The sequence below is a fragment of the Streptomyces sp. NPDC003456 genome (genome assembly GCF_042878735.1).
GTDB lineage: Bacteria > Actinomycetota > Actinomycetes > Streptomycetales > Streptomycetaceae > Streptomyces.
The window spans coordinates 337672-392324 of record NZ_JBIAOK010000004.1 but is presented as its reverse complement, the minus strand read 5'-3'; the positions used below and the strand labels follow the sequence as shown (position 1 = coordinate 392324).

At 72.5% G+C, this 54653-nt stretch carries 52 protein-coding genes (1 of these 52 running past the window's edge); 16 read left to right on the top strand and 36 right to left on the bottom strand.

Going from position 1 to position 54653, the window contains the following annotated elements; all coding sequences use genetic code 11:
- Nucleotides 1–30: 30 nt before the first annotated feature.
- A complete protein-coding gene (locus ACFYWG_RS17960; protein WP_376329059.1) occupies nucleotides 31–804 on the bottom strand; it encodes an isoprenyl transferase in 774 nt (257 codons plus the stop codon).
- Between the two features lie 791 nt (nucleotides 805–1595).
- On the opposite strand from ACFYWG_RS17960, the gene ACFYWG_RS17955 reads away from it, so the two are divergent.
- The gene (locus ACFYWG_RS17955; protein WP_389202151.1) at nucleotides 1596–2762 is read left to right on the top strand and encodes a winged helix DNA-binding domain-containing protein; all 1167 of its coding nucleotides are present in this window, start codon (nucleotides 1596–1598) and stop codon (nucleotides 2760–2762) included.
- 60 nt (nucleotides 2763–2822) lie between these two features.
- Here the strand turns inward: ACFYWG_RS17955 and ACFYWG_RS17950 are convergent, their stop codons facing one another.
- From ACFYWG_RS17950 to ACFYWG_RS17940, 3 genes are all read right to left on the bottom strand, one after another.
- Nucleotides 2823–3644: a class I SAM-dependent methyltransferase gene (locus ACFYWG_RS17950; protein ID WP_389202149.1), complete on the bottom strand. Its 822-nt coding sequence runs from the start codon at nucleotides 3642–3644 to the stop codon at nucleotides 2823–2825.
- 125 nt (nucleotides 3645–3769) lie between these two features.
- Nucleotides 3770–4243, bottom strand: a complete 474-nt coding sequence (locus tag ACFYWG_RS17945) for a GNAT family N-acetyltransferase (protein WP_383504587.1) — start codon at nucleotides 4241–4243, stop codon at nucleotides 3770–3772.
- Nucleotides 4244–4300: 57 nt separating this feature from the next.
- Nucleotides 4301–5182 carry an LLM class flavin-dependent oxidoreductase gene (locus ACFYWG_RS17940; RefSeq protein ID WP_389202147.1) on the bottom strand — a complete coding sequence of 294 codons (882 nt, stop codon included), beginning with the start codon at nucleotides 5180–5182 and terminating at the stop codon, nucleotides 4301–4303.
- 172 nt (nucleotides 5183–5354) lie between these two features.
- Here ACFYWG_RS17940 and ACFYWG_RS17935 point away from each other — a divergent pair, with 172 nt between their 5' ends.
- The gene (locus tag ACFYWG_RS17935) at nucleotides 5355–5783 is read left to right on the top strand and encodes a DUF192 domain-containing protein (protein ID WP_389202145.1); all 429 of its coding nucleotides are present in this window, start codon (nucleotides 5355–5357) and stop codon (nucleotides 5781–5783) included.
- Between the two features lie 28 nt (nucleotides 5784–5811).
- Here ACFYWG_RS17935 and ACFYWG_RS17930 read toward each other — a convergent pair whose 3' ends face one another.
- The 16 genes from ACFYWG_RS17930 to ACFYWG_RS17855 all read right to left on the bottom strand — a co-directional run bounded on the left by ACFYWG_RS17930 (nucleotide 5812) and on the right by ACFYWG_RS17855 (nucleotide 20974).
- Entirely contained in the window at nucleotides 5812–6666 is an 855-nt protein-coding gene (locus ACFYWG_RS17930) for a hypothetical protein (RefSeq protein WP_389202143.1), read from the bottom strand.
- Nucleotides 6663–8741 (bottom strand): hypothetical protein, encoded by a 2079-nt coding sequence (locus tag ACFYWG_RS17925; RefSeq protein ID WP_389202141.1) that lies wholly within the window; start codon nucleotides 8739–8741, stop codon nucleotides 6663–6665. The genes ACFYWG_RS17930 and ACFYWG_RS17925 overlap by 4 nt, the downstream gene beginning before the upstream one ends.
- 285 nt (nucleotides 8742–9026) lie before the next feature.
- Nucleotides 9027–9677 carry an OmpA family protein gene (locus ACFYWG_RS17920; RefSeq protein ID WP_389202139.1) on the bottom strand — a complete coding sequence of 217 codons (651 nt, stop codon included), beginning with the start codon at nucleotides 9675–9677 and terminating at the stop codon, nucleotides 9027–9029.
- A gap of 7 nt (nucleotides 9678–9684) precedes the next feature.
- On the bottom strand, nucleotides 9685–10266 hold the full coding sequence (locus ACFYWG_RS17915; RefSeq protein ID WP_385419924.1) for a hypothetical protein: 582 nt from the start codon (nucleotides 10264–10266) through the stop codon (nucleotides 9685–9687).
- 16 nt (nucleotides 10267–10282) lie between these two features.
- Nucleotides 10283–10909: a pilus assembly protein TadG-related protein gene (locus ACFYWG_RS17910; RefSeq protein ID WP_389202136.1), complete on the bottom strand. Its 627-nt coding sequence runs from the start codon at nucleotides 10907–10909 to the stop codon at nucleotides 10283–10285.
- The gene (locus ACFYWG_RS17905) at nucleotides 10909–11142 is read right to left on the bottom strand and encodes a hypothetical protein (RefSeq protein ID WP_385419928.1); all 234 of its coding nucleotides are present in this window, start codon (nucleotides 11140–11142) and stop codon (nucleotides 10909–10911) included. Before ACFYWG_RS17905 ends, ACFYWG_RS17910 begins: the two co-directional genes overlap by 1 nt.
- Nucleotides 11143–11287: 145 nt before the next feature.
- The gene (locus tag ACFYWG_RS17900) at nucleotides 11288–12259 is read right to left on the bottom strand and encodes a response regulator (protein WP_389202134.1); all 972 of its coding nucleotides are present in this window, start codon (nucleotides 12257–12259) and stop codon (nucleotides 11288–11290) included.
- A gap of 26 nt (nucleotides 12260–12285) precedes the next feature.
- Nucleotides 12286–13479 carry a sensor histidine kinase gene (locus tag ACFYWG_RS17895; RefSeq protein ID WP_389202761.1) on the bottom strand — a complete coding sequence of 398 codons (1194 nt, stop codon included), beginning with the start codon at nucleotides 13477–13479 and terminating at the stop codon, nucleotides 12286–12288.
- A gap of 670 nt (nucleotides 13480–14149) precedes the next feature.
- On the bottom strand, nucleotides 14150–15037 hold the full coding sequence (locus ACFYWG_RS17890; protein ID WP_383504616.1) for a DUF5936 domain-containing protein: 888 nt from the start codon (nucleotides 15035–15037) through the stop codon (nucleotides 14150–14152).
- Between the two features lie 16 nt (nucleotides 15038–15053).
- Entirely contained in the window at nucleotides 15054–15998 is a 945-nt protein-coding gene (locus ACFYWG_RS17885) for a type II secretion system F family protein (RefSeq protein WP_389202131.1), read from the bottom strand.
- A gap of 9 nt (nucleotides 15999–16007) precedes the next feature.
- Nucleotides 16008–17345: a CpaF family protein gene (locus ACFYWG_RS17880; RefSeq protein WP_376329021.1), complete on the bottom strand. Its 1338-nt coding sequence runs from the start codon at nucleotides 17343–17345 to the stop codon at nucleotides 16008–16010.
- Between the two features lie 25 nt (nucleotides 17346–17370).
- Nucleotides 17371–17724: a TadE/TadG family type IV pilus assembly protein gene (locus ACFYWG_RS17875; protein WP_376329018.1), complete on the bottom strand. Its 354-nt coding sequence runs from the start codon at nucleotides 17722–17724 to the stop codon at nucleotides 17371–17373.
- Complete coding sequence (locus ACFYWG_RS17870) at nucleotides 17714–18049, bottom strand: pilus assembly protein (RefSeq protein ID WP_383504669.1); 336 nt, start codon at nucleotides 18047–18049, stop codon at nucleotides 17714–17716. The genes ACFYWG_RS17875 and ACFYWG_RS17870 overlap by 11 nt, the downstream gene beginning before the upstream one ends.
- Nucleotides 18050–18102: 53 nt before the next feature.
- Nucleotides 18103–19356, bottom strand: a complete 1254-nt coding sequence (locus ACFYWG_RS17865) for a CpaE family protein (RefSeq protein ID WP_383504625.1) — start codon at nucleotides 19354–19356, stop codon at nucleotides 18103–18105.
- A gap of 6 nt (nucleotides 19357–19362) precedes the next feature.
- On the bottom strand, nucleotides 19363–20070 hold the full coding sequence (gene cpaB / locus ACFYWG_RS17860; RefSeq protein WP_385419936.1) for a Flp pilus assembly protein CpaB: 708 nt from the start codon (nucleotides 20068–20070) through the stop codon (nucleotides 19363–19365).
- Nucleotides 20071–20140: 70 nt separating this feature from the next.
- The gene (locus ACFYWG_RS17855; protein ID WP_389202758.1) at nucleotides 20141–20974 is read right to left on the bottom strand and encodes a hypothetical protein; all 834 of its coding nucleotides are present in this window, start codon (nucleotides 20972–20974) and stop codon (nucleotides 20141–20143) included.
- Nucleotides 20975–21359: 385 nt separating this feature from the next.
- On the opposite strand from ACFYWG_RS17855, the gene ACFYWG_RS17850 reads away from it, so the two are divergent.
- Genes ACFYWG_RS17850 through ACFYWG_RS17830 form a run of 5 tightly spaced genes read left to right on the top strand, consistent with a single transcriptional unit; the run spans nucleotide 21360 to nucleotide 26040 of the window.
- On the top strand, nucleotides 21360–22919 hold the full coding sequence (locus tag ACFYWG_RS17850; RefSeq protein ID WP_389202128.1) for a hypothetical protein: 1560 nt from the start codon (nucleotides 21360–21362) through the stop codon (nucleotides 22917–22919).
- Between the two features lie 20 nt (nucleotides 22920–22939).
- The gene (locus ACFYWG_RS17845; RefSeq protein ID WP_383504634.1) at nucleotides 22940–23500 is read left to right on the top strand and encodes a hypothetical protein; all 561 of its coding nucleotides are present in this window, start codon (nucleotides 22940–22942) and stop codon (nucleotides 23498–23500) included.
- Between the two features lie 2 nt (nucleotides 23501–23502).
- On the top strand, nucleotides 23503–23937 hold the full coding sequence (locus ACFYWG_RS17840) for a DUF3592 domain-containing protein (protein ID WP_385419940.1): 435 nt from the start codon (nucleotides 23503–23505) through the stop codon (nucleotides 23935–23937).
- A complete protein-coding gene (locus tag ACFYWG_RS17835) occupies nucleotides 23934–24323 on the top strand; it encodes a hypothetical protein (protein ID WP_385419942.1) in 390 nt (129 codons plus the stop codon). The genes ACFYWG_RS17840 and ACFYWG_RS17835 overlap by 4 nt, the downstream gene beginning before the upstream one ends.
- A 31-nt stretch (nucleotides 24324–24354) precedes the next feature.
- Entirely contained in the window at nucleotides 24355–26040 is a 1686-nt protein-coding gene (locus ACFYWG_RS17830) for a chitinase (RefSeq protein WP_376329002.1), read from the top strand.
- Between the two features lie 86 nt (nucleotides 26041–26126).
- Here the strand turns inward: ACFYWG_RS17830 and ACFYWG_RS17825 are convergent, their stop codons facing one another.
- The 4 genes from ACFYWG_RS17825 to ACFYWG_RS17810 all read right to left on the bottom strand — a co-directional run bounded on the left by ACFYWG_RS17825 (nucleotide 26127) and on the right by ACFYWG_RS17810 (nucleotide 32218).
- Complete coding sequence (locus tag ACFYWG_RS17825; RefSeq protein WP_389202125.1) at nucleotides 26127–27431, bottom strand: Nramp family divalent metal transporter; 1305 nt, start codon at nucleotides 27429–27431, stop codon at nucleotides 26127–26129.
- Nucleotides 27432–27593: 162 nt separating this feature from the next.
- Entirely contained in the window at nucleotides 27594–28076 is a 483-nt protein-coding gene (locus tag ACFYWG_RS17820; RefSeq protein ID WP_376328996.1) for an ATP-binding protein, read from the bottom strand.
- An 80-nt stretch (nucleotides 28077–28156) separates the two neighbouring features.
- The gene (locus tag ACFYWG_RS17815; protein WP_389202122.1) at nucleotides 28157–29059 is read right to left on the bottom strand and encodes an anti-sigma factor RsbA family regulatory protein; all 903 of its coding nucleotides are present in this window, start codon (nucleotides 29057–29059) and stop codon (nucleotides 28157–28159) included.
- Between the two features lie 42 nt (nucleotides 29060–29101).
- Nucleotides 29102–32218 (bottom strand): LuxR C-terminal-related transcriptional regulator, encoded by a 3117-nt coding sequence (locus ACFYWG_RS17810; protein WP_389202119.1) that lies wholly within the window; start codon nucleotides 32216–32218, stop codon nucleotides 29102–29104.
- A 272-nt stretch (nucleotides 32219–32490) separates the two neighbouring features.
- Here ACFYWG_RS17810 and ACFYWG_RS17805 point away from each other — a divergent pair, with 272 nt between their 5' ends.
- Nucleotides 32491–33837 carry a M14 family metallopeptidase gene (locus ACFYWG_RS17805; protein ID WP_389202117.1) on the top strand — a complete coding sequence of 449 codons (1347 nt, stop codon included), beginning with the start codon at nucleotides 32491–32493 and terminating at the stop codon, nucleotides 33835–33837.
- Here the strand turns inward: ACFYWG_RS17805 and ACFYWG_RS17800 are convergent.
- From ACFYWG_RS17800 to ACFYWG_RS17780, 5 genes are all read right to left on the bottom strand, one after another.
- Entirely contained in the window at nucleotides 33834–34427 is a 594-nt protein-coding gene (locus tag ACFYWG_RS17800; protein WP_389202115.1) for a hypothetical protein, read from the bottom strand. The genes ACFYWG_RS17805 and ACFYWG_RS17800 overlap by 4 nt on opposite strands.
- Before the next feature lie 65 nt (nucleotides 34428–34492).
- Nucleotides 34493–35971, bottom strand: coding sequence for a GntP family permease (locus ACFYWG_RS17795; RefSeq protein WP_383504659.1), 1479 nt, complete (start codon nucleotides 35969–35971; stop codon nucleotides 34493–34495).
- 104 nt (nucleotides 35972–36075) lie between these two features.
- Nucleotides 36076–36486 carry a RidA family protein gene (locus ACFYWG_RS17790; RefSeq protein WP_376328981.1) on the bottom strand — a complete coding sequence of 137 codons (411 nt, stop codon included), beginning with the start codon at nucleotides 36484–36486 and terminating at the stop codon, nucleotides 36076–36078.
- Nucleotides 36483–37250: an IclR family transcriptional regulator gene (locus ACFYWG_RS17785; protein ID WP_376328978.1), complete on the bottom strand. Its 768-nt coding sequence runs from the start codon at nucleotides 37248–37250 to the stop codon at nucleotides 36483–36485. Before ACFYWG_RS17785 ends, ACFYWG_RS17790 begins: the two co-directional genes overlap by 4 nt.
- Nucleotides 37247–38317, bottom strand: coding sequence for a sugar kinase (locus ACFYWG_RS17780; RefSeq protein WP_384320514.1), 1071 nt, complete (start codon nucleotides 38315–38317; stop codon nucleotides 37247–37249). The genes ACFYWG_RS17785 and ACFYWG_RS17780 overlap by 4 nt, the downstream gene beginning before the upstream one ends.
- Before the next feature lie 133 nt (nucleotides 38318–38450).
- Here ACFYWG_RS17780 and ACFYWG_RS17775 point away from each other — a divergent pair, with 133 nt between their 5' ends.
- Both ACFYWG_RS17775 and ACFYWG_RS17770 read left to right on the top strand, forming a co-directional pair.
- Complete coding sequence (locus tag ACFYWG_RS17775; RefSeq protein ID WP_389202111.1) at nucleotides 38451–39734, top strand: amino acid deaminase; 1284 nt, start codon at nucleotides 38451–38453, stop codon at nucleotides 39732–39734.
- 13 nt (nucleotides 39735–39747) lie between these two features.
- Nucleotides 39748–41361 carry an amidohydrolase family protein gene (locus tag ACFYWG_RS17770; RefSeq protein WP_389202109.1) on the top strand — a complete coding sequence of 538 codons (1614 nt, stop codon included), beginning with the start codon at nucleotides 39748–39750 and terminating at the stop codon, nucleotides 41359–41361.
- Nucleotides 41362–41391: 30 nt separating this feature from the next.
- On the opposite strand, the gene ACFYWG_RS17765 is transcribed toward ACFYWG_RS17770, so the two are convergent.
- Both ACFYWG_RS17765 and ACFYWG_RS17760 read right to left on the bottom strand, forming a co-directional pair.
- The gene (locus ACFYWG_RS17765; protein ID WP_383505062.1) at nucleotides 41392–42318 is read right to left on the bottom strand and encodes a trypsin-like peptidase domain-containing protein; all 927 of its coding nucleotides are present in this window, start codon (nucleotides 42316–42318) and stop codon (nucleotides 41392–41394) included.
- A gap of 162 nt (nucleotides 42319–42480) precedes the next feature.
- The gene (locus ACFYWG_RS17760) at nucleotides 42481–43218 is read right to left on the bottom strand and encodes a hypothetical protein (protein ID WP_385419970.1); all 738 of its coding nucleotides are present in this window, start codon (nucleotides 43216–43218) and stop codon (nucleotides 42481–42483) included.
- Between the two features lie 125 nt (nucleotides 43219–43343).
- On the opposite strand from ACFYWG_RS17760, the gene ACFYWG_RS17755 reads away from it, so the two are divergent.
- Together ACFYWG_RS17755 and ACFYWG_RS17750 are read left to right on the top strand one after the other, a co-directional pair.
- Nucleotides 43344–44555: a pyridoxal phosphate-dependent aminotransferase gene (locus tag ACFYWG_RS17755; protein WP_376328959.1), complete on the top strand. Its 1212-nt coding sequence runs from the start codon at nucleotides 43344–43346 to the stop codon at nucleotides 44553–44555.
- A gap of 129 nt (nucleotides 44556–44684) precedes the next feature.
- On the top strand, nucleotides 44685–45107 hold the full coding sequence (locus tag ACFYWG_RS17750; protein ID WP_389202105.1) for a hypothetical protein: 423 nt from the start codon (nucleotides 44685–44687) through the stop codon (nucleotides 45105–45107).
- 92 nt (nucleotides 45108–45199) lie between these two features.
- Here the strand turns inward: ACFYWG_RS17750 and ACFYWG_RS17745 are convergent, their stop codons facing one another.
- Nucleotides 45200–45490, bottom strand: a complete 291-nt coding sequence (locus ACFYWG_RS17745) for a DUF397 domain-containing protein (RefSeq protein ID WP_389202103.1) — start codon at nucleotides 45488–45490, stop codon at nucleotides 45200–45202.
- Nucleotides 45471–46325, bottom strand: a complete 855-nt coding sequence (locus ACFYWG_RS17740) for a helix-turn-helix transcriptional regulator (RefSeq protein ID WP_389202101.1) — start codon at nucleotides 46323–46325, stop codon at nucleotides 45471–45473. Before ACFYWG_RS17740 ends, ACFYWG_RS17745 begins: the two co-directional genes overlap by 20 nt.
- A gap of 157 nt (nucleotides 46326–46482) precedes the next feature.
- On the opposite strand from ACFYWG_RS17740, the gene ACFYWG_RS17735 reads away from it, so the two are divergent.
- Entirely contained in the window at nucleotides 46483–46686 is a 204-nt protein-coding gene (locus ACFYWG_RS17735; RefSeq protein WP_389202099.1) for a hypothetical protein, read from the top strand.
- On the top strand, nucleotides 46686–47120 hold the full coding sequence (locus ACFYWG_RS17730; protein WP_383505118.1) for an ATP-binding protein: 435 nt from the start codon (nucleotides 46686–46688) through the stop codon (nucleotides 47118–47120). The genes ACFYWG_RS17735 and ACFYWG_RS17730 overlap by 1 nt, the downstream gene beginning before the upstream one ends.
- A 202-nt stretch (nucleotides 47121–47322) precedes the next feature.
- Here ACFYWG_RS17730 and ACFYWG_RS17725 read toward each other — a convergent pair whose 3' ends face one another.
- Nucleotides 47323–49152 carry a phosphoenolpyruvate carboxykinase (GTP) gene (locus ACFYWG_RS17725; protein ID WP_376328946.1) on the bottom strand — a complete coding sequence of 610 codons (1830 nt, stop codon included), beginning with the start codon at nucleotides 49150–49152 and terminating at the stop codon, nucleotides 47323–47325.
- Between the two features lie 324 nt (nucleotides 49153–49476).
- On the opposite strand from ACFYWG_RS17725, the gene ACFYWG_RS17720 reads away from it, so the two are divergent.
- Both ACFYWG_RS17720 and ACFYWG_RS17715 read left to right on the top strand, forming a co-directional pair.
- Nucleotides 49477–50190 carry a hemolysin III family protein gene (locus ACFYWG_RS17720; protein WP_385419978.1) on the top strand — a complete coding sequence of 238 codons (714 nt, stop codon included), beginning with the start codon at nucleotides 49477–49479 and terminating at the stop codon, nucleotides 50188–50190.
- 122 nt (nucleotides 50191–50312) lie between these two features.
- Nucleotides 50313–51053 carry a Mut7-C RNAse domain-containing protein gene (locus ACFYWG_RS17715; RefSeq protein ID WP_376328940.1) on the top strand — a complete coding sequence of 247 codons (741 nt, stop codon included), beginning with the start codon at nucleotides 50313–50315 and terminating at the stop codon, nucleotides 51051–51053.
- A gap of 314 nt (nucleotides 51054–51367) precedes the next feature.
- Here ACFYWG_RS17715 and ACFYWG_RS17710 read toward each other — a convergent pair whose 3' ends face one another.
- A complete protein-coding gene (locus ACFYWG_RS17710; RefSeq protein WP_383505104.1) occupies nucleotides 51368–53773 on the bottom strand; it encodes a galactose oxidase-like domain-containing protein in 2406 nt (801 codons plus the stop codon).
- Nucleotides 53770–54653: the 3' portion of a glycosyltransferase gene (locus ACFYWG_RS17705; protein WP_376328935.1), read on the bottom strand. The gene runs 310 nt beyond the window's last position; the window shows 884 of its 1194 coding nt (coding positions 311–1194); its start codon lies beyond the right edge, outside the window — the gene reads right to left on this strand; the stop codon is at nucleotides 53770–53772. Before ACFYWG_RS17705 ends, ACFYWG_RS17710 begins: the two co-directional genes overlap by 4 nt.

Here is a 54653-nt window from a genome sequence, read left to right as displayed (position 1 = left end):
GGAAGTCGCGGTACTGCCGCGACCTGCGGCTCAGCCGCCGTAGCGCCTGTGGCGGGCCGCGTAGTCGCGCATGGCGCGCAGGAAGTCCACCTTGCGGAAGGCAGGCCAGAACACGTCACAGAAGTAGTACTCGGAGTGGGCGGTCTGCCAGAGCATGAATCCGGACAGCCGCTGCTCGCCGCTGGTGCGGATGACGAGGTCGGGGTCGGGCTGGTCGCCGGTGTAGAGGTGACGCCCGATCATGTCGATGTCGACGGCCTCGGCGAGCTGCTCCAGGGAGGTGCCCTTGTCCTGGGCGTCGAGGAGCATCGAGCGCACGGCGTCGGCGATCTCCTGCCGTCCGCCGTAGCCGATGGCGACGTTGACCACTATCCCCCGGACGTGGGCGGTGGCCTCCTCGGCCTCCTTGAGGACCGTCTGCATGCCGGAGGGCAGCAGGTCGGGCGTGCCCACGTGGTGCACGCGCCAGCGGCCGTCGGCGGCCAGGGTGCGCACGACGTCCTCGATGATGCCGAGGAGCGGGACGAGCTCCTCCTGCGGCCGGTCGAAGTTGTCCGTCGACAGCAGCCAGAGGGTGACGACCTCGACGTCGGTCTCGGAGCACCAGCCGAGGAACTCCTCGATCTTGCCGGCTCCGGCCCGGTGGCCGTCGACGGTGCTGGAACCGGCGGCCTTCGCCCAGCGGCGGTTGCCGTCCATGATGACGCCGATGTGCTTGGGCACCTGAGCGTGGTCCAGGTGGCCTTCCACCCGGCGCGCGTACAGCCTGACCAGCAGGCCGCGCAGCTTGTCGCGCAGGTTCACGTGATCGTCGCCCCTCCGTGCGGATCGGACGGGCCGCTGCGTGCGGCCCGGTCGAGGCCGCGGGCGGTCCCCGCCCATGCGGCAGTCCCCGGGGGCGAAGCCTACCCCCGGTACGGCTCAGGGCGGCCCACGGGTACGGAAGGAACGATTCCGGCCGCTGCTGCGCGCCCCTGCGCGCGGGCACAAAAAACGGGCCGGTCCGTGGGGGGGAGACGGACCGGCCCGAGGGGGGGTTTCCACCATAACCCTTTGTAAGTGCCGGCGTGTGCATCGGCGTGCCACAACTACTCTCCGGAGCCGCCCGGCGACGCGGCGATGCCGGCGGAGGGCCGGGTTCCAGGATCGCCCCTGACCGAGGAAGGGCCTGTGAGCAGGGGAAACACAATTCGCGCGGGCGCGATCGGGCGGATCGACGCCGTCCGGGGCCCCGGCGAGGCAACTCGCCCGGGCGTCCCCCCGACGGGTGAACCGGCCGCCGACACGCGCTTGACCCGGGCCGGCACGCGAGGGCACGGGCCCGGCGGTCCGTCCGGGAGGTCCGGGCACCGCGCAGCCCCCTCCACTGCGCGGTACCACCCCGCGCAGCTTTGCTCACGCGAATCACCTTGGTCCGAACCTACGGGACGGGCGTCACGGAGGCGAGACGCGAGCGGTAACGATGTGAAAACCCTCGCCGGACGATGCGCACGTGAGCTACGGGAGAACAGTGACTCCCCCGCGCGGCCGCCGGGGCAGCTCACAGTCGCCGCTCTAGGACAGGATCTGTCCTCGATCCCCTCTAACGTCGCTTCATGACGACGAACGGGACACTCACCTGGGACGCGGTGTGCGCGCGGCGGGCCGAACGGCAGTTCCTGACCGGTGCGGCGGCGCCGGACGTCCCGCCCGCCGAGGTGGCCACCGCCATGTGCGGTGCCCACGCCCAGGTGCTCTCCGCGGCCGAGCTGTCGGTGGGCCTGCGGATGGCGGCCGGGGTGACGCGGTCGGACGTGCGGGCCGCGCTCCTGGACGACCGGTCGCTGGTGAAGACGTACGGGCCGCGCGGCACGGTCCATCTGCTGCCCACCCGTGAACTCCCCCTCTGGTGGGCGGCCCTGACCGCGGTGCCGGCCGGGCCGAGCCCCTTCCCGCCGGGTGTGCGGCTCACCGAGGAGCAGGCCGGCCAGGTCGTGGCGGCGATCGGCGAGGCCCTCGACGGGCGGTGCCTGACCCTCGACGAGCTCGGCGAGGAGGTCGTCGCCCGTACCGGGCCGTGGGCGGGCGACCGGGTGATGCCGGCGTTCCAGGACCTCTGGCCGCGCTGGCGGCAGGTGATGCACCGGGCCGGCTGGGCGGGCAGCCTGTGCTTCGGCCCCGACCGGGACCGCAAGGCGACGTACACCCGCCCGCCGCGCACCGGCGGGGAGACGGTGGCCCCCGGGGACGCGCTGCCGTCCTTCGTCCTGCGTCACCTGCGCGCCTACGGTCCCCTGACCCCCGCGCAGTTCGCACGGTGGCTGGCCGCGCCTGCGGGCTGGGCGACGGCCCTGTTCGGTGAACTGGCCGCCGCCGGGCGGATCGAGGAGGTCGACTTCGACGGGACGCGGGCGTGGGTGGCCGCCGGGGACACCGAGTTCCCCGACGGGCCGCCGCGCGGGGTGCGGCTGCTGCCCTACTTCGACGCGTTCGCCGTCGCCGCCCAGCCCCGCGAACGGCTGTTCCCCGGGCCGGCGTCCGGGCGCGCCCTGGCCGGGGGCCAGGCGGGCAACTTCCCCGTACTGCTGGTGGACGGGGTCGTCGCCGGGGTGTGGCACCAGCGGCGCCGGGGCCGTCGTACGACCGTCACGGTCGAGGTGCTGCGGTCCCTGACCGCACGCCAGGAACGGGAACTGGGCGAGCAGGCGGAGCGGGTCGGCGAGGTGCTGGAGGCGACGGCGGAACTGGTCCTGGGCAAGGTGACCGTCGGGCCCCACGCCTGACCCCGCGCCGGATGCGGCGCGACCGCCCCGGGCGAGCGGGCCGCCGGGACCCGGGCGGGATCACCCGCCGGACGCGGGACCTCCCGGCTTGCGGGCGTCGAAGAGGTGCCGGGTGCTGTGGGCGACGAAGGGCCCGTCGGCCCGGATCCGCTCGTGCAGGGCCCGCAGCCGCAGCTCGTACGCCTCGACGGTGAAGCCGGGGACCATCCACACCACCTTGCGCAGGAAGTGCACGACCGCGCCGATGTCGTGGAACTCCATCCGCAGCCGCTCCGCCCGCAGCCCGGCGATCTCCAGACCCGCGGCCTCGGCGGCGGCGCGCTCGCGGTCGGGGCGGCGGCCGTCGCGCACCTCCTGCGGCTGGGGCCCCAGGAAGTACTCGACGAGTTCGAAGGCGCTGGCCGGCCCCACGTGCTGGGCGAAGTACGTGCCACCGGGGCTCAGGACCCGGGCGATCTCGTCCCACCGGGGCCGGACGGGGTGCCGGCTGAGCACCAGGTCGAAGGTCCCGTCGGCGAAGGGCAGCGGATCGTCCTCGGCCGCGGCGACGACGGCGACACCGCGGGGACGCAACAGGGCGGTGGCCTTGGCCACGTTGGGCGGCCAGCCCTCGGTGGCGGCGGTGAGCGGCGGGCGCCGCCCGGCCCGGGAGAGGGCGAAGTCCAGCACCTCGCCGCCGCCGGTCTGCACGTCGAGCGCGGAGTGCGCGCTCTCCAGCCGCCCGGCCGCCGACACGGCGTAGCCCCAGGAGGGCCGCGCCTCCGTCGCCCGGCCCTCGAACCAGGAGAAGTCCCACCCCTCGGTCGGGGCGGCGACGGCCTCGTCGACGAGCTCCTCGAAGGTGGGGGGCGGAGGAGGCGGCGCGGGTGTCGGAAATGCCATGGGGCGATGGTGGCAGGGGGTGGGGAACCGTGCCCGTTCTTTTTCGGCTTCCCCGCCGGCCCTGCGGCTCCCTGTCCCCTCTCCCCCTGCGGGAGGCTTCCCCTGACGCGCGCGGGCCCTCGGCCTCAGGTTCCTTCGAGGACGAGCAGGACGTGTTCGTCCTCGTCGTACCGGACGGTGCCGGTGCGGCGGAAGCCGTGCTTCTCCAGCAGGCGTACCGACCCGGTGTTCCCGATGTGCGGGTCGGCGTACAGGGGGCGGTTGGTCTCCCGCTCCAGGAAGAGGGCCAGGGCGCGGGTGCCGACGCCGCGTCCCCAGTACGCCCGCCCCAGCCAGTACCCGAGGAAGCGGCGGTCCCCCTCCCACCAGGCGACGACGCTGCCCGCCACCTCACCGGCCACGGTCACCGTCTGCACGAGGTTGGTGTCGTCCCCGAGGACCCTGGTCCTCCAGTGCCGCAGGAACGCCTCGCGCGGCCGGGGCGTGAACCGCGACCGGCGCACCGCTTCCTCGTCGTGCTCGTACGCCAGGAAGAACTCCAGGTCGGCATCGGCCACGTCGCGCAGGCGGACGTCGTCGTCCACGAGGTCATCACTCATGCCCGGAGTGTGGCAGCAGCCACTGACAACGGCCGGTGACGCGGGCCGCACCCGCCCTCACCGCACGAGGGGCCGCACCTCCTGCGCGGTGAAGCGGACGAACTCCTCCGGGTCGGGTTCGTCCCCCGTCGGCTGCAGGACGACGGTGTCGGCCCCGGCCTCGGCCAGCCGCTCCACGGCCGCCGCCACCGCCTCGGCGTCTCCGGCGACGCCCAGGCCGGGCACGGAACCGACGCCCTCGGCGGCCAGTTCGGCGCGCAGCCGGTCGTCCGCGCCGGGCCCGGTGGCGGTGAGGAGGTTGACGACCACCCGGTGCGGCCCCGCCGGGCGCCCGGCCGCAGCGCGTCCCTCCGCGATGAGCCGCCGCGCCTCCCGTACGCCGTCCGCGTTCGTGTCGGCCGTGAGGATGGTCCCGTCGGCGGCCTCGCCGGTGAGCCGCAGCGACCGCGGGCCGGTGGCCCCGGCCAGCACGCCGCCGCTCGCCCGGTCCTCCGGCGGCCAGTCCAGTGCGACGTCGTGGAGCCGCACGTAGCGCCCCTGGGTCGTCAGGCGCTCCCCGTCCAGGAGGGCGCGCAGGGCGGACAGGTACTCCCGGAGCAACGTCACCGGCGACTCGGCCCGGGCGCCCACCTGCCCCATCCAGTCCTGCACGCCGTGCCCGACACCGGCGATCACCCGCCCCGGGAACATGCGGTGCAGGGAGGCGATCTCCATGGCGGTGAGGGCCACGTTCCGCAGCGGCACGGGCAGCAGGCCGACCCCGACCCGTACGCGCTCGGTCCAGGCGAGGGCCGCGGCGGCGGTGGAGATCCCGCCCTCCCTGAAGCAGTCCTCCCACAGCCAGAGCTCTTCGAGCCCGGTCCTCTCCGCGACGTCGCAGACGGACCGCAGCCGCTCGGGGGCCAGTTGGGGGCGGAAGACGGCACCAAGTGTGGTCATGGAGGCTTCCTACCCGGCCCGGCGACCGCTCAACAAGGCACGCCGGCCTGCCGCTCCGTGGGCCGGTGGGCCCGTGGGCCCATGTGCGCTCGGGCGGCCGGGGATACGTTCGGGCCCGAGGGGCGCCGGGTCGGGCGCCGGAGCGGAACCGAGGTCGGAGGAGCGGGCACCGATGGGGCGGCGTTGGCGGGACGGACGCGGGGAGCTGATCGTGCGCGGGAGCGGCAGTGACAGTGGCAGGGGCAGGGGCAGTGGGGGCGAGGACGGGGGCGGCGGTGGGGCGGCGGGTGTGCGGATCCCGCTGGAGATCGCGACGTCCTACCGGGCCCGTACAAAAGGGCTGTTGGGGCGGGAATCGGTCACGGGGGCGCTGCTGCTCTCCCCCGCCAGCAGCGTGCACACCTTCCGGATGCGGATCCCGATCGACGTCGCCTACCTCGACCGGCACCTGCGGGTCGTCGCCGTCCGCACCATGCGGCCAGGGCGCCTGGGCATGCCGCGTCCGAGGGCACGACACGTGCTGGAGGCGGCTGCCGGGGCGATGGACGAGTGGGGACTGCGGGAGGGGGCCCGGGTGGAGGTCGTGGTCGTCGAGGGGTAGCCCTTCGGGGCTGTGCACCGCCCTCCGCTCATTCCCATGGCGTCCGGCGGGGCACGCGGTGCCGCCACCATCCGGCCCGCTCGTCCGGCTCCCCGTCCTGCGCCGAAGCCGCATCCGCTTCCGTACCGGCCGCGAACACCTGGTCCAGGGCCGCCACCGCCTCCCGGAGGGCACCGGCGCAGTCCGGGCCCAGCCCGCCGATGTGCCGCTCGAGCGCGTCACGGGCGTCGAGGTCACGGCGGAAGAGGTCCTCCCGGTACCTGCCTGACGGTGCCCAGTCGGACTGCAGCCGGCGGACCAGCCGCTCCCATACGCGCAGGTCGTGGTGGACATGGCCCGCGACGCTGCGGGCGTCGCCCGCCGGGAAGGTGGCGAGGAAGGCGTCCGAGACGGGGGTGGCGACGGGCTCCCGGTCGAGGATCTCCGGGAGGACCTCGACCCTCGCACCGGGCAGGTCCGGGATCTCCCCCTCCGCCGCCTCCACCCGGTAGGCCGTGTCGTCCGGGCCCGCGTCGATCGCCTCCAGGCGGCACCTGACCACGCGACCGTCCGGTACGGCCACCCAGTAGGCGCTCGGCAGGTCGAGGTCCGAGGAGTGGAGGACCGAACCGCCCGTCCCGGCCGCGAGACCGAGGGCCAGTCCCCCCTCCGTGAGACCGGCCGCGGTCTCGTCCCGCACGGTGACGTCCAGTTCGAGGGCGAGGTCGCCGGGCGGCAGCCGGCGCAGGGTGCAGAGCACCGGCGCGTCCCAGGCGCGTCCTTCCTGGTCGCCGTCGGCGTCGGCGGTGTCGACGGCCGCGGGCGCGACCCCCAGCAGGTCCGCGAGCGCACGGCGCAGGTCGGCCGGTGTCAGCGGCGCGACGGTGAAGAGGTTCGCGATCACCGGTACGTCCCGTCGTAGACGGCCTTCGCCTTGGCGACCTTCTCCGGGTTGCCGACGAACTTCGGGTCGCGCTGCAGCTGCTGCGACGCGCCGACGTCCCCCTTGTTGCGTGCGATCTCCTTGAGCGCCGCGTACTCGATGCGGTCCATCTCCACCAGGCCCGGGCCCGACTTCGGGAAGACCGTCCCGTTGCCCTCGACCTCGTAGGCACGGCCGTTGATCTCGTAGGTGTTGCCGTCGGCCGACAGGGTGGCGCGGCCGTTCGCGATCGCCTCGATGTCGGCTCGGACGAGGTCCTCGTTGCCCCTGAGGATCACCGTGTTGCGCTCCTTCACCTGTCCGCCGGACGCTCCGCTGACAGTGTGGCGCTTGTTCGGGAACTTGAGGACCTTGCCGCGCGCCGGGCCGGCGATGTCGTCCCTGGCCTGCCACTCGTTGGCCGGCCTGGCGGCCCGCTCGGCCTCGTCGGCGGCCTTGTCCGCCTCGTTCGCCTGCTTGCGGGCCTCCTGCGCCTGCTGCTCGGCCTCCTCGTCGCAGCCGTCCTCCGCGAGGACGACGTACGGGGCACCGGCCCGGGGGGCGGCGAGGACGGTGGTGCCGGTGCCGGGGCCGCCGCCGAACGGGGCTCTGCGGGGCGGGGCGGCGAGGGGGCAGCCCGACTCCCGGGCCTTGCGCTCGGCTTCGTCCGCCGCCTCGTCGGCCTCGTCCGCCGCCCTGCGTGCGCCCGCCGCGTCACCGGCCCCGGCCGCCTTCCGCGCGTCCTCGGCCGCGCCGACGGCCTTGTCGGTGAGCTTGCCGAGGTCACCCAGCTTGCCGAGTCTGCCCAGCTTGCCGGCCTTGCCGACGATCTTGGCCTCGCCGTAGCCGGGGATGAAGAGGGAGCCGACGTTCCAGACGACCGTCGTGACGGCCCGGGTCTCGTTGCCCTTGTTCCACTGGTCGCGGACGTCGTCCCCGACGAACATGTCGTCGAGGATCGTCCCGCCGGAGTTCACGGTCGCGCCGCCCCAGTCGGTGAGCGCGTCCAGGTAGTCGCCCCTGGCCCATTTGTCCCCGGCCTCCTTGCTGTCCTGCGACCACTGGTCGGCGATGACACCGCCGTAGTCCTTCAGGCCCTTCAGGGAGTCGAGGGGGTTGGTGACGGTGTCCCAGATGCCCTTCAGCTCACCGCCGATGCCGTCGACGACCAGGCCCTCGCCGACCTGCTTCAGCTGGTCGCCGGTACAGCCGAAGAAGGCCCCGACGCCGGAGAAGCAGCCGTCGTCGTTCTCCTTCTCGCCATCGGAGTCGGTGGCGGCGGTGTCGGTGGAGTCACCGCCGCCTTGGCCGTTGTCTTGGTCGTTGTCTCGGTCGTTCTCTCGGTCGTTGTCTCGGTCCTCTTCCTCGCCGTTGTCGCCGCCGTTGGAGGTCCGTCCGCCCTCGGCGTCGGGGGCGGTGTCCCCGGGCTCGTCGTCCGGCCTGCCGCCGGCGGTCGTGGTGTCCGTGCCGCCGCCGGGTGGCGGGCCTGCCGGGCAGGCCGTGCCCGTGACCTTGCAGACGGCCGACTGCAGGCCGCCGTAGATCTGCGGACCCAGGCCGCTGACGAGGAGGGCCGTGATGATCGCGGCGACGACGGCGACGAGACCGGCGTACTCCACCGCCGTCTGGCCCTCGTCGCGGCGCCAGCGGATCATCCGGGGCAGGGAGAAGGGGCGGCGTTCGGCGCGGTGGCCGGCCGGGAGCCGGTACCAGGCGCGGCTGTCCGGCCGGGTGACGAAGTAGAGGATCAGGACGGGCAGGAAGAGCTGGGTGAAGCCGCGGGGTGAGCCCTCGGTGATGCTCGTCGCCGCGCCGACGAGCAGCCAGCCCTGTACGGCCATGAGGGCGATGCGGGTCCTGCTCCCGCCCTCCCAGGTGCGGCGGGCCAGCCACCAGCCGAGGGTGCCGGGGGCCGCCGCGTAGGCGGTGAGGGCCAGGAGGTGCCCGTCGACGGCGTCGTAGGAGGCCGCGGTGAGCAGCAGGCCGAGGCCGCCGATCACAGTGATCGCGAAGAGGGAGTGCAGGAGGACCAGGGCGGCGACGAGTGAGGGTGGCATCGGCCGCCGGCCGCCGCCGGGGCCGTGTCCGTGTCCGGGCGGTTGCCCGGCGGCTCCCGGTGCGGGGTCCGTTGGTCCGCCGATCCAGGCCATCGCCCCCGCCCCCTCCGTGGTCTACGACATGCCCGAGGCTAGGGAGAGAGGGGCGGGGCGGGATGGGCCCGTGGCCCCAAATCGAGGCCCAAGGAGGGCGGGTGGGGGCCGGCAGCGGTGCGGTACGCCGGGGGCGGCCGGGGTCGGTGCCGTCGGACTGCGCCTGGCACCGACCCCCGGGCTCGCCCTCGCTCAGCTCTCCGAGCGGGGGAAGGAGACCTCGACCCGGCGGTTCTTCTTGCGGCCGGCTTCCGTGGAGTTGTCGGCGATCGGGTACTGCTCGCCGTAGCCACGCACCTCGTACGTGACGCCGGCGCTGGTCAGTTCCTGGTCCAGGACGTTCTGCACGGCGTCGGCGCGCTTGCGGGAGAGGACGTCGCCGTGGGCGGAGGAACCGAGGTTGTCGGTGAAGCCGAAGACACGGATCTTCGTGGCGTTCTGGGCCTTGATCTCCTCGGCGATCGCGGAGATCCGGGCCTTGGCCTGGGCGCTGAGCTTCGCGCTGTCCTTGCCGAAGAGGACTTCGGCCTGCAGGGCGAACTTGACGTCGGAGTTCGTGTCTTCCCGGCGTTCGTCGCCGCTCTGGTCCTCCACGACCTGCTTGATGTCGAGAACCTTGGGCTCGGCGAGGGTGGAGCCGTCCGGCAGCTTCAGGTCCGGGTCGTTTGGATCGACCTCGACCGGAGCTGCGGCAGTCGCCTCGGTGCCCGGGGGAACGCTGGGGCCGTCGTCGGCTTGAGCCGACGCTGCCCCGAGGAGGTTCGTGGCGATCATGACGGTGGCCGCCGTGAGCGTCACGGCGAGGCGGGGCACCAGAGGTGACGGGGTGCGGATGACGGTCATCGAGGCCTCACCCGGAGATCGTGATGGTGGCGGTGGGGAAGCCCGGAAGCTGCAAGCCGGCCTCGGTCGTGCTGGTGGGTGGCGAGGGGAACTGCATGAACACAGGCACAGACTCGCCGGCTTTCAGGGTGGGCAGACCGGTGGTGGTGAGGGGCCGGCCATCTGTGTCGCGAAGGACGTAGTAGCGCTTCTTGCCCTTGGAATCCACCAAAGTGGCGCCGCCGAGGGAACTGCCGTTCTTGATGATCTCGGTCTCGTTGCCACTCAGGTTCGACGGGACGACCACTGTTTCCGACCCGTCGTTCTTGAGCGTTCCATTCACCGTGACGAAGCCGCCTGAGTCCCGCGTGGCCGAGGTGACGCGAAGGAACAGACCCTGTGGGCCCTTCATCTCCGCCAGCGGCTCACCTTCACTGCCTTCCTGAGTACTTGGCTTCGAGCCGCCGTCCGCGGATGCCGACCTAGACTTGTCGGGCTTCTTGTCGTCGCTCCCACCCCCGCTGCAGCCGGCCACACCGAGGGCCAGACCAGTCGCAACGGTCAGCGCGACCATCCCCCTGCGGGCCTTCGCAGTGAACCGAACGCTCATTTCACAGCTTCCTTCATCACTCGTCGTTCGCTTGTGGTTCTTCGGCCAGGTGGACGTCGAACAGCTCTTCAGGTTTCGGCAGGGTGGACAGATCGTCCGGCTTCAACTCCCAGTCCACGCCACCCTTGCAGAAGAGCTTGGGCAACACGTCGGGATCGACCTCGCCTGTCGGAGGATCGAACTCGCACCGCGGCTCGATCACTGCCTTGGCCGTCGCGTTGGCCTGCTGCTCCTCGGTGCCGGGAACGATGGACTCGCCTACAGACTTATTGGTCTCGACCTCGACCGTGAAACTCAAGGGCGTATCTGGTTGGCACTCAAGCCCCGCCAAACGGGCATCGTTCCGTGCGGCCAACTCGCCCGCCCTCCAGCAGGAGGGCTGGAGCCCTTCCGCATTTCCGGCAAAGATCTGTGTCCACTTCGTCGGATCAAGCACGTCCTTCAACCAGGCGCCTGCCAGTTGATCTCTCTTGTCCTGCGCGGCCGCGAGGGCCGCAGCATCCGCAGCCGTCTGCGCACCGTTCCTGTTTGCCGCGGCCTGGCCGACCGCGAAGTACGCGAACGCGAGAAAGAGCAGGCCCCCCACCACCGTGATGTAGATGGGGAAAGCCTGCCCTGTATCGCTGTTCTTGCGCAGCAGCATCAAGGAGCGACCTTGGCGACTTGCGCCTTGATCTTGTCGAGGATCGTCTGCCCGATGTCCGTGCCCGTGATCGCCAGCACGATGGCCACCACCACCGCGATGATGCCCAGGTACTCGACCGCCGTCTGGCCCCGGTCGCCGGCGCGGCGCTGCATCGCCTCGACCGTCGTGTTCTTCCAGCCGTTCACGCGGACCTTGGTCGCGACGGCGGTCTTCAGCATCAGGTCGCTCATGGTGTTCCCCTCCGGTTTCGGCTGTGCCGCTTTCGGCACCAGGAACGTACGGCCGAACCGGCTCCGTGCCGCAGGGTCCCTGGGCCCAATTCCGGGCCCAATCGCTCGGGCCCAGCCCTGTCTTCACCCACACCGTCACCGAAGGTCACCCCCGTCCCCGCTGCGAACCCGGCGCCGTGCCGATCCACTTCGCCGCCGCCTCGGAACGGCTCGTGCTGTGGAGCTTGGCGAAGATGCGGTTGATGTGGTTCTTGACGGTCTTCTCGCTGATGAAGCACGTGGCGGCGATCTGCTGGTTGTTCATCCCGGACGCGATGAGGTCCATGATCTCCGCCTCCCTCGCACTCAGCTGGAACCGTGACCTGTCGACAGCGGCCGGGTGGCCACTCGACCACCCAGACGACGACTGTCCCACATGCGGTTGCATCTGCGAAAGGTTTTCTGTCGAAACGACCGGATGATGCACTGGCTGCGCGTCAGTATCCGCAGCTTCGAGGGCCTGTTGAGAGTGGGTATGCGGGGGCGCACCAGGCGAAAATCCGTATGCAGTCGCACTCCCCGACTGTCCCAGGCCCTCGGGGAGCGGCCCGGGCGGCGGCTGGGTGCGGCGGAGTTGGGTCAGGAGGGCTCCCGCCGCCGTGGGCGTGAAGTGGGCCCTGCCCTCCTTGATGTCCCGTACCGCCTGCACCAGTTGGTCGGCCGTGAACTCCCCGTGCACCAGGTAGCCGCCCGCACCGCGGCGCAGGGCCTCCTGGACGATCTCCGACTCCCTGCTGTACGTCAGCATCACGACCGGGGCGATGCCCACCAGGTACGGAAGGGCCGAGATGCCGTCGACGCCGGGCATGCGGACGTCGAGGAGGACGACGTCCGGGCGGTGCTGCCGGGCCGCCTCGTAGGCCTGGCTGCCGTCGGCCGCCTCGGCCACCACCTCGATGTCCGGGCGGCCGGAGAGCAGCGCGGTGAGGCCCGCGCGGACGACGGGGTTGTCGTCGGCGACGACGACCCGGAGCCGGCGGGACGGCGGTGCCGGCTGCGGGAGGCCGGCGAAGGGGTTCGGCGGTGGTGGCGGCGGCTGGAGTGCGCCGGGGCGGTGGTGGGGCGGCTGGTCCGGCATCGGTGCCTCCTCTCGGGTCGTGGGGGTCATGCGGTGGGGGTGGTCAGGGCCGCCAGGGGGAGTTCCAGTCGGACCTCCGTGCCCTGGGGGTGGGAGCCGCGGCCGATGCGGATGCGGGCGCCGACCGACGCGGCGCGCTCGACCATGCCGACGAGGCCGAAGTGACCGGCTCGGCGCAGTTGTTCGAGGGTGGTGCCCGGCGGGAGGCCCCGGCCGTCGTCGTGGACGCTGATGCGGAGCAGGCCGCTGTGGACGCCCGCGCGGACGTCCACACGGGTCGGTCCCGCGTGGCGGTGGGCGTTCTCCATGGCCTCCGAGGCGATGGTGAGCAGTTGCCGGGCGACCGCGGGCGGGACCGGCGGAACGGCGTGGTCACCCGTGGGCCGGTACACGGCGGGCAGGCCGGTGCGGGCGCTGAAGTCGCGTGTCCGCGCGGCGAGTTCCACCAGGACGTCGGTCGCCTGGGACGGGTCGGACTCGCGGCGCAGGTCGGCCAGGAGTTCGCGGGACTCCGCCGCGGCCCGGCGGGCGGAACGGGCCACGAGCGCGGCCTGCTGCCGGACCAGGGCGGGGTCCATGCGGTCGGCGCCGGCCGAGCCGGTCAGCCCGTCGGCGGCGAGCGCCACTCCGTGCAGGGTCTTGGCGACCGAGTCGTGCATCTCGCGGGCGAGGCGCGCCCGTTCGGCGCTGACCGCCTCCGTGACGGCGAGCCGCGCCTGGACCGTCGTCAGGGCCTGGGTGGCGGCGCCGAAGCGGAGCATGAGGTTGCGGAGGCTGGAGCCGACGGCTCCCGCGATCACGCAGAGGCCGGGCAGGAGCGCCGATTCGGCGATGCCGGGCACCGGGTTCTCCTGGGCCGCGTGGATGAGGAGCAGCAGGAGCGCCTGGAGCGAGGCGAAGACGGCCGCGCCGCGCCAGCCGTAGACGAGGCCGGCCAGCAGGGGGGTGCAGACGCTGACGTAGGCCAGGGTGCTGGTGGGGCCGGCCGAGATGAGGAGGAGGGCGCCGAAGAGGGTGTCCGCCGCGAGGAGCGTGGGGTGCCGCAGGAGGAGGGGGCCGAAGCGCTCCCAGTCCCGGAAGAGGAGGTAGGAGGTCATGAAGGTGACGACCACGGCCGCGCCGACGAGGCGGGTGGGCAGGCCGTCGTGGGCGTTGACCAGGGCCGTGGGGGTGGCCAGGGCGATCATGGCCAGGCGGAAGCCGAACACCTGGCGGCACATGGCCTGGAGGGCGTTGACCTGGATGTCGATGGCCGGGCCGGTGGCGGCGGCGGTCTCCTCCTGGGGGACGGCCGCTCGGGCTGAGGTCACCGCTGGACCCGGTGATGCCGCTTGAGCCGGTGATGCCGCTTGAGCCGCTGACGCTCCCTGACCCGGTGACGCTCCCTGACCCGGTGACGCCACTTGAGCGGGGGTCGCCCCGGAGGGGGAAGACGCCGCCGGGGCGGGGAGCGCCGCCCGGGCCGAGTCCACCGCTCGAGCGGCTGTCGCCGCCGCAGCGGGTGTCACCGCCGGTGCCTGGGTCGCTGCTCGGACGGGAGCGACTGCGTCGGCGGGTTCCGCCGCCGGTGCGGGAGCCTGCGCCGCAAGGCGTCCGCGGCCTCCCGCACCACCACGGCCATGGCTGCCGGTGCCCCCGATCCCGCCCCCGCCCCCGCCCCCGATCCGCAGCGTCGGCTCCCCGCCCAGTGTGCCCGCCGCCTCCCAGCCCGGCGGCAGGGCCGGGGTCACCGAGGTCACCGGGACGTCGGGCGCTCCGGTGCGGACGTAGGCCGGGAGGACCGTGCCGGCCGGTGGCGTGGTGATCTCGGGGCTGCGGTCCGCGCGGCGGCGGCGACGACCCAGCAGTCCGTGGCGTTCCCCTGTCATCGACATGCTGTCGCCCCCTCCCCTACTTCCCCGTCACCGAGCCGAAGTCCGTGCCCGAGCCGAGGATCAGGCCCGCGCCCAGCAGCAGCATCGTGGCCGGGACCATGAAGGTCGTGATCATCATCGTGGCCTTGGGGACGGCCCGGGCCGCCTTGCGGCGGGCGTTCTGGGCGTCCGTGCGGCGCATGTCCTTGGCGAGGGCCACCAGCGTGTCGACGATCGGCGCGCCCAGTTCCTCGCCCTGCTGCAGGGCCGTCACGAACATGGCGACCTGCTCGGAGTCGTTGCGGCGGCGCAGTTCCGCGAAGGCCTGGCGGCGGCTCATGCCGAGGTCCATCTGGCGCAGGGTGATGCGCAGTTCGTCGGCCCAGGGCCCCTCGTACTTGGCGGCGACCCGGTCCAGGGCCTGGCGGAAGCCCAGGCCCGCGCTCACCACGACCGCGAGGACGTCCAGGAAGTCCGGCAGGGTGCGTTCGATGACGTCCTTGCGGATGCGGATGGCCGACCAGATGCCGACCTCCGTCCAGAACGCCCCGAAGGCCAGCAGCAGCAGGGCGACCAGCAGCTGGCCGCGCATGAGGAACACCAGGAAGCCGACACCGCCGAGGGCGCCGTACACCGCGCGGCGGGCCGCGTAGCGGTCGATCGTCAGGCCGCCCGGGTTGCCCGCGAGGTCGATCTTCCGCCGGTACTTCGCGACCTGCTTGGGGCCCATCAGGCGGAGCACGGCGGGGGCGTAGCGCATGCCCATGCGGTCGACGAGGGAGTCGACGGCCCCGGTGCGGGTGGAGCCGACCTCCAGGGCCAGGGCGAGGTCGCCGGGCAGCTTCGCCTCGGCCCGGTACATGCGGATCCCGGCGAAGACGCCCCAGACGCCCAGGCCCGTCAGCAGGGCGAGCAGCAGTCCCATGATTGCCTCCTGGCTCTCAGACGTCGATGCGGGACAGGCGGCGGATGAGGACGAAGCCGACCGCGTACAGGGAGAAGGCGATGATGACCGCCGCCTGGCCGAACGGGGACCCGGTCATGCGTTCCAGGGCGCCGTCCTTCACCCCGTTCATGAGGAAGAGCGAGCCGACGCCGAGGACGGGGACCGCGTAGGACGTCATGTTGACCTGGGAGAGCTGGGTGCGGACCTCGCGCCGGGTCTCCTTGCGCTCCTCCAGCGTCTCGGTGAGGTTGCGCAGGGCGCTGACCACCTGGCCGCCCGCCCGGTTCGACAGCACCAGGGTGGTGACCAGGACGACCAGTTCGCGCGAGGGGAGCCGGTCGGCCAGTTCGTCGAGGGCGTCGTCCAGGGACGCGCCGACCGCGAGCTGCGCGGCGACCTTGCCGAGTTCCTCGCCCGCCGGGGCCTCCATCTCCTCCGCGGCCATGCCGATCGCGGTGCGCAGGGCGAGGCCCGCCTGCGTGGCGTTGGCGAGGATGCGGGCCATCTCGGGGAGCTGGTTGATGAACCGCTCGATGCGCTTCTGGCGCTGCCAGTTGAGGAACTGGACCGCCACGCCGATCCCCAGGAGTCCGGCCAGGGGACCGAAGAACGGGGCCAGGGCCGCCTGGCCGATCAGCCACAGGCCGGCGACGGTGGCGAGCATGGAGACGAAGAACTCGCCCGGTGTGACGTCCAGGCCGGTCGCCGCCAGGCGCAGTTCCAGCTTCTTGCCGAGCCTGGTGCGCCGCAGCCGCCGGTCGATCCCGCGGAAGGTGCGGCGCCGGCCCGTCACGGGGATCTGGCCGGTGGCGGACAGGCGGTCGACCAGCGCCTGCCGCTGGGCCTTGCCGGTGGCGTACGCGTGCAGGCCGACGACCCCGAGGACGCAGGTCAGCAGGGTGACGCCCGTGGTGAGCGTGATGAGCGTGTGCAGTTCCATCGGCCGGTCCTACCTGGCTTCTCGGGTGGCGAGTTCGTCCGCGGACCGGGCGATGCCGAAGGCCTGCGGAACGGGCTGGCTCGCCATGTAGAGGCGGTCCGCGGTGCGGCGCGGGAGGGCGAAGTACTCGAAGGCGCCGTGGATGCGGCCGTCGGCCGTCATCGGCTGCGCGTGGAAGCGGGCGACCGTGACCAGGCGGTACGGGTCGCTGCCGTGGCTGTCCATCAGGGCGATCTCGGTGATGCGGCGGGCGCCGTCGGCGAACCGGGTGAGCTGCACGATGACGTCGACCGCGCTGTTGATCTGGTCGTGGAGTGCCACGAAGGGGATCTCCACGTCCGACATGGACGCCAGGGTCTGCAGCCGCATCAGCGCGTCCTCGGCGCTGTTGGCGTGGACGGTGGCGAGGGAGCCGTCGTGGCCGGTGGACATCGCCTGGAGCATGTCCAGGGACTCGCCGCCGCGGACCTCACCGACGACGATCCGGTCGGGGCGCATGCGCAGGGAGTTGCGCACGAGGTCGCGGATGGTGACCTGGCCCTTGCCCTCCACGTTCGGGGGCCGCGACTCCAGGCGGATCACATGGGGCTGCTGGAGCTGGAGTTCGGCGGAGTCCTCGATGGTGATGATGCGTTCGCCCTCGGGGATGAGTCCGGACAGGGCGTTCAGCAGGGTCGTCTTGCCGGTGCCCGTCGCGCCCGAGACGATGATGTTGAACTTCGCCTGCACCAGACCGGCGAGCAGGTACAGCATGTGCTCGTCCAGCGAGCCGAGCCCGATCAGCTCCTGGAGGGTGAAGGAGCGCGGGAAGCGGCGGATGGTGAGGGTGGCGCCGGTCAGGGACAGCGGCGGGATGATGACGTTGACGCGCTCCCCGGAGGGCAGCCGGGCGTCGACCATCGGGTTGGACTCGTCCACGCGGCGGTTGACGGTGGACACGATCCGCTCGATCGTCTGCATGAGCTGGTCGTTCGAGGCGAAGCGCAGGGGCAGTTGCTCGACGCGGCCGCCGCGCTCGACGAAGATCGCGTCCGGGCCGTTGACCATGATCTCGGTGATGGAGGCGTCCTCCAGCAGCGGTTCCAGGATGCCGAGGCCGAGGGCCTCGTCGACCACCCGGCGGATCAGCTGCGAGCGCTCCACCGTCGACAGGACCGGTCCCTCGCGGCTGATGATGTGCCCCAGCACCCGCTCCAGCCGGGCCCGGCGCTCGGCGGCGGCCAGCGAACTCATCTCCGCGAGGTCGATCTCCTCCAGGAGTTTGGCCCGGTAGGAGGCGACCATGTGGCCGTCCTCGCCCCGGTTGCCGTTCTCCTCGGGGGTGTTGATACGTGCTCGCAGGCTCATGAGTGCGGTGCTCCCGGTTCGTCTTTCAGTGGTCGAGCGGCATCGTGGCGGTCTTGACTGCCGGGTCGAACCGCCAGCCCGGCACGAGGGACGGGATCAGCACGGTGGCCGTGACGGTGACCTCCTCGGCTCCGTAGGAGGGCGGGCACCCGGTGACCGTCAGCCAGCTGCTCACCGCTGCCCGGCAGTCGGCCTCCGCCGGTCCGCCCAGCGACGCGCTGCGCGCCCCCGCCCGGGCCGCCGTGCCCGCCTGCTGGGCGGTGTACGCGATCAGGCCGAGCTGCACGGCCGCCAGGGCGACGATCAGCAGGATCGGCAGGAAGCCGAGGTATTCGATGGCGACCTGGCCGCGGTCGCGGCGCTCGGGGTCACGGGGCATCTGTCTCCTCCTCCACCGCTCCGGCGTGTCCGCGAATTTGGATCGGGACCGACAGTGCGCCCGGGAAGAGCACGGGGACGTCCAGGGCCACGTCGGCCGTGACGTAGCCGGAGCCGCCGCAGTCGACCTCCGCTCCGGAGCGCCACGCCTGCGACAGGTGCCTGAGCCCGGCCTCCTGGCAGGCGGCGGTGCGCGCGCCGCCCGGTGCGGCCGCCGTGCCCTCGCGCACCGCCTCGTCCGCCGCGTTCCCCGCGAGGACGAAGGTGTAGCCCACGAGGACGGCCTGCCACAGCGCGATCAGCGTCACGAGAATCGTCGGTGTCATGCCGAGGAACTCGATCGTCACCTGGCCCTCGTCCCGCTTCCGTAAGGCCACGCTCACCCCTCCTTGCGCCGCTTGAAGCCGACCGAGCCGCGGTCGCCGCCCCGGAATCCCCGGCCCGGCTTCTGCGCGCCGTCCGGGACCTTGACCAGGCCCAGCTCCCCCGCCAGGCCCCACAGGGCCTGCTTGACCGAGCTCTTGCTCTCCAGTTCGTGGATGCGGCCCGCGTCCACGACGCTCTGCAACTCCTTGAAGTTCGCGGGGACCGCCGTGGCCGCGACGGTCGTGCCGGTGATCTTCTGGATCAGCTGCGGCTGGATCTCGGTGGCGCGGGAGTGCCGGTTGACGACGACGGTCGTCTCCTCCGCCTTGCGGATCTGCAGCCGGTCCCACATGCGCACCGCCCGCTTGGCCCCCCGGACGGAGACCACGTCGGGCGTGGTGACGAGCAGGGCCCGGTCGGCCATCTCCACGGCCGCCGCGCCGGCACCGCCGAGCTGGGCGCCGCAGTCGATGACGACGACCTCGTAGCGGGAGCGCAGGGCGCTGACGATCTGGCGGGCGGCGCGGTCGGTGACGTCCTCGCCGCGTTCGCCCTCGGCCGGGGCGAGCAGCAGGACGAGTCCGGTGTCGTGGCGGAAGACGGCGTCGGCCAGGACGCGCGGGGAGATGTCGTTGATGGCGGCGAGGTCGACGACCGAGCGGCGGAACTGGACGTCGAGGTAGGAGGCGACGTCGCCGGTCTGGAGGTCCATGTCGACCAGGGCGGTGGCGCGGCCGGAGGCCTGGGCGGCCAGGGCCAGCTGGATGGCGGTGAGGGTGGCCCCGACGCCGCCCTTGGCGCCGCTGACGGTGACGACGGTGCCGCCCACGCCGGTGAAGACGTCACCGCCGGCGCCGAGGTGGCGGCGCACTCCGGTGGACCACTGGGCGACGGCCTGGACGCGGCTGGCGAGTTCCTCGTAGCTGAGGGGCAGGGCGACCAGGCCGCGGGCGCCGTAGTCCATGGCGGCCTGGAAGAGGCCGGGGCTCGCGTCGGAGGTGACGAGGATGACGCCGACGGCCGGGAAGCGCAGGGCCACCTCGCGGATCAGTTCCAGCGCGGGGACCGGGCCGATGCGCTCGTGGACGACGACGACCTCGGGCAGTTCGTCGACGGACTCGGCGGCCAGCCGGGCCAGGGTGTCGATGAGCTGGGTGGAGTCGACCACCGGGGCCACCGGTTCGGCGTCCGGGAGCTGGCTGAGCAGCGTCGTGAGGGACCGGACGGCGTCCGCGTCGCCGACTGCCGGGAGGATCCTCGTGGGCATGCGCGGTCACTTGTCCTTCGCGAGTTCGTACGTCCGGTCCTGCTCGGGGACGGTCGTGTCGCTGCCGGGAGCGACGAGGGCGAGGCGCACGCGCTTGGCGAACGACTCGGCGTAGGTGATGCGCTGGGCGTCCCGGGCGGACAGCGCGAAGGTGATCGGGACGGCGTCGGTGGGCTGCTGGACGCGGTTGCCCTCGTCGGGCTTCAGCGCGGTCAGCTCGCCGACGTCGAGGACCTTGGCGTTGGTGACGATGATCTTCGACTGGTCGGGGTCGCCCTCGCGCTGACCCTCGAAGGTGGCGTAGACGTTGACCGAGGCGCCGGGCGTGATCTTGCCCGCGACACCGGTCGCCGCGTCGATCATGATGGCGACCTCCTGCTGCCCTGGCCGGAGGGCCGGCTGGCGGACGATCATGTCCGACTGGAGCAGGGAGCCCTCGCGCAGCGTCGTGACGGCGATCTTGCCCTGTATCTCGCGCAGATCGGTGACCGCGTTGTCCGAGAGCCACCGCTCGGGCATCTTGATCTTCTCGAACTGGCCCGTGCCGAGGCTGGTGTAGGGCGGCACGTCGGACTTGAGCCGGTAGGCGGTGACCTCGGGTCCGACCTTGGACTTGACGTCGCTGATGACGGACAGCACGCCGGTGAAGGCGCCCAGGGCGCAGACGACCGACAGGAGCAGGAGAATCACGCCGCGGCGCTGACGGGAGTTCATGAACCGTACAACCTCGTTGGGGATATCGGTCGAGCGGGATCGGAGCAGTGCTGACGAGCGGTGTCAGGGCTCACCCGACGGCCGTTCGGCTCTCGAGCTGCTTCGGGGGTGGGCTGTCGTACACGGGCGGGGTGGCCGAGCAGAAGACGCAGCGGTCGCCGATGACGTCGATGCCGCACCAGTGGCAGCGGCTGCGCCGTACGGAGGTGACCAGCTGGTAGAGGACGGACAGGTCGGGCAGGTAGCCGCAGAACTCGATCAGCTTGCCGGTGCCCCACCAGCCGGGCGACTCCGCCGGGAGCGGGACCTCGCGCAGGCCCTGCACCTTCCAGGACGGCGCGAGGGTGGCGTTGACCCAGTCGGACTGGAGCGGGCCCTTGGCGACGAGCATCCAGGTGCCGAACTCCGGCCCGGGCAGCACGGCTTCGGGGGTGATGCGCACCAGGTGCGGCTCGGGGTGGGCGAGCACGGCGAACTGGCTGCCGGGCACCCAGGACTTGGCGTGGGACTTCAGGCCGACGGGGACCCGGTCCAGCCGGGCGACGGAGTTGAGCAGGGCCCCGGCGTGGACGTAGTGCACCAGCAGCCGCCCGGCCGAGGCGAGGACGCCGGGGCTGAGGTCGCAGGAGGCGAGCTGGCGCAGCTGCCGTGCCAGGACGGCCAGTGCGAGGGGCGGCAGGTCCGGCTGGAAGAGCGCCACCCGGTCGGTCTCCATGAGCGCGCGCAGGGTGTGCAGCCGGCGCCGCACGGCGGTGGGGGCGGCCGGTGAGCAGACCACGATCACGTGCCCGTGGTGCTCGACGAGGGCCTGGAGGTCGGCGAGGGCCTGTTCCAGGGGGCGTTCGGCGACGTCCCGGAGCACGGCGGCGGGCAGCGTGCGGTCGTCCTGTGGCGGCAGCGCCATGTCGGCACTGGTCACGGCAATGGCAGTTGGCACGCGCAGCTCCCCGTTTTCCCCATGCCCGTCGGTGCGCCGGGTGTCACTCCGGCGCGCCGTGTCGACTTCACTGCGTGACTACCTCAGCACTGTAACCACGGCTCTGTGACCGGAGAACAGCGTTTGTGTAGCTGAGCAGCAACTGTCGTTGCACAAGACGCGTCATAACGGGGCAGGTTGAGCATCTTGCCGGTCGACGGCGGTGCCCGGGGCAGGTCCGGGCGGTGGGCCCAGCGGGCCCGGAGTTGACGGTGGGCCTTCGTTTGGGCCCTGAGGCCCACGCCCCGGGCGGGGGTGCGTCCCTACGCTCGCGGTCCACGCAGAAGTGGTTCGCCGCGAGGAGGGGTGCCGTATGGCCGACGGGGGTGGCATACGGACGTACGGACGCAGACCGGTCTTCGACGACCGCGGGGCGACCGGCACCGAGTACCTGGGGATGGTCGTCGTGAGCGCGGCCGTCGTGCTGGCGGTGTCGGCCACCGGGGTCGGGCAGCTGATCTACGACAGGATCGCCGCGCAGGTCTGCCGGGTCGCCGGGGGCGGTGACTGCGGCGCGGGCGGCACGGACCAGGGCAAGCCGCTGACGGACGCCGACTTCGAGCCATCGCTGTGCCAGGTCTCCTCGGTCACCGACAAAGAGGGCTCCAAGGCGAAGATCCTGTTCTGGGAGATCGGCAAGGAGTACGGCTTCCAGGAGCAGCGCCTGCAGGCGAAGACGGACGTGAACGGGGACGGCACGGTGGACGACGGCGACCAGCTGGTCTACCTCACCTTCACGGACGCCGCCTCGGTCGCCGCCAAGAAGGACTTCAAGCCGGGCATGAAGGTGGGCCGGTTCGGCGCCGACAAGGTGGAGCTGGGGCTCGGCATCAAGGTCACCAACGGCGACACCTGGGTGTTCCAGAGCCCACAGGAGGCCGAGCGCTTCCGCGACGACGTGGAGAAGCTGCAGATGTACGAGATGCGGCGGACCATGCCGGGCGGCGCGGAGGCGAGCATCGGCGACAGCATCCTGTATCTCTTCGGCACCGGCCCCCTCAAGGACGAGGAGGACACCCAGAACCGGATCAAGGAGCACCTCGGCGACAACCGGAAGATCACCTACGGCAAGGTGGGCCTGGAGGCCTCGGCGTCGGCGGGCCTGAAGATCTCCGCGGGCGACGAGAAGAAGCTGAGCGCCGCCCTGGGCGGTTCCTTCAAGTACGCCCCGGAGGTGACCTGGACGGACAACGCCTACAAGAACACCAAGTCCTACACGTACTCCTCGTCCGTCGAGTACGGCTCCAAGGTGGGCTGGGAGGCGGGTCCGCTCAGCGGGGAGCACACGGCGAACACCACGCAGACGGGCACCGTCACGGTCACCTACGACAAGAAGACCGGCAAGCTGGTGCGGGTGGACATGACCCGCACGGTGGAGGAGGGCGGCCAGCGGGACGGCGCCAAGGCGGGCGGGGACAACGGCAAGCAGGACGGCGACAAGCGCGGCGGGAACGCCGGGGCGAAGGGCACCGACTCGCAGACCGGCATCGAGATCGTCACCCACACGCTCACCTTCGACCCGGGGCCGGCCGGCGACCGGGACCGGGCGGTCGCCGAGCAGTGGCTGGACAGCGGCAACGAGCAGATCGCCACGCCGTTCCAGTACATGTTCTCCGACCACGCGCCCACCGCACGCCCGGGCGCGGACGACCCGTTCGGGCAGCTGATGTTCGACCGGGGCGTGTCGAGCCGGATGACGTACACGGGCGACGTGAACGCCGCCGAGTACGGTTTCGAGTTGAATCTGGGGCTCAGTCTGGGCATGACGATCAGCACGGAGAAGAAGGCGGAGACCCTGACCGGCGCCGAGTTCCTCGGGGCGCCGAAGGGGGACGGCCGCTCCTACCTCCCCTACAGCTACTGCGCGAACTGACGAGACGGGAGCACCTGCCGATGACGACCCGCCGTGCCTGCCTGGCCGCCGTCCTGCTGACGACCGCCCTGGCCCTGACCGGATGCGGGGACGCGGACCCGGGCGCGGGATCCGTGCCCGAGGGCTGGGGCACGCTGAGAACCGACGGGGTCGACGTGTCCTACCCGAAGGGCTGGCAGGAGCAGAGCGCCGCCGAGCGGGGCCGGCACAACGCGGCGGCCGCGGTGCGCTCGGAGGGCGGCCGGAAGGTCGCGGTCGTCACCGTGCAACTGGGGTTCACCGAGGCGGCGTCGGCCGAGCAGGCCGCGATCGCGGCCGAGGCGGGCATCCAGCTGGGCGCGAAGGTGCGGGGACAGGAGGACGCCGACCTGGCCGGGACGGACGACGCGAAGCGGATCGACTTCTCCTTCACGGCCACCGGCGAGGACGGGGGTCCCGCCAAGGGCACGCCGGTGGACGGTGTGATCCTCACCGGTCTGGACTCCTCCGGCACGGCGTTCGCCGTCCGGATCGACGCCCGGCGCGGCAGCCTGCCCTCCGGTGACCTGGACCGGATCGTCGACTCGGTGGAGGTGCACTGACCGTGGAGGTGCCGGGCGCCGGATACGTCGTTCTCGGCCTGCTCGTCGCGCTGTTCGGAACGCTGGCGTTCCGGTACGCGCGGCGGCTGGTGACGGTGGTGCGGGTGCTGCGGCGCGGCGCCCGGGCCGAGGGCAGGTGCGTCCGGGTGGAGACCGAGCCCTACGGCCGCTCCGACGCCCGGCGGCATGTCTTCGCCTTCGAGACGGCCGACGGAGGCCGCATCGAGTTCGAGGACCTGGCGTCCTGGTCGACGGTGGAGGGCGCCCCGGTCACCGTCACCTACGACCCGCGCGATCCCGCGGGCACGGCGACGGTGGCGGGCCGGGGCAGCTGGTCCCCGGTGCTCCAGGCGCTGGCCCTGGTGGCGGGCTGCACCCTGGGCGCGCTGGGCTTCGCGATCCTGCTGTACGCCGAGTTCTCCGGAGGCAACCGATGACGCTCGTCCGCTGCTGGGCCGTCGGCATCGTCGTACTGGTGGTCGCCGAGTACCTCCAGGTGACCCTGGTGCACGATCCGCTGGTCGGCCCCGAGGGGGTCGGTTCGTTCGGCGCGGCCGTCGCGCTGGTGCACCTGCCGAACCTGGTGTGCGTGGTGCTGGCGACCTGGGCGGCGGCGCGGGTGCACCCGGAGCCGTGGCGGGAGGTGCCCGCCCGGCATCTGGCGGCGGCCTGCGCGGCTCCCGTGGCGGCGCAGGTGCTGCTGGTGGGGCTGCGGCCGGACGTGCTCGACCCGACCGGACCGGCGTTGTGGATGTCGACGGGCGTGCTGCTGGCGGGGTGCGCGGTGGGGCTGCTCCTCGACAGGTTGGTCTGGACCTCTTGACAGCTGTTTTGGTCTGGACCATTTTCTTGTCATGTCCCCACACAGATCACTGCGGCTGTGGTCGGGTGCCGTCACGGCTGCCCTGGCCCTCACTGTCACGACCGTCGGCCAGGCTTCGGCCGCCGACGTCAACAACGCCAGGAACGCCGGCTTCGAGGCGGGCCTGAGCAACTGGACCTGCTCGGCGGGCAGCGGCACGACGGTCTCCTCCCCGGTGCACTCCGGGTCGGCCGCGCTGCAGGCCACCCCCTCGGGGCAGGACAACGCCCGGTGCAGTCAGACCGTGGCGGTGAAGCCCAACTCCACCTACACCCTGGGCGCCTGGGTCCGCGGCGGGTACGCCTACCTCGGCGTCTCGGGCACGGGCACGACGGACGTGTCCACCTGGACCCCGGACTCCACCTCCTGGAAGCAGCTGTCGACCAGCTTCAAGACCGGCGGGTCGACGACCTCGGTGACCGTCTACACCCACGGCTGGTACGGGCAGGCCGCGTACTACGCGGACGACGTGTCGGTCTTCGGCCCCGACGGGGGCGGCGGCACCGACCCGGGCCCCACCGTCCCGGCGGCGCCGGCCGGCCTCACGGTCTCCGGCACGACGGCCTCCTCGGTCTCCCTCGCCTGGAACACGGTCTCCGGCGCGACCGGCTACACCGTCTACCGCGACGGCACGAAGGTCACCGCGGTCTCCGGCACCTCGGCGACCGTGACCGGCCTCGCCGCCTCCACGGCGTACTCCTTCCAGGTCACGGCGACCAACGCGGCCGGCGAGTCACCGAAGTCGGCGGCGGTCACGGCCACCACCAACAAGCCCGGCGGGCCCGGCCCCACGCTGCCCAAGCACGTGGTGACCGGCTACTGGCAGAACTTCAACAACGGCGCGGCCGTCCAGCGGATCTCCGACGTCCCCGCCCAGTACGACATCATCGCCGTCTCCTTCGCGGACGCCACCTCGACCCCCGGCGCGGTCACCTTCAACCTGGACACCGCCGGCCTGAACGGCTACACCGTCGACCAGTTCAAGGCGGACGTCCGGGCGAAGCAGGCGGCCGGCAAGAAGGTCATCATCTCCGTCGGCGGCGAACGCGGCACCGTCAGCGTCAACGACGCGGCCTCGGCGGCCAACTTCGCCGACAGCGTCTACGCGGTGATGCAGGAGTACGGCTTCGACGGCGTCGACATCGACCTGGAGAACGGCCTCAACGCGACGTACATGACGCAGGCGCTGCGGTCGCTGTCGGCCAAGGCCGGGCCTTCGCTGATCCTGACCATGGCACCGCAGACGATCGACATGCAGTCGACGTCCAACGCGTACTTCCGCACCGCGCTGAACGTCAAGGACATCCTCACGGTCGTCAACATGCAGTACTACAACAGCGGTTCGATGCTCGGCTGCGACGGCAAGGTCTACAGCCAGGGCTCGGTCGACTTCCTCACGGCACTGGCCTGCATCCAGCTGGAGAACGGCCTCGCGCCCTCCCAGGTGGGCCTCGGCGTACCGGCCTCCACCCGCGGCGCGGGCAGCGGTTACGTGGCGCCGAGCGTGGTCAACAGCGCCCTGGACTGCCTGACCAAGGCCGTCAACTGCGGCTCCTTCAAGCCGCCGCGGACGTACCCCGACCTGCGGGGTGCGATGACCTGGTCGACCAACTGGGACGCCACGGCGGGCAACGCCTGGTCCAACGCGGTCGGACCGCACGTCCACGCACTGCCGTAGCACCCGCCCGCCGACGCCGGCGGAGTGGAGGGGACCGGTTCCCCGCCACCCCGCCGGCCCGTCGGGTCCGGCTGCCGCTGACGCCGCTAGAAGAAGTCGCCCCAGGGCTGGTCCCCGATCTGCTTCAGGCACAGCACCAGGAAGAGCAGCCCGGCCACCGCCAGCATCACGTTGCTGAGCAACCCGTTGCGCCACTCCCGTGGTGTCCGGGAGGAGTTGAGGAGCCAGATCAGGGTTCCGGCGAGGAACGGCATGAACGCCGCGCCCAGCACCCCGTAGATGATGACCAGGCGGAACGGCTGGCCCTGGAAGAGCAGGACCATCGGCGGGAAGGTCAGCCACAGCAGGTAGGCGCGGAAGGGCCAGGAGCGTTCCCGCCGGCCCGAGGCGACCTCCTCGCCCTCGGCCCGGCCCGTGCCCGTCAGCCGGGCCACGAAGTCGGCGAACATCAGGCTCACGCCGTGCCAGACGCCGATCAGCGAGGTGAAGGACGTGGCGAAGAAGCCGATGAGGAAGAACGTGGCCGTCGCCGCGCCGTACTCCTGCTCCAGGATGTCGCCCAGCTGGACCAGGCCCTTGTCGCCGCCGGCGATCGCCACGTTCGCCGAGTGCAGCAGCTCCGCGCCGACGAACAGCATCGCGACGACGAAGATGCCGGTGGTGAGGTAGGCGACCCGGTTGTCCAGCCGCATGACCTTCATCCAGCCGGTGTCCGTCCAGCCCTTGGCGTTGACCCAGTAGCCGTAGGCGGCGAGGGTGATCGTGCCGCCGACGCCGCCGATCAGGCCCAGCGTGTTGAGGATCGAGTCCTTCTCGTCCGGCAGGACGGGCAGCAGCCCGGCGAAGGCGTCCGCGAGGTTGGGGGTGACCCGGACCGCCAGGTACACCGTCACCACGAACATGACGCCGACCAGGACGGTCATCACCTTCTCGAACACCGCGTACTTGTTGAACCAGACGAAGACCAGCCCGGCCAGGCCGCAGGCGATGCCCCACCACTTCAGGTCCATCACGTCCGGGAAGAGCGCCTGCAGCGGCAGCGCGCTGGACGACATCGCCGCCGCCCCGTACACGAAGCCCCAGACCACGACGTAGACCGCGAAGAACCATGTGGTCCAGCGGCCGAGGCTCGCCCAGCCGTCGAACAGGGTGCGGCCGGTGGACAGGTGCCAGCGGCCGGCCGCCTCGGCGAGGGAGATCTTCACCAGGCAGCCGATGATCGCGGCCCACAGCAGGGTGTAGCCGAAGTTGCTGCCGGCGATGAGGGTGGCGACGAGATCACCGGCGCCGACACCGGTCGCCGCGACGACGATGCCCGGGCCGATGTACTTCCAGCTGGCCTTGCGGGGCTGTGGGGGGTGGGTGGCCTCGTTCTGCGTGGTGTCCGCCATGCAGATCAAGAAACCGCAAAGGACCCCGGCCGACAAGAGGGCGGTGACCGTCCGGCCCGAGGGCCCGCAGGACCGCGCGAGCACCGCGGCCGACCCGCGCCCGCGCCCCGCAGCCGGACCACGGCGGCACGGCGTACCGCCATGGTCCGGCCCGGCGGAGCGTCACGGCTGTCGCCGACCGCAGCCGTCCGATCCGCACGTGCCGAGTTCGAACCACACGGTCTTGCCCGGCCCGTCCCGGTGGCAGCCCCAGCGCTGGGCCAGCGCGTCCACCAGGAACATCCCGCGTCCGTTCTCCCCGGTGCCCGCCTCCACGACCCGGGGCACCCGCCGCTCGGTGTCGGCGACCTCGCAGCGCAGGACGCCGTGCGCGGCGAAGAGCGTCAGCCGGAACGGCGTCCCGGCGTGCACCAGCGCGTTGGTGGCGAGCTCGCCGACGAGCAGCTCCGCCACGTCCACGACCTCGCCGTGCCCGTCCAGCCCCCAGCCCTCCAGCGCCTTGCGGACCTCCGCGCGCGCCTCGCGGACGGTGACGGGCCCGGGGGCGTACTCGACGCTCAGGTGGCCCGCCCCCAGGGGCGGCTGGGGGAACGGGCCGAAGTGGGCGTCGGGGTCCGGGACGGGGCACCCGGAGGGTTGCAGCATGCCCCCAGGGTGATCCCCGGGGGCGGCCCGGCGCAGGGGGAGGACTACCCGTTCCCGTACCTGCTTGCGCAGGTGGGAGGCTACGCGTACTGCAGTCGGACGGTCGCGCCGTCCCCGTCGTCGCGGACGTCCACGTACGCGCACACCTGGCGCGCGTACCACAGGCCGGGTGCCGCGCCGGTGCCGTCGGCCGGGGGCGGGACGAAGCCGGCGAGCGGGTCGTCGACGCGGCGGGCGGAGCGCAGTTCGCAGACGCACGCGGGCGCCTCGCCCCACAGCAGGGCGCCGCCGTCCAGGGGCGCCAGGGCCGCGGCCGTCTCCGCCACGGCCGCGGCGAACAGCTCGGCGTCCGCGGCGGGCAGGCCGCGCCCCTCCGCCCAGCCGCGCACCGCGTCCCCGTCGGGCGCGGCCAGGGGCTGTGCGCCGGCCGGGGGCAACGGCAGGGGCACCGAGTCGAGTTCGGCCGCGAGGCGCTCCGGCTCCTGGTACACCCCCGTGCCCGGGTGGGCGCGCAGGGCCGCGGCGACGACGGCGGGTCCGGCGGTGCGGGTGTCGTAGGCGCACAGGGCGGTGGTGGCCAGCGGCGCGAACAGCAGGTTGGCCAGGGCCTCGTAGCGGATCCACTCGGTGGTCTCGCGGCCCGAGCGTCCGGCCCGGCCGCTCCACACGGGTTCCATGAGCAGGTGGATGCCGCCGCCCGGGCCGGCGTGCGCGCCGAGGTAGGTGGCGGCCTGGGCGACGGCGTTGGCGGCGGAGCCGGTGTACCAGTCGGTGTGCGGGATGCAGACGACGTCCTTGGTGTCGCCGCCGAGGGCGTCGCGCAGCAGGTCCAGGTTGCGCGGGTCGGCGATGGCCACGGGCGGGGGTTCGCCGGTGGCGGCGAGGCCCTCGCCGAGGAAGGGCAGGGCGGCGGCGAGGAAGGCGTCGTCGGAGCCGAAGACGGTGATGCGGTGGTCGAACGGGGCGGGTCGTCCGTCGGTCATGCGGTCCCCTCGGGGTGGGTGCGGGTCGGGCTGGGCGGCGGGTCAGCGCTGGGCTGTCACCCAGGCGGCGATCTGGCTGCGGTTGCTGAACCCGAGCTTGCTGAGGATGCGCTCCACGTGGCCCTCCGCGGTGCGGCGGGCGATCACCAGCCGGTCGGCGATCTGCTGGTTGGCGAGCCCTTCGGCGACGAGCCGGGCGACCTCGTTCTCGCGCCGGGTGAGCCGGACCGACGAGCCGTCCTGCGGCGGCCGTTCCCCGTCGGGATCGACGGGGTGCGGGCGGCCGGGCTCCTGCAGCGCGTGGCCGGTGAGGTCCGGCAGGGGGAGGCCGCCGCCACGCCGGTGGGCCCGGTCGAACGCCTCCCGCCCCAGGGCCCGGGACGCCAGCTCCTCGCTGCGTCCGCGCACGGAGTTGAGTGTGCGCGAGTCCCAGCGGCCGGCGTGGATCCGGGCCCAGACGCGGTCGGCGCCGCCCAGCAGCACGGCGGTGTGCTCGTGGGCGCCGCGTTCGGCGGCGACGGACGCCAGCAGGTCGAGGGTGAGGGCCATGCCGATGACGTCGTGGACGGCGATTTTCAGCCGCAGTGCCTCCCGGGCGTGCCGCTCGGCCAGGGCCCAGTCGCCGCGCGCGGTGTGGGCCAGGGCGAGCATGCGCGTCACGTAGGAGCGCACCCACTGCTCGCCGTGCCGTTCGCACAGCCGCAGGGTCCGCTCGCAGACCTCCACGGCCCGGTCGGCCTCCCCCAGGAAGCCGAGCGCGCAGGCGAGTTCGACCTGGTCGAGTCCTGCGAGGCTGAGGTGCTGGCCGGGCACGGGGCCGCGGGCGACGGTGGCCTCGAAGTGGTGCAGCGCCCCGGGCAGGTCGTCGCCGAACAGCCGGATGACGCCGATGACGTACTCGGCGTGCGCGGCCTCGGCGGCGTCGCCCAGGGCACGGGCCAGGGCGAGGGCGCCGGTGGCGTGGCGGCGGCCCCGGGGGAGGTCCTGCGTGGCGGCGGCGAGGAGACCGGCGACCCACAGGCCGCGGGCCCGTTCCCGGGTCGGCTCGGGGCAGGCCGCCAGGGCGCGGTCGAGCCAGTGCAGGCCCTCGCGGGAGGCGCCGCACGCGTGCCAGTAGAACCAGAGCGTGCCCGCGAGGCGCAGCCCGGTGAGGGCCTCGCCGGGCGTGGACAGGCTGAAGTCCAGGGCCGCCCGCAGGCCGTCGAGGTCGGCGCGCAGCCGGGCGACGGCCTCCGGCTGGCCCGGCCCGAACCATCCGCGCTCGTACGCCTCGACCCGCCGCAGGAGGTGGTCGCGCTGCCGCCGCCGGGCGGCTCCCTCCTCCCCCGCGACGCGCCGCAGCTGCTCCAGCCCGTACTCCCGCAGGGTGTCCAGCATCCGGTACCGCACCCCGCCGGCGCCCTCCTCCCGCTGCACCACGGACTTGTCCACGAGCCCGGCCAGGGCGTCGAGGACGTCGGCGGCTCCCAGCGAGGGCCGCCGGAGTCCGGCTCCGCCGCGCGGCGCCGGGATCGCACCCGAGGGCCCGGGAGCGTCCCGGCCCGTCACCGGAAGACCGGCATGCCGGGGATCCACCGCCGCGGACGGAACCGGGCCGGGCGTCCCAGGGCCGACCGCAGGCGCGGCCTCCGGCACGGGCCCGGACACCACCGCGGACGGAACCGGGCCGGACCCCCCGGAGCCAGCCGCACGCGCGGCCTCGGACACGGACCCGGACACCACGGCGGACGCCGGCGGCGCCCCGGGCACGGGCATCGGCGCGGACGCCGGCAGCGCCCCGGGCACGGACACCGCCCCGGGCACGGACACCGACTCGGCCCCGCTCAGGGCCACGGCCATCGGCCCGGGCGCCGGTGCCGGGCCTGTGGCGGCCGGAGCCGGGTCACCGGCGTCCGGCACCGGATCCGCGGCGGCCGGAGCAGGATCCGCCGCCGGAGCCGGGCGGCGGGGCGTGTCCGCATCCGAACGCACCACTGCGCCACCCCTATCGGCGGCGCCCGAAGGCGCTGTTGCGCCACCGCCGTCGGCCGCACCCGACTGCCCTGCTGTGCCAGCCCCCTCGGCCCCACCCGAACGCACCACTGCGCCACCCCCCTCGGTGGCCCCACCCGACTGCAACCCCGCGCCACCCCCCGGTGCACCACCCGACTGCAACCCCGCGCCACCCCCCTCGGCACCACCCGGCTGCACTGCCGCGCCGCGCAGGTCGGCTCCAGCCGAACTCGCCCCCGCCGCACCCCCGTCGGCCCCGCCCGGGGCGTCCGCGCAGACCGACTCCGCCGTTTCCAGGTCGAAGGTGCCCGGCAGGACCGACAGGCGGGCCCAGGCCAGCTGTTCCGGGCCGGTGCACAGGTCGTGGCTCCAGGCGATCGCCGCCCGCAGGGTCCGGTGGCGGGGCAGGGCCGCGGGGCTGCCGGTGGTCAGGACGCGGTAGCGGTCGCCGAGGCGGACCAGGAGCTGCTCGGCGTCCAGCACGCGCATGCGGACCGCGGCGAGTTCGATGGCGAGGGGCAGGCCGTCCAGGCGGCGGCACAGCCGGGCCACGGCGGCCCGGTTGGCGGGGGTCAGGCGGAAGCCGGGGACGACGGCGGCGGCCCGGTCGGCGAAGAGCGTGAGGGCCGGGCACCCGTCGGCCGCCGACAGGTCCCCGTCCGGGTCGGGCACCGGCAGCGGGCGCACCTGGAGCAGGTGCTCCTCGGTGAGCCCGAGCCGGTGCCGGCTGGTGGCGAGGATCCGGACACCCTCGGCGCCGCGCAGCAGCGCCGCCGCCAGCCGGGCGCAGGCGGCCGCCAGGTGCTCGCAGTTGTCCAGGACGAGGAGCAGCCGCCGCTCGCGCACCTGCTCGACCAGCGCGTCCGGCTGGGGCCGGCTGGAGTGGTCGTGCAGCCCCAGCGCGTCGGCGACGGCCAGCGGGACGAGGTCCGGGTCGTGCAGTCCGGACAGGTGCACGATACGCACGCCGTCCGGGAAGGCCCGCTGTACCCGGGCCGCGAGGCGCGCGGCCAGCCGGGTCTTGCCGACTCCGCCCGGCCCGGTCAGCGTCACCATCCGTGCGCGGGCCAGCAGTTCGCGGCCCTCGGTCAGTTCGCCACGGCGGTCGACGAAACTGGTCGTCTCGGCCGGCAGGGAATGCTCCCGTCGTGGCGCTGATCCGTCCATGATCAGCCAGTCCTTCGGGGTGTGGTCCCGGGGTCCGGTCGCCCCGGATCCCCTTGCGCGAGCCACCACCCTCTCCCGGCCCCGGGCGGATACGCTCGCGCGGATCACACCCCCGGGTGCACTTGCGCCGCTCCTCCCCGACCGCCGCCCGGCACGCGTACACTGCGCGGCCGCTTTCTGTCTTGACCTGCTCATGCCATTGGCAGAACGATGTGCGCCACCCGCACCACGCACGTCGCACGGAACGACCCCACCTCCCACAAGGAGACTTCATGCGACTTCGCACATCAGGCCCGGGCGCCGGCAGACGCACCGCGGCCCTCGCCACCCTCCTCGCCCTCGCCCTCGCGGCACCCCTGTACGGGGCGACCTCCGGCGCCAGCGCCGACAGCGCGCCGAAGGCCGCCCCCTCGGCGGACGACATCCGGCAGTACGAGGTCCACCTGCACGCGACGGCCGAGGACCGCACGGCCCTGCAGCGCACCGGCGTGAGCGTCGACGAGGCCGACAGCCACGGCGTCGTGGTCTCCGGCCGCGCCGACCAGATCAGGAAACTGCGCGCCCAGGGCTACGAGGTCACCCCGCTCGGCGCGGTGCCCGACCGGTCCGCGGGCAAGGACGACGTCCGGCTGTTCGACTTCCCGTCGGGCGACTCGAAGTACCACAACTACGCGGAGATGACGAGCGAGATCAACTCGATCGTCGCCGCCAACCCCTCCATCGCGAGCCAGCGCGTCATCGGCACCTCGTACCAGGGCCGCAACATCGTCGCCGTCAAGATCAGCGACAACGTGGGCGCGGACGAGTCCGAGCCGGAGGTCCTGTTCACCCACCACCAGCACGCGCGTGAGCACCTGACGGTGGAGATGGCGCTCTACCTGCTGCGCGAGCTGACCTCGGACTACGGGTCCGACTCCCGCGTCACCAGCATGGTGAACAACCGCGAGATCTGGATCGTCCCCGACATCAACCCGGACGGCGGTGAGTACGACATCGCCACCGGCTCCTACCGCTCCTGGCGCAAGAACCGCCAGCCCAACTCCGGTTCCTCGTACGTCGGCACCGACCTGAACCGCAACTGGAACTACCGCTGGGGCTGCTGCGGCGGCTCCTCGGGCTCGACGTCCTCGGACACCTACCGGGGCCGGGCGGCGGAGTCCGCGCCCGAGGTGAAGGTCGTGGCGGACTTCGTGCGCAGCCGGGTCGTCGGCGGCAAGCAGCAGATCAGGGCCGGCGTCGACTTCCACACCTACAGCGAACTGGTGCTGTGGCCGTTCGGCTACACGTACTCGGACACCACGACCGGGATGACCGCGGACGACAACGCGGCCTTCAAGGCGGTGGGGCAGAAGATGGCCGCCAGCAACGGGTACACCGCGGAGCAGTCCAGCGACCTGTACATCACGGACGGGTCGATCGACGACTACCTCTGGGGTGTGCACAGGATTTTCGGCTACACCTTCGAGATGTACCCCCGGTCCGGTGGGGGTGGGTTCTACCCGCCCGACGAGGTGATCGAGCGGGAGACCTCCCGCAACCGGGACGCGGTACTGCAGTTGCTGGAGAACGCGGACTGCATGTACCGGTCCATCGGCAAGGAAGCGCAGTACTGCGCCTAGGCGCGCGCTTCCTCACCGGCCGCCGACTCGCCGGACTTCGCGTCGCCCGCCTCCGACTCGCCTGCCTCCGATTCGGCTGACTCCGGCTCGCCGGTCTCGAAGTAGGCGTCGAGGACCGCGTCCAGCTGGTCGTCCCACTCGGTGAAGCGGCTCCTGGCCGGCGCCTCGATCTCGATCGGGTACCAACGCCGGTCGGGGGTGTGGACGGTGACGGTGTACCGCTTGCCGAAGCGGGCCGTCTCCGTCTCCACCGCGCCGATCTCGTCCCAGCGGAACTCGCACTCCTGGTCGTCCAGGCGGAGCCGGACGCCCCTGTGGTCGGCCGTTATCCGCGCGCGGCGGTCGGACGCCTCGAACACCGGGCCGTCGGGCTCGGTGTCCTCCTCCGGCCCGGAGGCGGACACCGGGTCCGTCTCCTCCGGCTCGGGGGCGGCCTCCTCACCGCGAGGGGCCTCGGCGGCCTCGGCCTCCTCGGCCGGCTCACCGTCCTTCGCCCGTGGGGACGCGGGTGACGTGAGCCCGGGGATGAAGGCCGGGTCGAACCCGGCGCCTTCCAGGGGCTGGCTGCTCGAACCTATGCGCTGCTCCACAGCGCAGCAGTATGGTCGACAAACCTGTGCGGCACACAGCCGGGCCCGACTTCGTTATCAGACCCCTACACGAACAGGCTCAGCACGGCCGCGACCACGAACCCGGCCACCGACAGCACGCTCTCCAGCACCGTCCACGACTTGAGCGTGTCGCGCTCGCTGATGCCGAAGTACTTGGCCACCATCCAGAATCCGCCGTCGTTGACGTGCGAGGCGAAGATGGAGCCCGCGGAGATGGCCATGATGACCAGGGCCACGAACGCCTGGGAGTGGTCGCCCTCGGACAGCAGGGGCGCCACGATGCCGGCCGTCGTCACGATCGCCACCGTCGCCGAGCCCTGGGCGACGCGCAGCACGACGGAGATCAGGTAGGACAGCACGATCACCGGCAGGCCCACGCCGTGGAAGGTGTCCGACAGGGCCTGGGCGACGCCGCTGGCCTTGAGCACGGCGCCGAAGACGCCGCCCGCGCCGACCACCAGCAGGATGTTGCCGACCGGCTTGAGGGAGGCGGTCGACACCGTCTCCAGGGACCTGCGGGACCAGCCGCGGCGGATGCCGAGCAGGTAGTAGGCGAGGAACAGGGCGATCGTCAGCGCCACGAACGGGTTGCCGAAGAACTCGACGACGGAGCGGAGCGTGGAGGGGTCCAGGGCGATCGAGGAGAAGGTGGCGGCGAGGATGAGCACCAGGGGGGTGCCGATGATGCCGAGGACCGTGGCGAGGGAGACGGGCTCCTCGCGCGGCTCCACCCCGGCGGCGCGCTGCTCGTCCACGACGGCCTGCTTGGCCTCCTGGGCGGCCTCGACCATGTCCTGCGGTACGGCGACGAAGAGGCGGCGGCCGATCCACGCGGCGTAGCCCCACGCGGCCACCACGGCGGGCAGTCCGCAGACGATGCCCATGAGGATGACCCAGCCGAGGTCGACGTGCAGCAGGCCGGCGGCGGCGACCGGGCCGGGGTGCGGCGGCAGGAAGGCGTGGGTGACCGACAGGCCCGCCAGCAGCGGCAGGCAGTACAGCAGGATCGACTTGCCCGACCGCTTGGCGGCGGCGTAGACGAGGGGTGCCAGGACGAAGATGCCGACGTCGAAGAAGACCGGGATGCCGAAGACGAGGCCGGTCAGGCCCATGGCGAGGGGGGCGCGCTTCTCGCCGAACAGGCCGAGCAGACGGCCCGCCAGCACCTCGGCGCCGCCGCTGACTTCGAGGATCGCGCCGAGCATGGTGCCCAGGCCGATGATGATGGCGACGTGGCCGAGGATGCCGCCCATGCCCGACTCGATGGTGGAGACGGCGTCCGACTTCTGCACGGTGCCGAAGAGTTCGGTGACGGACAGGCCGGCCGCGAGGCCGACGGCTATGGAGACCACCAGCAGGGCGACGAACGGCTGGAGTCTCGTGCGGATGATGAGGAAGAGCAGCAGCGCGATGCCGAGCCCGGCGGTGAGCAGGAGCCCGGCGGTGCCGTCGACGAGGAGGAGCAGTCCTCCGGTGTGCGGCGGGGCTTCGGCGGGGGCGGACGCGGCGAGCGGAAGGGACATACGGGGGTCCTCTGCGTAAAGGCATGCGGCTTCTGGGTAGGGGGGAGCGCGGCGCGGCGCATCGAAGGCGCCGCGCCTCACGGAAAAGGCGGGGTGGGGGTGGGTCAGCCGAGGACGGCCAGCGCGTCGATCTCGATCAGGAGGCCCGCGGGGAGACCGACGTAGACGGTCGTGCGCGCGGCGGGCGGCTGGGTCAGCCCCTGCTCCTCGAAGTACGCGTTGTAGATCTCGTTCATCTCGGCGAAGTGGGCCACGTCCGTCAGGTAGACGCGGATCATCATCACGTCGTCCCAGGAGGCGCCGCCCTCCTCGAGGACGGCCTTGACGTTGGCCAGGGTCTGGAGGGTCTGCTCGCGCAGGGCCGGCCCGGCGGGGGTGGGCGCCTTGCCCTCCTCGGCCGGCAGGAAGCCGACCTGGCCGGCGACCTGGAGGATGTTGCCCTTCCTCACCCCGTGGGAGAACGCGGCCGGCGGGGTGGTGTGGGTCTTCGGGGTGAGTGCGGTCTTGTCCGTCATGCGGTGGTGGTGCCCTTCACTGGTGTTCTGCCGGAGTACTCCCCGCTGATGGCGTCGGCCGTGCGGCGCACCAGCGGCAGGAGGGTGAGGAGTTCGTCGGCGGTGACGACGACGTTCGGCGCGGAGACCGACATCGCGGCGACGACCCGGCCGTCGGCGCCGCGGATGGGCGCCGCGACGCAGTTGATGGACTCCTCGTGGCCGCCGAGGTCGGTGGCCCAGCCCTGTTCGCGCACCTTCTCCAGCTCGCGCAGGAACGCGCTCGCGTCGGGGGTCGAACGGGCCGTGTAGGCGGGGTAGTCGAGCTTCTCGGCGACGGCCCGCCGCTCGTGCTCGGGCAGGTCGGCCAGCAGCAGCTTGGCGACCGCGGCGACGGTGATGGCGACCGGCTTGCCGATCCGCGAGTACATGCGCACCGGGTAGCGGCTGTCGACCTTGTCGATGTAGAGGACCTCGTTCTCCTCGTACACGGCGAGGTGCACGGTGTGCCCGCAGCTCTCGTTGAGGCGGACCAGGTGGGGGTGGGCGATCTCGCGGACGTCGAGGTTCTCCATCGCCTCCTGGGCGAGGGCGAACAGCCGGGCGCCCAGCCGGTAGCGCTGGTCGGACTGGCGGTAGACCAGGCCGTGCTCGTGCAGGGTGCGCAGCAGGCGCAGCGCCGTGGACTTGTGCACGCCGAGGCGGTCGGCGACCTGCCCCAGGTCGGCGGGGCCCTCGGCGAGCAGCGGCAGGATGCTGAGCGCGCGGTCGACGGTCTGGCTCATGACGGACGTACCTCCTCGTCGGCCCGCTGTGTCTCCTCGGTCCAGCCCGGGCCGAGTCGCAGTCTCCCCCATGCGTCGTCGTCCAGGGCGGCGAGGCGGTCGGCGTGGTCCCGGGCGGGCGGGGCGGCGAGGTCGCCGGGGGCGGTGAGCGCGGCGGCGGCCGTCAGGTGCCCGTGGCGCAGCCGGTCCCGTACGGGCAGGGCGCGCAGGGTGGCGGAGAGGAAGCCGGCGGCGAAGGCGTCCCCGGCCCCGACGGCGGCGACGACGTCGACGCGGGGGGCGGGGACCGGCGTGGCGGTGCCGTCCGCGCCGCCGGTCCCGGCGGTGTCCCTGCCGAGGGCGACGGCGCCGTCCGCGCCCAGCTTGACGACGACCAGGTCCGGCTCGGGCAGCGCCGCGCGGACGGCGGCCGGGCCGCGCAGGCCCCACGCCTGGAGGGCCTCGTCGGCGCCGACGAAGACGACGTCCGCACGGCGGGCCAGGTCGAGCAGGACGCGGGCCCCGGCCGGCTCGGCCCACAGGCCCGGCCGGTGGTTGACGTCGAAGGAGACCAGCGGGCGTTGCTCTCCGGGCTCGGTCAGTTCCCACAGCAGGTCGAGGCAGGTGCCGGACAGTGCGGCGGTGATGCCCGACAGGTGCAGGACGCGTCCGGCGCGGGCCGCCGCCAGGTCGACCGTGGCGGCGGACATGGCCGAGGCGGCCGATCCGGCCCGGTAGTAGGCGACCTCGTGGGCGTCGTCCGCGCGGTCGCCGGCGGTGCGGAAGTAGATGCCGGTCGGGCGCGCGGGGTCGCGCCGCACCGACGCGACGTCGACGCCGTAGCGGCCGATCTCCGCGAGGAGGTGGTCGCCGAAGCCGTCGGCGCCCACGGCGCTCACCCACCGCGTGGAGTGGCCCGCGGCGGCCAGTACGCAGGCGACGTTGGACTCCGCGCCGCCGATGCCGCGGTCGAAGGACGGCACGTCGGCGAGGCGGCCGGGCCGGGAGGGCAGGAACGCGACCATGGACTCGCCGAGCGCGACGACGTCGACGACGTCGGGGGCGTTGCAGGGTCCGGTGGGGGTCACGATGCTCGTAGCTCCTCGGCTGTCCGGTGGGTGGCTCGTTCATTGACCGGCGGTGGCCGAGATGTTAGACAGCGTTGAGCGATATACGCAATGACGATTGCATTCTATGCAACACCGCTGATCAGGAGGGTCCATGCCAGCCGACACCGCAGCCGAGTCCCTCGCCCGGCTGGCCGCCGAGCGCGTCGACCACCGCTTCAAGGGGCTGCCGCCGGACGCCTGCGGGCTGACCGTCGGCGAGCTGGCCGCCCAGCGCCGCAACCTCTTCACGGACGGGTTCACCACCCCCGTGCTCGCCCTGTCCGCCGAGCGGCTGGAGCACAACCTGAGGCTGATGGAGACCTACGCGGCCCGGCACGGCCTGGCCTTCGCGCCGCACGGCAAGACGTCCATGGCGCCGCAGCTGTTCCAGCGGCAGATCGAGCACGGGGCGTGGGGCATCACGCTGGCCGTGCCGCACCAGGTGCGGGTGGCGCGGGCGTTCGGCACCCGGCGCGTGTTCCTGGCCAACGAGCTGGTCGACGCGGCGGCCCTGCGCTGGATCGCCGCCGAGCTGGACGCCGACCCGGAGTTCCGGTTCGTCTGCTACGTCGACTCCGTGCGCGGCGTGGAGCTGATGGACGCCGCACTGCGGAGCGCCGGCGCCACGCGCCCCCTGGACGTCGTCGTGGAGCTGGCGGCCGGCGAGGGCGCCCGGACCGGTGTCCGCACCGAGGCGGAGTGCGCGGCGGTCGCGGACGCGGTGGCGGCCGTGCGGACCCTGCGCCTGGCCGGCGTCGCGGGCTACGAGGGCGAGGTCCCGCAGGCCGACACCGAGCGGGTGACGGCGTGGCTGCGGCGGCTGGTCGCGCTCGCCGCCGACTTCGACAGGGCCGGGCGGTTCACCGGCCTGGACGAGGTCGTGGTGAGCGCCGGCGGCAGCGCCTGGTTCGACGCGGTCGCCGACGTCTTCGCGGAGATCCCCGAACTGTCGCTCCCGGTGCTGAGGTTGCTCCGCTCGGGCGCCTACGTCTCGCACGACGACGGCCACTACCGCAAGCTCACCCCGTTCAACCGGGTCCCCGAGGAGGGCGCCCTGGAGCCGGCGTTCCGCCTGTGGGCGCAGGTGGTGTCGCGGCCCTCCGCCGAGCAGGCCTTCGCCAACGCGGGCAAGCGGGACGCCGCCCACGACCTCGACCTGCCGTTCGCCCAGGTGGTCCGCCGCGGCGGTGCCGAGCGCCCGGCCACCGGCGTCACGGTGACGGCCCTGTCGGACCAGCACGCCTGGCTCAGCACCGCTGCGGAGGCGGACCTGGAGGTCGGCGACTGGGTGGGGCTCGGCCTGTCCCATCCGTGCACCTCGTTCGACAAGTGGCAGCTGATCCCCGTCGCCGAGGCCGACGGCACGGTCGTCGACTACGTGCGCACGTTCTTCTAGGAGGCCGGGGGCGATGGAAGAGCTGGTCATCCGGGACGCCGACGTCGTCGACGGCTCCGGCGCGGACGCCTACCGCGCCGACGTCGTGGTCGACGGCGGCCGGATCGTGGGGATCGTCAAGGAGGCCGCGGCGGCCGGCTGCCAGCGGCCGAGGGCCCGCCGGGAGCTGGACGCGGAGGGGCTGGTCCTCTCCCCCGGCTTCGTCGACATGCACGCCCACAGCGACCTGGCGCTGCTGCGCGACCCCGACCACAGCGCCAAGGCCGCGCAGGGCGTCACGCTGGAGGTCATCGGCCAGGACGGCCTGTCGTACGCGCCGGTCGACGACCGCACGCTCGGCGAGGTGCGCCGGGCGATCGCCGGGTGGAACGGGCCCGGTGACGACATCGACTTCGACTGGCGCACGGTCGGCGAGTACCTCGACCGGCTGGACCGGGGCATCGCCGTCAACGCGGCCTACCTGATCCCGCAGGGCACGGTCCGGGCGCTCGCCGTCGGCTGGGAGGACCGCCCGGCCACCCCGCGGGAGCTGGACCGGATGCGGCAGCTGGTCGCCGAGGGCCTGGAGCAGGGCGCGGTCGGCATGTCGTCGGGGCTGACGTACACGCCCGGCATGTACGCCCGCGACGCCGAACTGACCGAGCTGTGCCGGGTGGTGGCGTCCTACGGCGGCTACTACTGCCCGCACCACCGCTCCTACGGCGCCGGCGCGCTGGAGGCCTACCGGGAGATGGTCGCGCTGACGAGGGAGGCGGGCTGCTCCCTCCATCTCGCCCACGCCACCATGAACTTCGGCGTGAACAAGGGCCGGGCGCCCGAGCTACTGGCCCTGCTGGACGAGGCTCTGGCGGACGGGGCGGACGTCAGCCTCGACAGCTACCCGTACACGCCCGGCTGCACCACCCTCGCGGCCGTCCTGCCGAGCTGGGCGAGCGAGGGCGGCCCGGAGGAGACCCTGCGGCGGCTGGCGGACGACGGCACCGCCGAGCGCATCCGCCACCACCTGGAGGTCACCGGCTCCGACGGCTGCCACGGCGTGCCCGTCGAGTGGGACACCATCGAGATCTCCGGTGTGGGCGATCCGGCCCTGGCCGCCTTCGTCGGCCGGACCGTCGCGGAGTCCGCGGCGCTGCGGGGCGAGGAGCCCTGGGTGACCGCGCGGGGGCTGCTGCTGGCGGACCGGCTGGCTCCGACGATCCTCCAGCACGTGGGCCACGAGGAGAACGTCCGGGAGATCATGCGCCACCGGGTGCACACCGGCGGGTCGGACGGCATCCTCCAGGGCGCCAAGCCGCACCCGCGCGCCTACGGCACCTTCCCCCACTACCTCGGCCACTACGTCCGGGAGCTGGGGGTGCTGTCGCTGGAGGAGTGCGTCGCACACCTCACCTCGCGCCCGGCGGCGCGGCTGCGCCTGCCCGACCGGGGTTTGGTCCGCGAGGGATACGTGGCCGACCTGGTGCTGTTCGACCCGGCGACGGTGGCGGCGGGCTCCACGTTCGCCGAGCCGCGCACGCCGCCGACGGGCATCCCGTACGTCCTGGTGGACGGCCGCTTCGTCATCGAGGACGGCCACCGCACGGACGTACTGGCGGGCCGGGCGGTCCGCAGGACACCACCCGCGTGACCACCCGGCCCGGAGGCTGAGGCTTCCCTGCTACGGCTTGGGCAGGGTGCAGCCGCTCGCGCTGAGGTCGAGTTTGCTGTCGATGCCGACGCAGGCGGGGATGCCGTAGGTCTGCTGGGCGTAGTTGATGCCCTGGCGGACCGTCACGTTGCCGTTCGCGTCGACCTCGCACGGGTTGTTCACCGTGCAGCGCTCACCGTCCTCGTTGCCGGTGTTGTTGATGGCGACGACCTTGTTGGTGGCCTGGTCGACGACCGGCGAGCCGGACGTGCCGCCGATGGTGTTGCAGGCGGAGGTGTAGCGGACCGAGTCCTTCCAGGTCCAGCCGCCCTCCTTCAGGGTGGGCACGAACCCGTCGATGCTGCAGCTGTAGATCCGCTTCCAGTACCCGGAGGGGATGCTGATGGCGGTGCCGGCGACCGGGTGGGCGTCGTTCAGCGTCAGCGCGTCGATGCCGTACGCGCTCTTGATGCGCCCGTAGGTGGTGGTGAGCTGGTACAGCGCGACGTCCGTGTCGGTCATCGTGCCGTAGGCGAGCTTGGCGGCGCGCAGGGTGGCGACGCGCGAGCCGGAGGCGTTGAGCAGGCTGAACGTGCGGCTGGACGACCTGTCGACGAGCACCTGCCCGGGGGCCGGGAAGCCCGACTCCAGGCAGTGGCCGTTGGTCATCACCAGCGCCGGGTCGTCGCTCTCGGAGTCCGGCATGCGCACGACCGAGCCGGAGCAGTTGCTGAGCGCGACGGTGCCGGCGAAGGAGACGGCACTGGCCGACGGCCGGGTGAGCCCGGACAGCGTCTGCCCGGCGGACTCGACCACGTCCGACACGGCGGACGTGACCGGGCCCGCGTCCGCGGCCTTGCCGACGCCCGTGGGGGCGACGTCGGCGGCGGTCGCGGGAGCCGCGCCGGCCCCGGCTATGGCCAGGGCGAGGAACGCGGCGGCGAGAGGTTTTCTCATGGGGGGTCCCCTCTTGCGACGGAGGCGGCCGGAGGAACTCCGGCCGCCCGCACTGTTGTCATGTGCATTGTCATCGTCGCGAGGGGCGGGCACAAGAACCCGATCCGCAACCGGAATCAGGCACTGTGTCCCCTGCCCTGCTCAACGGGTCTCAGCGGTCCGCTACTTGGGCCCCTTCGTACCGCCCGGGCCGCGCCCCGGCTTCCCGTCGAACCTGCCGGGGGCCGTGGAGGTGGCCGTGGGCGCGGGCTCCGCCGGGGCGCTGGTCGCGCCGCCACCGGCCGGCGAGGACGCGCCGTCCGTGGCGGTCGCCGACGGGGCCGGACTCGCCGTGCGGGACGCACTCCCGGACGCGGCGCCGGACGGCCTGCCGGACTCCTCCGGCGTACCGGCGAGCGGGGCCTGGGCGGTCGCCGCCGGGTCGGTGCCGGCGGGCGACGCCGCCGGGGAGTCCTCCGCCGTCGGAGCGGTGCGCCCGCCCCGGCCGTCGGGCGACCCGCCGGAGGACGACCCGGTCAGGGAGAACCCGGCGACCAGGGCCACCACCGACACGGCACCCACGGCCCCGGCGACGGCCACCGGGCGGCTCATGGCCCCCCGCCGGGGCTTGCGCCGGGCCCCTCGCCCGGCACCGGGACGGCCGCGGGGCGGCACGGCCGGGAGCTCCCGGGTGCTGTCCGCACCACCGAGCCCCTCGTCGGCGTACCCGCCGGCGGCAGTTCCCGCCGCGGACGAGGCGGGGTCCCCGGTGTCGTACGCGTCCTGCCATCCGTGCGCGGCCGCCGGATCCGCGTACGCCTCGTAGGCAGGGGGCGCGGCTTCCTGCGGCAGGTACACGGGCGGCGGCTCCTGCGGACCGCCGCCCTTCGCTCCATCGGCGTACTCGAACTGCTGGGGCATGGCGGCGAATTCTAGGGACTGAAGGGGCTGCTGGGACAGCTCACGGCGATATCCCACCAAAGCGCCCCGTCTCACGTGGCGGAAAACACGACCCGCCAGGCGTTACCGGGCCGTAAGCTCCCTGCATGCAGGTGATCCAGTCGACCAAGCTCGCCAACGTCTGTTACGAGATCCGGGGCCCGGTGCTCGAGGAGGCGATGCGCCTGGAAGCGGCGGGTCACAAGATCCTCAAGCTGAACACCGGCAACCCGGCCGCGTTCGGCTTCGAGTGCCCGCCGGAGATCCTGGAGGACATCCTCCGCAACGTCTCCTCGGCGCACGGGTACGGGGATGCCAAGGGCCTGCTGGCCGCACGCCGGGCCGTCGTCATGCACAACCAGACCCTCGGCATCGAGACGGACGTCGAGCACGTCTTCATCGGCAACGGCGTCTCCGAGCTGATCGTGATGGCGATGCAGGGCCTGCTGGACGACGGCGACGAGGTGCTCGTCCCGGCCCCCGACTACCCGCTGTGGACGGCGGCCGTCTCCCTGTCCGGCGGCACGGCGGTCCACTACCGCTGCGACGAGCAGTCCGACTGGATGCCGGACCTGGCCGACGTCGAGCGCAAGGTCACCGACCGCACCAAGGCCATCGTCATCATCAACCCGAACAACCCGACGGGCGCGGTCTACGACGAGGCGATGATCAAGGGCCTGACCGACATCGCCCGCCGCCACAACCTGCTGGTCTGCTCCGACGAGATCTACGACAAGATCCTCTACGACGACGCCGTGCACACCCCGACCGCCAAGGTCGCCCCCGACCTGCTGACCCTCACCTTCAACGGCATGTCGAAGGCGTACCGGGTGGCCGGCTACCGGGTCGGGTGGATGTCGATCTCGGGGCCGCGCGCGCACGCCGACTCCTACATCGAGGGCCTGACGATCCTGGCGAACATGCGCCTGTGCGCCAACATGCCGGGCCAGCACGGCGTGGTCGCCGCGCTGAGCGGCCGCCAGACGATCAACGACCTGGTCCTGCCGGGCGGGCGGCTGCGCGAGCAGCGGGACGTGGCGTACGAGCTGCTGACGCAGATCCCCGGCGTGAGCTGCGTGAAGCCGAAGGGGGCGCTGTACCTCTTCCCGCGGCTCGACCCCAAGGTCTTCAAGATCAAGGACGACCGCCGCATGGTGCTGGACCTGCTCCGGCGCGAGAAGATCATGGTCGTCCAGGGCACGGGCTTCAACTGGCCCGAGCCGGATCACTTCCGGGTGGTGACCCTGCCGAACGTCGGGGACCTGCGCGACGCGGTGGGCCGCATCGGCCACTTCCTCGACGGCTACGGCCAGCCCTGATCACCGCCGCCCCCTCGCACCGACTGCCTGCTCACCGTATGTGTGCAGGCAGTCCGGTTTTGTGAACGACTCAACTTTAGACGAAATCTAAGCTAGGATGGTTTCCTGTTGAACTCAGGAGGCCCTCCCATGTACGAACCGATCCGCACCAAGTCGGTCCACAACACGGCTGACGGCCCCAACCCGGACTTCCCCCACCGTTCCCGTGAGGAAGAGCTGGACATCCAGCTCGCCGGGCACCTCGCCGCGCTGCTCGCCGTCACGGACGAGCTGCGCGCCCGGGAGACGTCGGCCGACCTGGACGCCGCGGCGGAACGGCTCGCCGAGCAGGTGGGCCGGCTGCGCGGCGGCCGGGCCCCGGTGCGTGCCGCGCTGGGCGCGACCGGCCGCGAGCGCGGCGCCGCCGCCCTGCACCGCAAGGCCCACACGCTGGCGGGCCGCGCGCTGGTCGTCGCCGCCTCGCGCGCCGACACGGCGGCCGCGATCCTGGCCGCCGAGCGCATGGACGCCCACACGGCGGCCCTGGAGCCCCGCGCACTCGCGTCCCGCTGAGCCCCCTTCAGGGCTCCCCTCGAACGGCCCCGGTCCGCGTGCACCCGCAGCGACGCGCGGACCGGGCGCCACGAACCCCTACCGCCCGGCGGTCATACGGCAGGTGCCGACTTGAGGGACGCGACGAAGGATGTCCAGGCCGGGGCCGCGATGGTGAGGACCGGGCCGTGGGGGACCTTGGAGTCACGGACCGGGACGACGGCGGTGTGGGCGTCGCACACTTCGAGGCAGTCGCCGCCCGTTCCGTTGCTGTAAGTGCTCTTGCGCCAGCGGGCTGCACCGGGGAACGCCTCGGCCACCTCGACGCAGTCGCCGCCATCACCGTTGCTGTAGGTGCTCTTGCGCCAGACCGCTGTCTTCAAGTCATGTGCGCTGTTCGCCATTTCCGCCATCCTCAGCCGCTTGCTCGATCAGGGCGAGGGACGCCTCCGGGGGCAGTGCGGCGGCCCTCAGCCGATCGTATGCCTTGCGGTACTGCTTCACGAGAGCCGGATCGTCGAGGGTGTCCCCGCTGTACTGCGACTCCAGATAGACCAGCGGTGGAGCGTCCGTGAAGGCCATGACCTTCGCCATGCCCATCATGAGCGGATGCGCCCCGCAGTTCCACGGAAGGATCTGGGGAACGATCCGGCGGCATCGAGCGAGTTCAGCGATGCGCTCCCACTGTTCGGCGCTCCGCTCCGGCGGCAGGATCGGCTGTCGCAGCAACGACTCGGGGAGAATCACCCAGTACTCCGGGGTCTTGTGGTCGTCCTCGAACAACCGGGCTCGTGCCAGCCTCGCAGTCACCTTCTCGTCCACCTCCTCGTCCGGAGCCAGAGGGTGGGCAGAGCGAGTGACCGCCCGCGCATACGCCTCCGTCTGCAACAACCCCGGGATCAGCGTCGGGCACCACTCCTCGATGGTCTCCGCGTGCTGCTCCGCTTCCAGTACCCGCTCGAAGTAGCTCGCGTGCCCCCGCCGCTTCGCCCGCCGCACGTCCTCGCAGCGCCGCCTGAAGAAGCCGTCCGTGCCGAGCACCCGGTCCACGTGCTCGGCGAGTTCCGCCGGCATCCGGCGGGTGCCGCGCTCGATCTCGCTGAGGTGGCTCGGGCCGTAGAAGCTGCCTTCGACGAGTTGCTGGAGGGTCAGGCCCGCCTCCTCCCGCTTCCAGCGCAACTCACTGCCGTAGAAGGTCGGGACGCCCGTCGAACCGTCGATGTCCTTGCGCTGACCCATCGTTCACCGTCCTTGGTGTGCCGTTACCGCGCGCTACCTCACCCGGCACCGCGTCCGCGCAGATCAGGCGCGGGATGCCGAAGGGCTGTCACGGTACGGCGGCCGGCGCCACAGTGTGAGGAGTTCGTCACTCAGCGCACTGGAAGGTGTGAACCCCATGCACAGCCCCGCCGAAGCCGACGCCTGCGTCGAGGAGTTGCAAGGAGCCCTCGCCGCGCACGGCATCACGCTGCCGTCCCTCGGCCTCGACCTCCCGGCCTTCGCCTCCCGTTGCCCCACCCGGCCGCTGATCGCGCTCGGCAACTGCAATCTCCTCACCGCCGAGGCCCTGGCCGCCGCCCTGCGCAAGGGCGCGGCGTGATGCGGCCGGTGGTGACGCTCGAACTGCTCGCGACCCCCGCCGAGGTGTCCGGCGTGCGGCGGGCCCTGCGGTCGCACGGCATCGATGTGCAGCTCTGCGCGAGCGAGCTCGTCACGAACGTCGTCCGGCACGTCGGGGAGGGCGTCCCCGTGACGGTACGGGTGTGGCAGGAGGGCGGGCGGGTCCGCCTCGGGGTCACCGATCCCGACCCGCGGGCCCTGCCCGTCCTGGCCGGAGCAGCCGGGAGTGAGGACGAGTCGGGCCGCGGGCTCGCGCTGCTCGACGCGCTGGCCGTGCGGTGGGGCGTGGAGCAGGAGGCCGGTGGCAAGACGGTGTGGTGCGAGCTGCTCGCCTGTGTGCCGGGAACGCCCGAGCGCCCCGGTCGACGCGGTGCGTCGGCCGGAGCGCTCGGTCATCCATCGGCACGTTCGTGAGCCCGCGGGGCGGGCCGCGCCGAAGCGGGCGGGAGTGTGCCGGTCGCCGCCGGGTTCCGTCGGGGCGGACGGAGGGCGGTGACGGGCCCGGTGTCCCGCACGCCGTTGTGCGGGCCCCGCCAGTCGGTCCCGCGGCCGGCCGTGACGATGTTGCTGGTCAGGGCACTGTCGGTTCCAGCCGGCCGCGGAGTTCGGGGTGGGTTCAGCCCAGGCGCTCCACCAGGGCGCGGTGCTGGTCCCACAGCTCCTTCGGGGTGTGGTCGCCGAAGGTGTTGAGGTGCTCGGGGACCAGGGCGGCCTCCTCGCGCCAGACCTCCTTGTCGACCGTGAGCAGGAAGTCCAGGTCGGACTCGGCCAGTTCCAGGCCGTCGGTGTCGAGGGCCTCCTTGGTCGGCAGGATGCCGATGGGGGTCTCGACACCCTCGGCCTTGCCGTCCAGGCGCTCCACGATCCACTTCAGGACGCGGCTGTTCTCGCCGAAGCCGGGCCAGACGAACTTGCCCTCGTCGTCCTTGCGGAACCAGTTGACGTAGTAGATCTTCGGCAGCTTGGACTGGTCCTTGTCCTTGGCCACGTCGATCCAGTGGGCCATGTAGTCGCCCATGTTGTAGCCGCAGAACGGCAGCATGGCGAAGGGGTCGCGGCGCAGCTCGCCGACCTTGCCCTCGGCGGCGGCGGTCTTCTCGGAGGCCACGTTGGCGCCCAGGAAGACGCCGTGGTTCCAGTCGAAGGACTCCGTCACCAGCGGCACGGCGGTGGCGCGGCGGCCGCCGAAGAGGATCGCCGAGATCGGCACGCCCTTGGGGTCCTCCCACTCGGGCGCGATGATCGGGCACTGCGAGGCCGGGACGGTGAACCGGGCGTTGGGGTGCGCGGCCGGGACGCCCGACTCGGGCGTCCAGTCGTTGCCCTTCCAGTCCGTGAGGTGGGCCGGGGCCTCCTCCGTCATGCCCTCCCACCACACGTCGTTGTCGTCGGTGAGGGCGACGTTGGTGAAGACGGCGTTGCCCCACAGCGTCTTCATCGCGTTGGCGTTGGTGTGCTCGCCGGTGCCGGGGGCGACGCCGAAGAAGCCGGCCTCGGGGTTGATGGCGTAGAGGCGGCCGTCCTCGCCGAAGCGCATCCAGGCGATGTCGTCGCCGATGGTCTCCACCGTCCAGCCGGGGACGGTCGGCTCCAGCATGGCGAGGTTGGTCTTGCCGCAGGCGCTCGGGAAGGCGGCGGCGACGTACTTGGCCTCGCCGCGCGGCGGGGTGAGCTTCAGCACGAGCATGTGCTCGGCCAGCCAGCCCTCGTCACGGGCCATGACGGAGGCGATGCGCAGGGCGTAGCACTTCTTGCCGAGCAGGGCGTTGCCGCCGTAGCCCGAGCCGTAGGACCAGATCTCGCGGTCCTCGGGGAAGTGCGAGATGTACTTGGTCTGGTTGCACGGCCACGGCACGTCCTCCTGGCCGGGCTCCAGCGGGGCGCCCAGGGTGTGCACGGCCTTGACGAAGAAGCCGTCGGAGCCGAGCTCGTCCAGCACGGCCTGGCCCATGCGCGTCATGGTGCGCATCGAGACGGCCACGTACGCCGAGTCCGTGATCTCGACGCCGAGCGCGGACAGCGGCGAGCCGAGCGGGCCCATGCAGAAGGGCACGACGTACAGGGTGCGGCCGCGCATCGAGCCGCGGAACAGGCCGCCCTCGCCCTCGGAGCCCTGGAAGATCTCCCGCATCTCGGCGGGGGCCTTCCAGTGGTTGGTCGGGCCCGCGTCCTCTTCCTTCTCGGAGCAGATGAAGGTCCGGTCCTCGACGCGGGCGACGTCGGTCGGGTCGGAGGCGGCGTAGTAGGAGTGGGGGCGCTTGATCGGGTCGAGTTTCCGGAAGGTGCCCTTCTCGACGAGCTCTTCGCACAGTCGCTCGTACTCGGCCTCGGATCCGTCACACCAGACCACGTTGTCCGGCTGCGTCAGTTCGGCGATCTCGTTGACCCACGAGATCAGTCCCTGATGGGTGGTGGGGACGGTGGGAGCCGCGATGTCGCGCGCCACGATTGCTCCTAGATGAGGGATTTGTGTCGTTGTGGAGGCCCCGTGGGGGCTGCGACCCGGATGCTTGTCGATGACTTGGCGCTCATCCGGTGCCGACCGCACTCATTTGATCATCCGACGTGAGCGCCCATCTGTCCAGAGGAGTGCACAGGTGAGCAACGTGAGGATCGCCACGGTTTCTCGCGCCCTCTTTGCGTGCACGTTGCGTTCACCTGACCGTCCGTTTGCGTGACCATCGGGCAGGACGGGGTGGAACCGACCACGTGCGACCAGGAAGGGACCCGGTTGATGGGCCACTTACGGTTCCGTAGCTACCATTCCGTCATGACTGCGTTCGCCCCCGACGCGCCCACGGACACGCCGGACGACGGCAGCGGTCCGCAGGCGCTCCACCTGCCGCACCCGGTGAAGCCCAAGCTCCGCGGCTGGCTGCACCTGGGCATGTTCCCGGCCGCCCTCGTCGCGGGCCTCGTCCTGACCGCGCTCGCCGACTCGACCAGAGGACGGGTCGCCTGCGGGATCTACGCGCTGACGGCGTGCCTGCTGTTCGGTGTCAGCGCGCTGTACCACCGGGGCGACTGGAGCCCCCGGATGGACGGCATCCTGCGCAGGCTGGACCACGCCAACATCTTCCTGATCATCGCGGGCACCTACACGCCCCTGACCCTGCTGCTCCTGCCCGACGCCAAGGGCCAGTGGCTGCTGTGGGGCATCTGGGCCGCGGCCGCGGCCGGCATCGTCTTCCGCGTCTTCTGGGTCGGCGCCCCGCGCTGGCTGTACACGCCGTGCTACATCGCCATGGGCTGGGCGGCCGTCTTCTACCTGCCGGACTTCATGCGCACCGGCGGCATCGCCGTCCTCGTGCTGATCGTCATCGGCGGCCTGCTCTACAGCGCGGGCGGTGTCGTCTACGGCATCAAGCGGCCCAACCCGTCCCCGCGCTGGTTCGGCTTCCACGAGGTGTTCCACTCCTTCACCCTCGCGGCGTTCATCGCGCACTACGTGGGCATCTCCCTGGTCGCCTACCAGCACGGGTAGCCCTCCCGGCAGGGGCCACGGGAGCCGCCGGCTCACCGGCCGCGCTGCGGGCGTCCCGGAGCGCGGCCGGACCCGGCGGAAATACCCCGGACCGGCACCCGTCCCCGTGACATCCTGACCGGGTGAACGGTCCCGAGATCCTCGTCGCATTCGCCCCCGAGCTGCACGTCTTCGTCCCCCGCGCCCGCCGGGACGGCGCCGTGCGGACCGCCACCGACGGCGTCTCCAGCCTCGGCCACGTCGTCGAGTCGCTGGGCGTGCCGCTGACCGAGGTGGGCGTCCTGCTGGCCGACGGCCGCGAGGTGCCGGTCTCGCACGTTCCGGTCGCCGGGGAGTCGGTCGCGGTACGGGCCGTCACCCGGCCGCAGCAGGTGCCGGGGGCTCCCCTGCGCTTCCTCCTCGACGTCCACCTGGGCACGCTGGCCCGCCGGCTGCGGCTGCTCGGCGTGGACACGGCCTACGAGTCGACCGACATCGGCGACCCCGCGCTGGCCGCCCGGTCCGCCGCCGAGCAGCGGGTCATGCTGAGCCGTGACCGGGGGCTGCTGCGCAGGCGCGAACTGTGGGCCGGGGCGTTCGTGTACAGCACCCGGCCCGAGGAGCAGCTCGACGACGTCCTGGACCGGTTCCGTCCCGAGCTGCGCCCGTGGACGCGCTGCACCGCCTGCAACGGGCTGCTGCGCAAGGCGACCAAGGAGGAGGTCGCCGACCGGCTCGAACACGGCACGCAGGCGACCTACGACGTGTTCGCGCAGTGCGGTGCGTGCGGCCGGGCCTACTGGAAGGGTGCGCACCACGAGCAGTTGGAGGCCATCGTCGACCGGGCGACGGCAAGCTTCGGCCCGAGCGCGGTGGACGGCTGAACGCGGCGGACGACCGAGCGCCGTGGACATCTGGGCGCCGCGGACGACTGAGCGCGGTGGACATCTGGGCGCCGCGGACGACTGAGCGCGGTAGACGGCTGAGCGCCGCGGACAGCCGAGCGCCGCGGACAGCTGAGCGCCGCGGACGACCGAGCGCCGCGGACGGTCGAGCACGGTGGACGACCGAGCGCGGTAGACGACCGAGCGCCGTGGACATCGGGGCACCGTGGGCGGCGGCTGAGCGCCGTGGGGACCGCGCGGCCGTCGGATCCGGCCGTGCGGTCCCCCGCACCCCTGGGAGGGGCGTGCCGCGCCTAGCGCCGGGCCAGGTCGCCCCTGCCGCAGGCGATGCCGTCCCTGTTCCTGTCCAGGCCCAGGGGATCGTCCTTGCCGTTGACCTTCAGGCGGCCGTAGTCGTTCGCCTTGAGCCACGCGCAGCGGGCCGCCGTCGTCTGCTTCACCTCCGCCGGGAAGTCGGTCGGCACGCAGACGTTGATCGAGCCGTAGTGCCGGTCGCAGCCGGAGATCGTCGGGCTGACCTTCTGCGAGGTGCGCTTCTTGCCCGGGCCCGTCACCTTGCCCTTGGGCGCGTCCGCGAAGTCGTGCACGTGGGCCGAGGCGTCCGTCGCCTTGAGGGCCTGCGGGCCCTGGAGGTGCACCCACTTCGCCACCGACGGCACCCCGTTCGCGTCGACCGCGAAGAGCATGTACCAGCCGGGCGGGGCCAGGTTGGGGTTGCTCGTCACGTTGAGGTCGACGTTGTCGCCGTCGACCGACAGCGGCAGGTCCACGAACCGCTGGTTCGGGTCGGAGGAGTGCGTCACGGCGGCCGGGCGGATCAGCTGCGCCTTGGCGACGGGCCGGTCCACGGTGATGCGCTGGGTGTCGCCGTAGGTCCACTCGGTGTCGATGACCGAGGTGATCCGCGGACGCGGGCCCTTGAACAGGTAGGGCGGGCTGTAGACCGACACGTCGTGGTTCCAGGAGCCGTTGCCCGGGTTGTCGCCGGTGGTCATCACGCGGCCGTCGGGCAGCAGGAACGCCGAGGAGTGGTAGCCGCGGGCCTCGGGGTCGACGGCCACCGGGTCGAACGTCTCCGACGCCGGGTCGAAGATCGACGTCTCGTAGACCGGGTTGGCGCGGTTGTGCAGGGCGCCGCCCGTCTCCAGCACCTTGCCGTCGGGCAGGAGCACGGCGGAGACGTACATCTTGCCCTGGTTCCCGGTCTGCGGGACGGGTCCGTTGCCCAGGTCCACCGTGCCCTGCGGGATCGGCGGCCCGGCCGTGTACGAGGGGTTCGGCTGCTTCAGGTCGATGATGTCGGTCAGGCGGTTGGCCTGCGGGTTGGAGTCGATGTTGCCGCCGCCGAGGGTGAGGACCTTCTGGTCCTGCGCCGGAGGCAGCAGCACGCTGGCCGACTGGTCGCGCTCGTCCTTGTTCCGCAGGCCCGGCACCTGCGTGATCGTGTTGGCGCCGTAGTCGTAGATCGCCGAGCCGGTGCCGGGGATGTTGTTGCCGAAGACGTGGCTGCCCGAGTAGAAGAGGCGGCCGTCCTGCATGAGGATCATCGACGGGTACAGGCCCCAGTACGACCAGGTCTGGTTGACCTTCCACAGCGGCTGCCACTGCTGCTCGGCCTCGGAGAACAGCTCGGCGGCGACCGAGCCGGTGGAGTCCTCGCGCAGGCCGCCGAAGGAGATGACGTCGCCGTTGCCGAGGATCGTGGCCGACGGGTACCAGTGGCCGTCGTTCATGTCGTTGGTCCTGCTGTACGTCTCGGTCTCCGGGTCGAAGACGTACGAGTCCTTGTAGCCCTGGTAGCCGATCCGGCCGTCCGCCGTCGGGTAGCCCTTGTTGCCGGACATCACCAGCACGCGGCCGTCCTGGAGCTGGACGTGCCCGGCGCAGAACATGTCCTTCGGCGTGGGGACGATCTTGTAGGAGCCGTTCGCCGGGTCGTAGACCGCCGAGGTGAAGGTGCCGGCCTCGAACATCGACTCGTCGTTGCCGGAGCCCGCGATCAGCAGCACCTTGCCGTTGTGCAGGACCACCGAGTGCATCGAGCGGACCGGGTTCTGCGTGGGCAGCACGTCCCACTTGCCGTTCGCGCACTGCTCGGCCGTGCCCGTGCACTGCGGCGGCAGCACCGGGTCGGGGACCTGGTCCATCGTGTAGTCGTCGGTGGTGGCCGAGCCGGTGCCGTAGACCGAGACGCCCCAGGAGATGCGGTCGGTGCCCGCTGGGACCTCCGGGGTGCGGACCGTGGCCTCGGTCCAGGAGCCCGCCAGGTCCAGGGTCTTGAGGTCGGTCCAGTACTGCCAGCCGGCCGTGGTGTCGTGCCGGAACAGCGTGATCGCCGCGTCCGGCGTGGTCGTCTTGTACCAGAGGCCGAGGTCGTACTGCTTGCCCGGCGTGACCACCGGCGCGCAGGCGGCGGACTCGGTGATCAGGGCCTTGCGGTCGCCGTCGACGCGGCGCGTCAGCGCGACCTTCATGGCCTTGGAGCCGGTGTGCGCGTCGGCGGTGGTGGTGAAGGTGAAGTCGTTGTCGCCCCAGCCGGACTTCTCCCAGCAGTAGGGCATGTCACCGCTCCCGGCGGTCTCGAAGCCGGGGTTCTTGATCAGGTTGGCGGCGGAGGCGGACTGGGGTGCGGTCAGCAGCAGGCCCGAGGTGAGGCCCGCCACGGACAGCAGTGCGGTCAGGGTGCGTCGGAGGTTCACGCGGCTCTCCTTGCGGTGCGGCCGTCACGCGCGGGCTTCTCACGCCCCCGGCGCGGCAGGTAGACCAGCGCTTCGGTCGCCGCGAAGCGCAGGACGAACGTCGTCACCAGCGCGAGCGCGGTGGCGGACAGCACGCCCAGGTGCAGCTGGTGCACGAACAGGGCGATCAGCGGGATGCGCAGCACCAGGTCGGCGTTGGCGAGCAGCGCGAACCGCCCGGCCCGGTCCCACCAGCGCCGGTGCCGGCGCCGCTCGCGGAACAGCAGGTGCTCGATGAGCACGAAGTTCCAGGCGACCCCCAGCTGGTTGGCGAGGATCTCCGCCGGCACGTAGTGCATGCCCAGCGCGGTCAGCCCCCACAGCCCCAGCAGGTTCGGCAGGAAGCCGGTCAGCCCGATCAGGCCGAAGCCCACCATCCGCGCCACCGGCGAGGCGGCGCGCAGCCCGGCCAGATGGCGCAGGAAGCGCATCCCCTCCTGCGCGGTCGACTTCGACTCCCCCGCGAACCGGTCCTGGAAGACGAACGGCACCTCGGTGACCGTGCGGGGCCGGCTGCGGACGGCGAGCTCCAGCAGGATCTTGTAGCCGAGCGGCTGCAGGATGTCGGCGGTGACCGCGCTGCGGCGAATCGCGAAGAACCCGCTCATCGGGTCGCTGATGCCGTGCAGCCGCCGCGGGAAGAGCGCCTTGGTCAGCCAGGTCGCCCCGCGCGAGACGGCGATGCGGTAGCTGCCCGCGAGCCCGGCCCGGCTGCCGCCCTTGATGTAGCGGGAGGCCACGACCAGTCCCGCGTTGGCCCGTTCGCCGGTGGCGACCAGGTCGGGCACGAGGGACGGCGGGTGCTGGCAGTCGCCGTCCATGACGACGATCCAGTCGGACG

What these genes read in the sequence shown, in the direction of transcription:
- ACFYWG_RS17955 (WP_389202151.1), top strand. Translation starts at nt 1,596, where the DNA reads ATGACGACGAACGGGACACTCACCTGGGACGCGGTGTGCGCGCGGCGG.
- ACFYWG_RS17950 (WP_389202149.1), bottom strand. Translation starts at nt 3,644, where the DNA reads ATGGCATTTCCGACACCCGCGCCGCCTCCTCCGCCCCCCACCTTCGAG.
- ACFYWG_RS17945 (WP_383504587.1), bottom strand. Translation starts at nt 4,243, where the DNA reads ATGAGTGATGACCTCGTGGACGACGACGTCCGCCTGCGCGACGTGGCC.
- ACFYWG_RS17940 (WP_389202147.1), bottom strand. Translation starts at nt 5,182, where the DNA reads ATGACCACACTTGGTGCCGTCTTCCGCCCCCAACTGGCCCCCGAGCGG.
- ACFYWG_RS17935 (WP_389202145.1), top strand. Translation starts at nt 5,355, where the DNA reads ATGGGGCGGCGTTGGCGGGACGGACGCGGGGAGCTGATCGTGCGCGGG.
- ACFYWG_RS17925 (WP_389202141.1), bottom strand. Translation starts at nt 8,741, where the DNA reads ATGCCACCCTCACTCGTCGCCGCCCTGGTCCTCCTGCACTCCCTCTTC.
- ACFYWG_RS17920 (WP_389202139.1), bottom strand. Translation starts at nt 9,677, where the DNA reads ATGACCGTCATCCGCACCCCGTCACCTCTGGTGCCCCGCCTCGCCGTG.
- ACFYWG_RS17915 (WP_385419924.1), bottom strand. Translation starts at nt 10,266, where the DNA reads ATGAGCGTTCGGTTCACTGCGAAGGCCCGCAGGGGGATGGTCGCGCTG.
- ACFYWG_RS17910 (WP_389202136.1), bottom strand. Translation starts at nt 10,909, where the DNA reads ATGCTGCTGCGCAAGAACAGCGATACAGGGCAGGCTTTCCCCATCTAC.
- ACFYWG_RS17905 (WP_385419928.1), bottom strand. Translation starts at nt 11,142, where the DNA reads ATGAGCGACCTGATGCTGAAGACCGCCGTCGCGACCAAGGTCCGCGTG.
- ACFYWG_RS17900 (WP_389202134.1), bottom strand. Translation starts at nt 12,259, where the DNA reads ATGCCGGACCAGCCGCCCCACCACCGCCCCGGCGCACTCCAGCCGCCG.
- ACFYWG_RS17895 (WP_389202761.1), bottom strand. Translation starts at nt 13,479, where the DNA reads ATGTGCCGCCAGGTGTTCGGCTTCCGCCTGGCCATGATCGCCCTGGCC.
- ACFYWG_RS17890 (WP_383504616.1), bottom strand. Translation starts at nt 15,037, where the DNA reads ATGGGACTGCTGCTCGCCCTGCTGACGGGCCTGGGCGTCTGGGGCGTC.
- ACFYWG_RS17885 (WP_389202131.1), bottom strand. Translation starts at nt 15,998, where the DNA reads ATGGAACTGCACACGCTCATCACGCTCACCACGGGCGTCACCCTGCTG.
- ACFYWG_RS17880 (WP_376329021.1), bottom strand. Translation starts at nt 17,345, where the DNA reads ATGAGCCTGCGAGCACGTATCAACACCCCCGAGGAGAACGGCAACCGG.
- ACFYWG_RS17875 (WP_376329018.1), bottom strand. Translation starts at nt 17,724, where the DNA reads ATGCCCCGTGACCCCGAGCGCCGCGACCGCGGCCAGGTCGCCATCGAA.
- ACFYWG_RS17870 (WP_383504669.1), bottom strand. Translation starts at nt 18,049, where the DNA reads ATGACACCGACGATTCTCGTGACGCTGATCGCGCTGTGGCAGGCCGTC.
- ACFYWG_RS17865 (WP_383504625.1), bottom strand. Translation starts at nt 19,356, where the DNA reads ATGCCCACGAGGATCCTCCCGGCAGTCGGCGACGCGGACGCCGTCCGG.
- cpaB (WP_385419936.1), bottom strand. Translation starts at nt 20,070, where the DNA reads ATGAACTCCCGTCAGCGCCGCGGCGTGATTCTCCTGCTCCTGTCGGTC.
- ACFYWG_RS17855 (WP_389202758.1), bottom strand. Translation starts at nt 20,974, where the DNA reads ATGGCGCTGCCGCCACAGGACGACCGCACGCTGCCCGCCGCCGTGCTC.
- ACFYWG_RS17850 (WP_389202128.1), top strand. Translation starts at nt 21,360, where the DNA reads ATGGCCGACGGGGGTGGCATACGGACGTACGGACGCAGACCGGTCTTC.
- ACFYWG_RS17845 (WP_383504634.1), top strand. Translation starts at nt 22,940, where the DNA reads ATGACGACCCGCCGTGCCTGCCTGGCCGCCGTCCTGCTGACGACCGCC.
- ACFYWG_RS17835 (WP_385419942.1), top strand. Translation starts at nt 23,934, where the DNA reads ATGACGCTCGTCCGCTGCTGGGCCGTCGGCATCGTCGTACTGGTGGTC.
- ACFYWG_RS17830 (WP_376329002.1), top strand. Translation starts at nt 24,355, where the DNA reads ATGTCCCCACACAGATCACTGCGGCTGTGGTCGGGTGCCGTCACGGCT.
- ACFYWG_RS17825 (WP_389202125.1), bottom strand. Translation starts at nt 27,431, where the DNA reads ATGGCGGACACCACGCAGAACGAGGCCACCCACCCCCCACAGCCCCGC.
- ACFYWG_RS17820 (WP_376328996.1), bottom strand. Translation starts at nt 28,076, where the DNA reads ATGCTGCAACCCTCCGGGTGCCCCGTCCCGGACCCCGACGCCCACTTC.
- ACFYWG_RS17815 (WP_389202122.1), bottom strand. Translation starts at nt 29,059, where the DNA reads ATGACCGACGGACGACCCGCCCCGTTCGACCACCGCATCACCGTCTTC.
- ACFYWG_RS17810 (WP_389202119.1), bottom strand. Translation starts at nt 32,218, where the DNA reads ATGGACGGATCAGCGCCACGACGGGAGCATTCCCTGCCGGCCGAGACG.
- ACFYWG_RS17805 (WP_389202117.1), top strand. Translation starts at nt 32,491, where the DNA reads ATGCGACTTCGCACATCAGGCCCGGGCGCCGGCAGACGCACCGCGGCC.
- ACFYWG_RS17795 (WP_383504659.1), bottom strand. Translation starts at nt 35,971, where the DNA reads ATGTCCCTTCCGCTCGCCGCGTCCGCCCCCGCCGAAGCCCCGCCGCAC.
- ACFYWG_RS17790 (WP_376328981.1), bottom strand. Translation starts at nt 36,486, where the DNA reads ATGACGGACAAGACCGCACTCACCCCGAAGACCCACACCACCCCGCCG.
- ACFYWG_RS17785 (WP_376328978.1), bottom strand. Translation starts at nt 37,250, where the DNA reads ATGAGCCAGACCGTCGACCGCGCGCTCAGCATCCTGCCGCTGCTCGCC.
- ACFYWG_RS17775 (WP_389202111.1), top strand. Translation starts at nt 38,451, where the DNA reads ATGCCAGCCGACACCGCAGCCGAGTCCCTCGCCCGGCTGGCCGCCGAG.
- ACFYWG_RS17770 (WP_389202109.1), top strand. Translation starts at nt 39,748, where the DNA reads ATGGAAGAGCTGGTCATCCGGGACGCCGACGTCGTCGACGGCTCCGGC.
- ACFYWG_RS17765 (WP_383505062.1), bottom strand. Translation starts at nt 42,318, where the DNA reads ATGAGAAAACCTCTCGCCGCCGCGTTCCTCGCCCTGGCCATAGCCGGG.
- ACFYWG_RS17760 (WP_385419970.1), bottom strand. Translation starts at nt 43,218, where the DNA reads ATGCCCCAGCAGTTCGAGTACGCCGATGGAGCGAAGGGCGGCGGTCCG.
- ACFYWG_RS17755 (WP_376328959.1), top strand. Translation starts at nt 43,344, where the DNA reads ATGCAGGTGATCCAGTCGACCAAGCTCGCCAACGTCTGTTACGAGATC.
- ACFYWG_RS17750 (WP_389202105.1), top strand. Translation starts at nt 44,685, where the DNA reads ATGTACGAACCGATCCGCACCAAGTCGGTCCACAACACGGCTGACGGC.
- ACFYWG_RS17745 (WP_389202103.1), bottom strand. Translation starts at nt 45,490, where the DNA reads ATGGCGAACAGCGCACATGACTTGAAGACAGCGGTCTGGCGCAAGAGC.
- ACFYWG_RS17740 (WP_389202101.1), bottom strand. Translation starts at nt 46,325, where the DNA reads ATGGGTCAGCGCAAGGACATCGACGGTTCGACGGGCGTCCCGACCTTC.
- ACFYWG_RS17735 (WP_389202099.1), top strand. Translation starts at nt 46,483, where the DNA reads ATGCACAGCCCCGCCGAAGCCGACGCCTGCGTCGAGGAGTTGCAAGGA.
- ACFYWG_RS17730 (WP_383505118.1), top strand. Translation starts at nt 46,686, where the DNA reads ATGCGGCCGGTGGTGACGCTCGAACTGCTCGCGACCCCCGCCGAGGTG.
- ACFYWG_RS17720 (WP_385419978.1), top strand. Translation starts at nt 49,477, where the DNA reads ATGACTGCGTTCGCCCCCGACGCGCCCACGGACACGCCGGACGACGGC.